The sequence below is a fragment of the Rhodobaculum claviforme genome, assembly GCF_016653255.1.
GTDB classification, from domain to species: domain Bacteria; phylum Pseudomonadota; class Alphaproteobacteria; order Rhodobacterales; family Rhodobacteraceae; genus Rhodobaculum; species Rhodobaculum claviforme.
Genome location: NZ_NHSD01000302.1, coordinates 1 through 57,671, shown reverse-complemented (window position 1 = coordinate 57,671; position 57,671 = coordinate 1). Strand labels below are relative to the sequence as shown.

The window sequence follows — 57,671 nt, the reverse complement described above, 5'->3', positions numbered from 1 at the left end:
GCGACGAGCCCCCCGAGGCGATCCGCAGCCGCGCCCTCGACATCGTGCGCCGCGCCTTCGAGACGGTGCGCTTCATGAACACCGCCGTCACCAACGGCAATGACTTCAAGGGCCGGTCGGCATTGAAGCTCGACTCGATGCCGCAGGAGGAATCGGCCGACACCGAACGCGCGCTGCGCCCGGTGATGCCGGTGGAACTGGTGGACCCGCTCGCGGTGGAGGCGCTGCACGAGCGGGTCTATGCGGCGCTGGCCGGTGGGGTCGCGCCCTGGTTCGGCGACCTGATGCGCCGCCCCGAGGAGGTCACGGATTTCACCGATTACGGCCGGCGCAAGATGCCGGCCATGATGTGCGGCGCCGATAACGGATACCTCGCCCTGACGCGTCGGCAGATCGACACGATCCGGCGCGCCGCCGACATCCCCGCGCAGATCAGCACACCGCCGCCCCCGGCGGCGGCCGGGCTGACGGCGCGCAACCTGACGGCGCAGCTGCACTATGCCGCGCAGGGAAACCCCGTCAGCTCGCGCCCCGAGACATCGGTGGCGAATTGCTGTCCGGGCCTGGAGATGGATTTCCGCGCCGCCTGGCGCCGACTGTTCCGGGGTGTGACGCTGCGGGAATACGACAACCTGATCACCGCCTGCACCCTGCCCCCGGAGGTCATTGCCGCCGCATGGCGCGCGGCCGGGCGGCCGGAACACCCACCCCGGGATCTGGTGGGCCACCGCCTGGTGCGGGTCACGACCCACGACGGGATCGATACCGTGTTCACGGCCCCGCTGACGGGGCCCGCGCCCTCATCGCCGGCCGATCAGATCCTGCTGACGACGACCGACAACCCCGAGGGCCTTGCGCCGCTGGAATGGTCCAATGCGCTGGCGCCGATCCTGGCACGCCATCAGGGCGGGCATGTGACCTGTCATTTTTCGCCGCTGCCCTCCGAGGCCTATCTGCCGCACGACGCCGCGGCCGTGCCCATCGACATGGCGGTGGAGCAGTTCTTTGCCGACGACACCGCCGTGATCGCCGAGGCGCTGGCCGAAGCCGGCGAGCTGACGCAGGGCCTGTGCTCGCCCTGGCAGAACGATTACCGGGAGTGCTCGTGCTACTACTGGGCGTCGGCGCGGCCGGATTTCGTCAATGTGGAGGTCGGGCGCGATGGCCTCGCGCACGGCGACAACTGGCTGCAGAAGACGCGCACCGGCAGCTATGTACCCGACGACTATGCCGACACGCGGCTGATCCTGTACGATGACCTGTTCGCCGACTGGGAGCGGCTGCTGCGGTTCCAGATCGGTGGCCGTGACGCCGAAGGCGAGGAGACCGACCCGCAATGAGCGCGACCGCGGCCCGCCACGCGATGGAGGCCTCACGCCCCCGGTCGCGCCATGCGCATCTGGTGCGGACCGGGCAGGGCGACCATCTGTTCGTCGCAGACGGCAGCCGACTTTATGACATCGACCCGGGGCTGGTCGCGGCGCTGGAGCACGCGATGGCCCGGGACGGCGAAGGCGCGGTGGCGGATCTGCTCGTCCGGCTGGGCCTGGGGGGGCGGCCGATGATCGATGACGTGCCCATCGCACCACCGACGATTCATGCGCTGTCGCTGGCGGTGGCGCAGAAATGCAACCTCGGGTGCAGCTATTGCTATGCCGAACAGGGCGGCTTTGGCGCCGCACCGCGCAACATGACGCAGGCGGATGCCGAACGCGCGGTGGATCTGCTGGTCGCGGACGCCCCCGAGGGTGGGCGGATCAGCCTCGCCTTTCTGGGCGGTGAGCCACTGGCCAATCGTGCGGTGATCCGCCAGACGACCCGCCATGCGGTGGAGCGCGCCGCCGCGAAGGGCCTCGACGTGGGCTTTTCCATCACCACGAACGGCACGCTGCTGACCGAGGACGACGGCGCCTTTTTCGAGGCGCACGGCTTTGCCGTCACCATCAGTCTGGACGGCGACCGCACGGCCCATGACCGCCTGCGCCCCTTTGCCGGGGGCGGCGGCAGCTTCGACCGGATCATGGCGCGCACACGCCCGCTGATCGCCATGCAGCGCCGGATGCAGGTGTCGGCCCGGGTCACGGTGACGCCCGACAACCTTGCGCTGCGCGAGACGCTGGACGCCTTCGTGGCCGAGGGATTCCACAGCGTCGGCTTCGCGCCGATGCTGGCGTCACCCAATGGCCGGGACGAGATGCAGCCCGACGACCTTGCGGTGATGCTTGAGGGGATGATCGACTGCGGCCGCGCCTTCGAGGCGCATGCGCGGGCCGGGCGGCGGTATCCGTTCCTCAACATGCTGAACCTGCTGCGCGAAATCGGGCGGGGCACCCACCGGCCCTATCCCTGCGGTGCGGGGGCCGGGTATCTCGGCGTTTCGGCGGACGGGGCGCTGGCGGCCTGCCATCGGTTCGTGGGCGACCCGGCGGGGGCGATGGGCTCGCTGGCCGATGGGGCGGACGCGGCGCGGCGTGCGGAATGGCTGGCGCAACGCCATGTCCACACGCAGGCCCCCTGTCGTGATTGCTGGGCGCGGTATCTGTGCGGCGGCGGCTGCCATCACGAGGTGATCGCCCGGGGCCGACCGGCCTGCGACTACATCCGCGGCTGGCTGGACTATGGCCTCGGGGCATGGCTGCGGCTGTCCGAGGCCGGCGTCACAGGCGCGCCAGCAACGCTCCGGTGAGCCGCGTCCTCGTCATCGGAGCCGGGCCGGCGGGATCGGTGTTTGCGATCCGCATGGCGATGCTGGGCCACGAGGTCACGCTGGTGGAGCGCGCGGCCTTCCCGCGCCGGCGTCTAGGCGAGGCGCTGACGCCCGGCGTGCGTCCGTTGCTGGAGGCGGTGGGCGCCGGCGACGCGATTGCACATGCGGGCGGACGGCCCGTTGCGGCCATCCGACAGCTCTGGGACGGGCCCGAGGGTCGGCGGCTCGACCCGGCGGCGGCGGGCTGCATCATCGATCGCGGGCGGCTGGATGCGCGGTTGCTGGAGATCGCCCGCGCGGCGGGGGTGGTGGTACGGCAGACCGCATCGGTGGTTGCCCGCACCGCCGATGCGACGGGCTGGAGGCTGGTGCTGTCGACCGCGCAGGGCCCCGTCCACTGGCGCGGCGATTTCCTGGCGGATGCCACCGGCCGCACCGGGCAGGGCATCGCGCAGGGCCCGCGGACCATTGCCGCCCATGCCTATTGGCGCCTTGGGGTCGACACCCCGCCCGAGCCCTGCATCGAGGCCGGCGCGCAGGCCTGGTTCTGGGGCGTCCCGCTGCCGGGTGGGCTTTACAACACGCTGGTGATCTGTCGCCCCGAAACCCTGCGCGCGGCCCGCGGGACGACGCTGCAGGCACGACTGCGCACCTTGCTGGCGCAGTCGCGCCTGCTGCGGGGCCTCTCGGGCCGGACATGCGATGGGCCGGTCGGGGCGCGCGATGCGACCCCGCGCATCAGCGCGGACCCGGTCGGCCCGCGCTTCATCCGTGTGGGCGATGCCGCGCTGTCGCTCGATCCGATCTCCTCGAGCGGGGTGCAGAAGGCCATTCAGGGGGCCCTCGCCGCCGCCGTGACCGCCAACACGCTGCTGCGCCGCCCTGAGGCGGGCACCACGGCGCTGGCGTTCTACCGGGACAGCTTGCGCCGGACCGCGGATCGCCACCGTCGATGGGCGACAGCGCATTATGCGACAGCCGCGGCGACCCGGCCCGATCGCTTCTGGCAGGAGCGCGCGGCCGGCGCGCCTGATGCGTCATCCCCACCGGGTCCGGCGCTCGATGCGCAGCTGATGCGGATGCGGCCGGCGCGGGTGTCACCGCTGACGCGGATCGGCATTGCGCCATGTCTGGGGGCCGAATTCGTGTCCGAGCAGCCGGTCGTGACCCACCCCGGCATCGACGGCCCCATCGCCTATCTCGGCGGGCATGCGATCGCGCCTCTGCTGGCGCGGTTCCCGCAGGGCGCCACCCCGCTGGAGGTTGCGCGGTCCTGGGGCGATCGGGTGCCGCTGAAGCCGGCGCTTGCGATCCTCGCCCGGCTTCTGGATGATGGGGTGATCGTGCTGGAACCGCCGGAAACGGGGACGGACATGGGGGCGCAGCCGGGACCCGCAGCGCAATGACCATACTGGACTGGCTGGAGGGCCACGGCCTTGCACGCCATGCCCCGACGTTTGCGGCGAATGACGTCGACCTGGAGACGTTGCGCATCCTGACCGAGGAGGACCTGCGCGAGCTTGGCCTGCCGTTCGGTCCGCGCAAGCGCATCCTGCACGCGCTGGCAGCCGAGCGCACACCGTCGGCCGGGGCCGGCGAGCGGCGCCATATCGTGGCGATGTTCTGCGATCTGGTCGGCTTCACCCGCCTGTCGCGGCGCCTCGATCCCGAAGAGGTCAACGATCTCGCCCGCCGCCATGCCGAACTGTGCGCGGCGCGGATCGAGCGCTATGACGGCCACGTCCACCAGCAGCTGGGCGACGGGGTGCTGGCGGTCTTCGGCTATCCGCGCCAGCATGAGGGCGAGGCCGAGCGGGCGATCCGTGCGGCGCTGGACATTCTGGAGGGGATCGCGGCGCTTGGTGCGTTGCGGGTTCGCATCGGGATCGCCTCGGGGATCGTGGCGGTGTCGAGCGACGACCGCGAACTGGTCAGCAGCACCCTGAACCTGGCCTCTCGGCTGCAGGATCAGGCCGCGCCCGGCACCGTCGTCATCAGCGGCGCCGTCCGGCAGATGGTCCGTGGCGCGTTCGAGATCGAGGATCTGGGGCACGTTGCGCTGAAGGGCTATGACGATCCGGTCGTCATCCACCGGGTGACCGGCTTGCGGTCGGGGGCCACGCGCTTCGCCGCCCTCGCAGGCCCCCGGCCCACCCCGATGGTCGGCCGGCAGGCCGAGTTCGGTCGGCTGAGCGCGCTGTGGCATGGGATCGCCGCCGGCGGCGCCGGCCGCGGCGTCGCCCTGACCGGAGACGCGGGCGTGGGCAAGAGCCGCCTGATCAATGCCCTGTCCGACACCGTCGCCGCCGCCGGCCGGCCCGTGCTGACGCTGCAATGCGCGCCCTATTTCGCCAACAGCGTCTTCCATCCGGTGACCCAGCTTCTGGGGCGGCACATCGAGGGCAGCGGGGCCGAGGCAGGGCTTGGCCGCCTGGAGCGGCTGGTCGAGGCGGCGGGAATGGCGGCGGACCGCACCGCCTATGCGGCCGCGGTGCTGGGGATCCCCTATGCGGCGACCTATGGCCCGATCACGGCCACGCCCGGCGCCGCGCGGGCCGAGACGGCGCGGGTGCTGGCCGCAGTGCTGGCCCATCTGGGGCGCGGCGGGGCGCTGGTGATCGAGGATCTGCATTGGGCCGACGCCGGCACGCTGGAGGTTCTGGATGCGCTGTCGGACCTGCTTTCGGCTACGCCGGTGATGATGCTCGTGTCGTTCCGCGACGCCGAGGCACCGCACTGGCTGGGGGGGGCGCGTCTGGAACGGATCGGGATCGCGCCGCTGGACGAGACGGCGGGCAGTGCGCTGGTGGCGGCGATTGCCGGTGCGGGCACCCTGTCGGACGCGCTGGCCCGCGGGATCGTGCACCAGGCCGACGGCGTTCCGCTCTTCATCGAGGAGCTGACCAAGGCGGTCGTTGCCAGCCACCGGCCCGGCGTGGACGAGGGCGATCTGCTGAGCGCAGCCGTCGCGGTGCCTGCGTCGGTGCCGGATACGTTGCGCGATCTGCTGCTGGCGCGGCTGGACCAGGCCGGGGCCGCGCGACGCTTGGCCCAGATCGGCGCCTGCATCGGCCGGGTGTTCCGCCGTGACCTTGTCGCCACGTTGGATCTGTTCGATGCGGCCGCGCTGGACGGCGCGCTTCAGGCGCTGGTCACACTGGAGCTGGTGCAGCGGACGGGGGCGGGCGCGCAGGCGGTCTACACCTTCAAGCATGCGCTGGTGCGCGACGTGGTGGCCGAGTCCCTGCTGCACCGGGACCGCCGGCTGATCCATCTGCACATCGCCGAGGTCCTGGCGACCGCCCGCGGCCACCCGGCCGAGCCTGAGGTGCTGGCGCATCACTACAGCGCGGCCGGCCAACCCGAACCTGCCGCCCACCAGTGGGAGGCGGCGGGCGCGGCGGCGCTGGCGCGCTTTGCCCTGCCCGAGACAATCGCCTATCTGCGCAATGGCATGGCCGAGGCAGACAAGCTGCCACCCTCAGCCGCGCGCGACGCGCTGGAATTGCGGCTGCGCACACGGTTGGGACCGCTGGTGGTGGCCCAGCATGGTTGGGGCAACGGCGAGATCGCCGCCGTTCTGGCCCCAGCGCTGCGACTGGCACAGGGCCTGGAGCGGCCCGACAGCCTCGGCCCGATCCTCAACACGCTGAGCATCCACTATTTTTCCATCTGCGACATGCCGGCATCGCTGGAGTGCGCGGTCAGGCTGCTGGAGGCCGGCGCACGGCACGGCGACGGGGACCTGACGATCGTGGGGCATCGGGCGGCCTCGGCGGCACACTACTGGATGGGCAATCTTGCCCCCTCGCTGGAGCATGGCGATGCCGTGCGCGCACTTTATGATCCCGACGCGCACTGGCACCTCGCACAGACCGCCAACATGGACCCCTACACCGGCGAGGGGGTCTATCGCGGCCCGGCGCTCTGGCTGATGGGCTTTCCCGATCAGGCCCGGCGCGCGAGTGACGAAAAGGACGCCAATGCCCGCCGCCGGGGCCATCCCTTCGACCGCGCACTGGCGTTCACGCTGGGCGCGCAACTGTTCGACCTGATGCGCGACCCCCACACCCTTCTGGCGCGCACCGAGGAGGCCGAGGCGGTGGCCGCAGAGCACGGCATGGCCCTGATCTCCGACATCATGGCCCGGATCAACCGCGGCTGCGCCGCCCTTGCGCTGGGCCGGCATCGCGAGGGCGCGCGGCTGCTGGACGGGGCGATCACGCGGTTTCATGCGACCGGTCATCGCGTCTGGCTCAGCTATCTGCGCGCCCGGCAGGCCGAGGCGATGGCCGCGGACGGGCAGCCACGCGCGGCGCTCGCGCTGGTCGAAGACAGCCTGCGCCACTATGACCGGCACCGGGAACGCGTGCATCTGCCCGAGGTGCTGCGCATCCGCGGCGTGCTGCACACACAGCTGGACGCGCACCACGCGGCCGAGCGCGATTTCCGCGCGTCGCTCGATCTGGCCGCGCGTCAGGGGGCACAGTCATGGGAGCTGCGAACAGCCACAAGCTGGGCGCAGCTGGCGCCCGACAGCCACACCCGCGCCGAGGCCCGCGCCCGACTTTGCGCCATCCATGCGCGGTTCACCGAAGGCTTCGATACGCCCGATCTTCAGGCGGCGCGGGCGCTTCTGGACACGCGGCGCTGAGGTCAGGCCGATGGCGCGCGCAGAGGAACAGCCGATGCCCCGCCGCCGGCCGGGCGAGGCCGCTCAGCCCTCGGGCATGGATCCAACGGCCATCGACAGCTTGGACAGCGTCTGCGTGATCTCCCAGGTGCAGGCGCGACCCTGTTGCAGGAAAAACGTATCGCCCGGCCCGAACGTCTGCGCGGCGCCCGCATCGTCGGTGATCGTCACGCGGCCCGAGACGACGACGATGAACTCGTCGCACGGATAGGCGTCGAAGTGCTTTTTCAGGGGCGCGCACTGCCAGACGCTGACGGCCACGGCGCCGTCCGGGGTGGCGTGGAAGACATGTTCGCGCTCGGTGTGGTCGTCGGTGGTGAAATCGCCCGGCAGGGCAAGGTGCGACGGATCCATTCCACCGGGCGGATCGTCCTGAAGCCTGATCAGGTTGCTGGTCATTTTCACCCCCCTACGGTTTCAGCAATGCCACCCCCCCACCCGATACTTGTCAACCCACGTATCGCCGCCGACCGCAACGCGACGCTGCACGCGCTGCGGATCATTGCCGATGTCGCCGCGGCCGGCCCTGCGCCTGTCCACGGCCGCCGCCTGCCAGCGGCGGATGCCCGGGCGGAGAGATCCCGCGCGCGATCTGCTGGCCCAGACACTGGCCCAGACACTGGCCCAGACACTGGCCCAGACACTGGCCGAGACACTGGCAAAGGCGGGCGGTCCGGCACCGATCACTCCTGCGGGCCGGCAAAGGCGAGGGCGCGCTCGAAATCGCGGTCGGCGGTGGTCTGGTCGGTGCGCGTGGTGAAATGCTCGGCCTCGGCCCGGGCCTGCGCCACCCGCCGCAACAGGCCGCACAGCGGTGGCAGCGGCGCCCGGCGCACGACCGCCAGCAGCCATGGCGCAAAGCGCACGAACAGATCGTCGGTCAGCGCGACGATGGCCTCGGTCGAGCCGGGATCGCCCTGCCGGCCGGAGCGGCCGTAGAGCTGCCGGTCGATGCGGGCGGATTCGTGGAACTCCGTCAGGATCACATGCAACCCGCCCAGCCCGGCGACACCGGGCCCCAGCTTGATGTCGGTGCCGCGCCCGGCGATGTTGGTGGCCACGGTGACCGCGCCGCGCAGACCGGCCCGGGCCACCACCTCGGCCTCCTCGCCGTCCTGCCGGGCGTTCAGCACCACATGCTGCAGCCCGCGCGCCGCCAGCACCGCCGCGCAGCGCTCCGACGCCTCCACCGAGCGGGTGCCCACCAGCACCGGCTGTCCAGGCCCCGCCAGCGCCATCACCCGGTCGGCCACAGCGGCCCATTTCGCCCCCTCGTCGGGCACGAAGCGGGTGCCCAGATGGCGCCGCCGCAGCGGCCGGTGGGTGGGGATGCGCACGGTGGACAGCCCGAAGGTGTCGCGGAACTCGCCCGCCAGCTCCATCCCGGTGCCGGTCATGCCCGACAACCGGGCATAGCGGCGAAAGAAGCGCTGATAGGTGATCCGCGCCATGGTCTCCTTGCGGCCGGTGACCGCCACCCCCTCCTTGGCCTCGATGAGCTGGTGCAGCCCGCCCTGCCAGCTGCGATCGGGCATGATGCGGCCGGTGAACTCGTCCACGATCTGCACCTTGCCGTCGCTGACGACATAGTCGCGGCCATGCTCGAACAGGGTCAGCGCGGCCAGCGCCTGCCGGACCAGCTCCTCGCGGGCCCGGCGCACGCGCCACAGCCCCTCCAGCCCGGCGGCACGCTCGCTCAGCCGCGCCTTGCCGGCGTCGGTCAGGGTGATGTGGCGGTTCATCGCATCCACCGCGAAGTCGCGCCGCAGGCCCAGCGCGCGGGCCAGCGCCAGCGCGGTGGCGTACAGCGCCGCCGCCTCCGCATCGTCGGAGGAGGAGGACAGGATCAGCGGCGTGCGCGCCTCGTCGACGAAGACGCTGTCGGCCTCGTCGACGATGGCAAAGGCGAGCCCGCGCAGCATCAGCCCGTCGTCGGGCCGCCCGGCCATCAGCGCGGCCATGCGCCGCCGCCCCAGCCCCCGGCGGGCGCGCAGCGACACCCGGTCGCGCAGATAGTCGAAGGTCAGGTTCTTGTTGGAGATGTAGGTGATGTCGCAGCGATAGGCGGCGGCGCGGGCGGGGGCCTCCATGTCGCTGTCGATGACGCCGACGGTCAGCCCGAGGAAATCGAAGATCGGGCGCAGCTCCTCGGCGTCGCGGGCGGCGAGGTAATCGTTGACGGTGACCACATGCACCGGCATGCCCGACAGCGCCGCGACCACGGCCGCCGGGGCGGCGGTCAGCGTCTTGCCCTCGCCGGTGGCCATCTCGACCATGTGCCCGGCGTGCAGCGCCAGCGCGCCCATGATCTGCACCTTGTAATGGGTCTTGCCCAGCGTGCGGGCGCTGACCTCGCGCACCACGGCGAACGCCCGCTCCAGCGCGGCCCGGTCGCCGGGGCGCGACAGCAGCCGACGGCGCAGCCGCACCGCCTCGGCCACCAGTGCCGCGTCGTCCAGCACGGCCATCCGAGGCGCCAGCGCCAGCACCCGGTCGGCCTGGCGCGACAGCCGCAGCCGCGTCAGCGGCAGCCGGCTGAGCAGGCCGCCCACGCGCCGCTCCAGCCAGCGGTCGACGAAGTTCGACACCGGGTCGGCCAGCTCCTGATAGGGCGCGGTGCCCCGCGGCAGCCGGCCGAAGCCCAGAAGACCCTGCACCTGCGCCATCTCAGGCCCCGAAATGGCGCAGCAGCAACTGCCGCGCGCGGCGCCAGAGCTGCGCCGCGGCGGGCTCTTGGCCATGGTCGAAGCGCACGGTGACGCGGGTGCCGAAGGCCGCCCCGGCCAGCGCCTCGGGCAGCGCCAGATCGTAAAGGAACACTGGGTTCAGCACCCGCAGCCCCTCGGGATCGCCGGGGTCGGTCAGGAAGCGCCCGCCGGCGGCGCGCGCCAGCGCGGGCGCGGGCAGCCGGTCCAGCGCGCCGGGCACCTCACGGATCAGCCGGACCTCGTGGCGGTCCTCCAGATACCCGGCGAGCTTCAGCTCCACCCGCGTCAGCCGCTCGCGCACCAGCACGTTGTCCTGCTGGGTGACGGCGACACGCACATGGCCTGCCCGGGGCGGCAGGACGACCCCGATCACCTCGCCCTCGGTGACATGGCGGCCCAGCAGGCTGGCGGGCGGCAGCGCCGGTTCGAACCGGCCCGACAGCGGGGCGCGCACGGTCAGCGCGTCGCCGCGGGCCCGCTCGCGGGCCAGCTCGGCCACCGCGTCCTCCAGTTGCAGGCGCGCGACCTCGGCCTCGGCCCGGTCGGTCACCGACAGCGCGGCCAGCCGGCGGCGGACTTCCTCGGCCCGCCAGTCCAGGGCCGCGAGGCGGGCGTCGAGCGAAGGCTCGGTCAGGACGGCCAGCGGCGCATCCCGCGCGACCGTCGCACCGCGGGGCACCGGGACATCGGCGATGAAGCCCGAGGTGCGCGCGCGCACCCACGCCTCGTCCGGGAGCCAGACCACCCCCTCGGCATCGGTGCGCAGCGGCAACGGCAGCAAGAGCGCCAGCCCCACCGCCACGGCAATGGTGCCAAAGGTCAGCCCCACCGCCCGACGCCGCACCTTGCGCAGCTTCGGCGCGGTGACGACGTGGCGCAGGTTCTTGGCGATGGGCTTGACCAGCGCGTTGAAGATCGCCCACAGCGCCACGATCACACCCAGCACGAAGGCATGCGCCGAGATATAAAGCGCGATGCCGACCATGATGACGAGGCGATAGACATAGGACGCCGGGGCGTAGACGAGAAACCACGCCTTTTCCCCCGCCGTGGCCGGGTCGGGCTTTATCTGGCGCGCACCAAAGGCGTGGCGCTGCACCAGCCAGCCCCAGTACTTGTTGGCGCGGGGGCCGAGGTTCGGGCTCTCGATCAGGTCCGACAGCACATAGTAGCCGTCGAACTTCAACAGCGGGTTGCCGTTGAACAGAACGGTGGAGATGCCGCCGATGATCACCAGGTTCCACGCCACCGCGCTCAGAATGCCGGGCTCGACCGCGGCCCAGACCAGCATCGCCAGCGCCGCCACGAAGGTCTCGGCGAAGATGCCGCCGGCGGCGACCGCGGCGCGATCCCATTTCGACCGGAACGCCCCGGCCGAGGAGGCGTCGACATAGGGCACCGGAAAGAACACCAGCAGCATGATGCCCATTTCCCGGATCTCGCCGCCGCGGGACTTGGCGATGTAGCCATGGGCCAGTTCGTGGATTGCCTTGATGACCGGATAGGCGACAGCCATCACGAGGATGTTGTGAAAGGACAGCAGCTGATCGCCGATGTTGTGGGTGAACCGATCCCACTGCACCGCAGCCGTGGCAAGGCCCGCAACCACCACCAGCGCCCAGAGCACCAGCCCGACCCACCCCGTCAGCGGCCGCACCCACGGCAGGGTGCGCGTCAGGAACCGGTCCGGGTCCCACATCGGGATGCGAAAGCTGACGGGGTTGGTCAGGTTCTGCTTGAGCAGTTGCCGCGACTGCTTGTTGTAGCGCTCCAGCAGCTCAGCGATGTCGGGCGAGGCGGCATACTGGATCAGGTCGTTCTGATGCAGCCGCGACAGAAGCTGGATCACGTCGTCCTGGCTGGGGGCCTCGGCCTCATGCGTCTCGGCCACGCCCTGCCAGACGGCGTCCACCGTGCGGGTGCCGTCGAACTGCCCGATCAGCATCCAGGCCGCCGGGGTGAAGCGGTGGATGCGCCCCGTGGCATGGTCGTAAAGGATATACCACGACTGGCCGCGATAGCGGTGGCGCGACACCTTCACATGCGGCCGCAACCGGGGGGTGAGCCGTGCCACCCGATACCAGATGGTGGAGAGATAGGCCTCGTCGCTCATCGCCGCCTCAGGGCTGCCAGGTCCAGGCCGTGTGGCGGACCCAGTCGATCAGCCGACGGGTCCAGATCCACGACAGCAGCGCCTCGCCCGCGTCGATCTTCGCGACCCCCTCCATGCCGGGGCGCAGGCCGGGCTGAACCGCGTCCAGCGCCGCCTCCAGCCGGAAGCTGTTGATCCCCTCGCGGGGTTCGGCCAGCGGGGTGATGCGGGTCAGCGTGATCGCAAGCCCGTCGCTGGGCTGCCCGGCCAGCAGCAGCCGACCCGGCAGGCCCTCGGCGACGTGGCGCAGGTCCCGCTCGTCCAGCCACAGCTCGACGCGGAAATCGCCCACCGGCGCGACCTCGAACAGCACCTCGCCGGGCTGCACCGGGGCGCCGAGGCGCTGGCTCAGGTCGCCCGACACGATCACGCCGTCGATGGGCGCCAGGATGCGCGTGCGCGCCAGCTTGCCCTCCGTCAGCGCCATCTGCGCCCGGGCCTGGGCGATCTGCGCCTCCAGAAGCGCGATCTGCGTGCGGTCGGCACGCGCCAGCGCCTCGCGCGACTGCGCCGTCAGCCGGTCCACCTCGGAGCGCCAGCGCAACGCCTCCAGCCGCAGGTCAGTGTCCTCCAGCCGCGCCAGCAGATCGCCCGCGGCCACCACATCCCCGGCACGCAGCGGCGCGGCATCGACATAACCGGCAAAGGGCGCGACGGCGGCGCGCTGCACCGTGCCCTGAAGCGCCGCCTCGGCCTGCACCCGGAACGGCGCCCGGACCGTCGCCGCCGCCACCGCCAGCGCGATCAGCGCCAGCGCCAGCAGCTTCCAGCTCAGCCGCCGCGGGCCCAGCAGGACGCCAAGCACATGCGCGGTGCCGTCGATGATCCGTCCGCCGACCCAGCGGCGCGTCCGCCGCTTCAGCTCCAGCACGGGACCGACCAGCGCCGCCACCGCCTCGGCCACCATGCGATCGTCCTCGGTGAAGGGCACGTCGCCCCGGCGCAGGACGCTCAGCGCACCCACCGTCCCGGCCTCGTCGGGCAGCGCCACGGTCAGCACATGGCGCACCGGGCGGCCGAGGCGCAGGTCCTCATGCGCCACCGCGATGGCCCGGGCGGTGCTGTCGAGCGGCGGCAGCGCCACGGTGCCGGACTGGTCGAACGCTTCCTCCATCGCCGCCTCCAACGCCTCGGCGAAGGCCGAACGCTTGCGGAACCAGGCGGTGTGGGACAGCGACAACAGCCGGATGCGGGGTGCGGTGCGGGCGCCCGTCACCATGCCGATGGCCACCTGATCGGCCGCCAGCACCGATTGCAGCTCGTTGGCCACGGCCATGGCGGCGGCCTCGGGGCGGCGGTGCTCGGCCATGGCCGCAAGGATGTCGAGGGCGATGCCCGCGCGCGCGACGCGGCCGGCCTCGTCGCCGGCCTTTGCCTCCCACAGCCGGGCGGCCAGCCAGCCGGCCGACCAGTGCAGCTCCCGCAGGGCCGCCTGGAGCGCGCGGGGATCGACCCCGGCGAGGTCGAGCACAACGACCACCGCCACCGGCTCCCCCGCGCGGCGCACCGGATAGGCCAGACGGCTGAGGCCCGCGCCGTCCTCGGCGGTGGGATCGGTTTCGGTGGCAGGCCGGGCGGAGGCGAGGCTCCGCTCCGCCACGCCCTGCAGGGACGACAGGTCGTGGCGCGGGTCGGGCACCACCGCACGGGGCACGAAGGCCCCGGCGCCGTGGTCGGCCTGCAGCACCGCCGCCAGCCGCACGCCGCCCAGCCGGCTGACCAGCAGCGCCAGCCAGGCGGTGAGAAACGCGCCCTCGCCCCGGGCATTGGCAAAGGTCGCCCAGAGGCTGCTGTCGAGGCTGACGACATCGGGCCGCGGTTGCGGGGCGGTGGCGGTCGCGGGGCGGTCCTGGATCACGCGTCTGGGCCCCCTGCCCGCCCCGGCGCCGGCGGCCTCAACCGTCGAGCTTGCCGTAGCGGGATTCGTGTTCCTCGATCAGGCGCACCATCATGTCGCGCACCCGCTTGGCGGCATGGGGCGACATGACGATGCGGTGCTGCAACTGCACCTCCAGCCGGTCGCGCCCGAGGTCCCAGGTGGAATTGACACCGAAGTTCAGCACCACCTCCTCGCGGGTGGAGGAGCCGTTGCAGACGTTGCAATAACTGCTCTTGAGGTCGGTGGTGTCGAATTTCACCTGATTGGCGCGGGCCGTGGCAGCAGCGCCACCGGGCTGTGCGCTGCGGGCGTCGCCACTGGCGCCGGCTGCCCCGGGGGCGGCGGTGGCCTCTGGTGTCCTGGCCATGAAGACCCCCCTCGCTTGCGATCCATGTGGGCGCCCCGATCACTCCGCCGCCACATCCGGCAGGGTGGTCCAGCGCATCGCCCCGGGGCAAGGATACGCAGGCGCCGGCGCCTGTGTCCAGTGCGCGTCCGCCTCGGTCAGGGCCAGATCGACCCCGTCGACGCTGACGGCGGTCAGCCGCAGCAGCCCGCCGCGCCGGGCCACGGCCCCGGTGCGGGTCACGCGCCGCAACAGCGCGAGGCTGGCAAGCACCATCGCCCCCTGCGCCACACCCTCGACCCCCGAGAGATGCAGCTCCGCCACCCCCTCCGACAGGTGGATGAGCCGCGCCTCGGCCCCCGACACCCCCGGCGCCGCGCCCGCAAGCTCCAGCGCCGCCGCATCATAGGCGAAGCGCAGCACCATGCTGCCCGCCGCCGTGACGCCGCTGACGCGCAAGGCCAGCGCACCGCCGGGCAGCAGGTCGGGATAGATCGCCCCGGGGTGGCGGACCTCTGCGCCAAACAGATCGAGGCTGAGATCGATCGTCGCGTCCGGCGCGGAGGCGGCATCCCGGCCCGCCTCGGCCAGCCGCATCGGCACCGGCGGCGTTGCGGGATCCACAAGCAGCGCCCGACCACCCGGCAGCGGCGCGCAGACATCGGCGCCGTTGATGGCGATCACCTTGATCTGCAACCCGGCCTCGGCCAGCCCGCCGGCGGCCAGCAGCTCCGAGCGCACCGCCAGCGTCAGAAGCTCCAGCACCCCGGAGGGCAGCCCGGTCTGGGTGCGCAGGCTCAGCCGCAGGACGGTCCGGTCGCCGGCCTCGGTGCGGTCGGCGGTCAGGATCGTGTCCTCGGGCACCCGCGACATCGGCTCCACGCCCAGCAGGTCCAATGCCGCCGTCCGCCAGCTGATGTCGATGACGATCTCGCGCACGCCGCCGCGGCTTTCGAAGATCATCGGCAGCCGCGCCAGCATCGCGTCGCCCGCCCCACCGCCGATCCGTTCTGCCTGTCGCCGCGGGCGCGGGGGGCCGCTGCACCTCCGGCGCGGGGGGCGTCGGGGCCGCGGGCGCTTGCACGGTGATCGCGAAGGAGATCTCGTCGCTCAACCCGGTCTCGTCCATGACCCGCAGCGTCACACGGCTGCTGCCCAGCGCCCTCGCGCTGTCGCCGGTGATGGCGCCGGTGCGCGCATCGACGCGGATCCAGTCCGGCCCCTCCAGCAGCTCGAACCGCAGGGCGTCGGCGGGCCCGTCGGGGTCGCTGACCCCGGGCAGGACGCGGATCGGCGTGCCCTGAAGGATCAGCAGGTCGCGGATGCTGTCGAACACGGGCGGGGTGCGCACGGTCACGAGGACGCTGCCGCTGTCGGACAGATCGTCGGGGTCGATCACCCCCACGATCAGGCTATAGGCCCCCGCGGCCCGGGTGCTGTCGCCGGTGATGCGACCGGTGACGGGGTCGATCTCGGCCCAGCCATGGCCGTCCAGCAACGTGAATCGCAGCGCCCCATCCGCGCCGTCGGGGTCGCGCGCCGTGACCTGAAGGTCCAGCGGCGCGCCGGCGATCAGGATCGGCCCGTCCGGCAGGCTCAGCACCGGCGCGGCAAGGACCGTGACCGAGAGGGTCGCGACCGCCGTCAGGCCATCGGCATCGGTCACCAGCACATCGAGGTCGACCGGCCCGAACATATCGCCCGGCGGCGTGCCGGTGATCGCCCCGTCCGGCGCCACCACGATCCACGGATGCGGGGTCGCGGCGGCAAACACCAGCGCGTCGTCGTCGCCATCGGGGTCTGTTGCGGTCGCCCGCAGCGCCAGCGCCTCGCCCGGGCGCAGCCGCACCGGATCGGGCAGGCTCAGCACGGGCCGCAGCCGGTCACGCTCCAGCACCACGAGGGAAAAGGTCACCGTGGCGCTCAGCCCGTCGGGGTCGGTGACGGTCAGGCTCACCGGTGCCGTCGTCGCCGGAGGCTCGGCCGTGCCGAGGATACGGCCCGTGCCCTGCCCCGCGTCACGCTCCAGCACCAGCCAGCCCGGCCCGTCGAGGGCGAAGACCAGATCGCCCGCATCGGTGTCGACGTCGGTCGCGGCGAAGGGGACGGACAGCGCCGTGCCCACGGTCATCACCACATCGCCCAGCGGCGCGAGCACCGGCGCGGCCAGCACCCGCAGCACGAGGCTGCGGCTGGCGGTCAGCCCCTGTGCGTCGGTGACCTGCACCGTCACCGCGAAACGGCCCGAGGCCCCGGCCGGATCACCGGTGATCGCGCCCGTCCCGGCATCGATGGCCAGCCAGTCCGGCCGCGGCCCGACCAGCGCAAAGCGCAGCGCGGCATCGTCGCCATCGGGATCGGTGGCGGTCGCGGTCAGGGCCAGCACCTCGCCCGGGCGCAGCACCACCGCATCCAGCGGATCGAGGAGCGGCGGCTCTGCGTCCAGCACCGCCAGCGCCACGCTCTGGCTGGCGCCGAGCCCGTCGGCGTCGGTCACCGTCAGCGTGATGGTGCCTGCAAAGCCCGCCTGCCCGGTGGCGTCGATCACCAGCCGGCCGGTGCCGGCACCGGCGTCACGCTCCAGCGTTACCCATGGCGGCGCATCCAGAGCGAAGGTGAGGTCGCCGTCGGGCGCATCCGGGTCGGTGGCGGCGATGGGCACCGCGCGGCTTGTGTCCACCTTCACCGCCAGCGGGTCCAGCGGCGCCAGCACCGGCGCGGCCAGCACCCGCACGGCAAAGGACCGCTCCACCGTGAACTCCGCATCGCTGACGGAAACGGTGAAGGCCACAACCCCGTGATCCGTCCGCCCCGGCCATGTCACCACGCCCGTGGCGGGATCGACCGACGCCCCCTCGGGCCCGGAGACCAGCGCGAAGGTCAGCGCGTCGCCCTCGCGGTCGCTGGCCTGCAGCGCGATCTCCAACCCGGTGCCAGGCAGGATCCGGAGGTCCGCCACCGGCGCCAGCACCGGCGGCCGGTTCACCATGGCCACGGTGATCGACAGCGTCGCCGGATCGCTCTGCAGCGCGCCGTCATCGGCGATGAAGCGCGCGCTCAGATCGCCCACGAAATCCGCGGCCGGGGTGAAGCGGAACAGCCCGCCGCCCAGCGGCTCCAACAGGCCCGACCCCGGCGGGGTGAGGATGCGCACCGTCAGCGGATCGCCGTCGGGATCGGAGACGAGGGCGCCCAGATCGACCACGGCCGATGTGCCCTCGTCCAGCACCAGCACGGCATCGCCCGCGACCGGCGGGCGGTTCACCTCCAGCCCCAGCAGGCGCACGGCCTCGACCGCTACGGCGCTGTCGATCCGGCCGAAGCCGATCAGGTCGAAGGCCAGCGTGACCGCCTCGGGCCGCAGGGCGAGGCCGCGCAGATCCACCCGCACCACCAGATCGGCGCCGTCGCGGATCACCTCCACCCCCTCGGCGGCGTGGATCGTGCCGTCCGGCTGGATGTTGAGGATCGCATCGGTGCCCGGCAGCGTGGCGACCGGCCCCAGCAGCGAGGCGAAGTCGTCGCGCCCGAACAGGGCCACCTCGAAGGCGTCGGGCGGGAAGCCCGCCACCGTGTTCAGATCGATGTCGCGCAGGGCGAAGGTCAGCCCCGTCGCCTCGGCCGGCAGCGCGAAGGTCTGGAACAGCCCGGAAATCCGCGCCGCATCCTCGACGATGCGGACGGACCCGTCGCCCTGCTGCACGCGGCCCACCGTCTGCCAGCGGGCATCCGCCGCGCCCAGCGGCACCGCGAAATCGCCGTTGCCGAACGGCGCGCCCGGCTCGGACGAGAAGAGCGACAGCCCGCCCCCGGCCAGGCCCGCGCCATGGGCCGCCGGGACCACCCCGACCGGCGCCGGCGCGGGGCCGAGCAGGCCCGCACCCGGATCGGGCGCGGGGTCGGGGTCGGCTTCGGGGAACACCTGCACATCCCAGGCCGACGGCAGCCGCCGCATGTCGGTGCCGATCACCGCGTTCATCAGCTGCCCCGGATCGCCCATGCCCGGCACGTCGCTGAGCCCGGCTGCGTTGCCCAGCTCGTGCATGAGCACGCTCAGCAGATCGACCCGCCCCGCCGCCGGCCCGTCGGGACCCGCGCGCAGCACATGCGGCACGCCGGTGGCCGCGAACTCCTCCGCCAGGGTCGGGGTGGCATCGACGAACCAGCCATGCCCCTGCGCGGTGGGGTCGATGGTGATGACGCCGTCCCAGTATTCCGCCAGCACGCCCTCGCGCAGCTCACCCAGCACGATCTGCACCGCATCCAGCCGCCCGGCACCGGGCAGCAGGCCGGTGTCGGCCCAGATGCCCACCGCCGCCTCGGCGATCGCGCGCGCCTCCTCCAGCGTGATCGCCTCGGCGCCGGCGCCGGTGGTGGCGATGCTCTGGGGATTGTGCCGGGTCAGCTTGATGTCGTCGATCAGCACCAGCGTGGACAGCCCCGCCGACAGCCCCTGCCCCAGGGCCGCCGCGGCATCATGGACCCCCGGCGCAAGGGTCCGGGTGACAGTGCGCAACAGCGCATCCGCCTCGAACTCCGCCAGGAACGCCTCGTCGGGGCCGGGGGTCTGCAACCCCTTCACCTGCAGCGACACCGACATGATGTTGCCGCGCACCTCGGCGGGCAGATCGAAGCGGAGGGTCTGGCGGGTGAACATCTTCGGCTCGATCGCCACCGTGTCGCGGTGGGTCACGCCGTCGATGCTGTGGAAGGTGACCTCCAGCTCCAGCCTGTTGCCGAAGGCGAAGGGCAACAGCGCGCTGAGTTCCAGATACTCCATGTCCGCCGGCACGAAGAGCCGGTTGTGGGTCACGCGGTCGAGCTGCCCGACCCGGCTGATGCCCTCGGCCACGATGTCGGCGAGCGACATCCGCTGCCCGTCGAAGCGCAGCTCCGCATCGGGCAGCATCCCGCGCACCATCTCCACGATCGCCTGGGTGCCGCCCATCAGCAGGCTGAAATTGGTCGCCGTGACGCCTGCCATCACCGCGTTGATGTCCACGCCCGTGAGCTGCTGGATGATCCGACCGGCGAGGTTGAGGCTCTGCTCGCGGAACCATGTGACCCACTCGCCGATGGCCTCCTTCTTGGCCTCCTTCTCGGTGTCGGTGCCCTGCGGCATCTTCAGCACGTCGATGACCGACTTCGACGGCGGGTCCGCGATGTCGGCGAGGTCGTCGCGCGTTGCCTCGATGACATCGCCGAGGAATTCCAGCGCGTCCTGGATCGACTGCGGCGCAAGGCCGACGGCGCCCGAGAGGCTTTTCTCCCACACCCCGTCGACGAACTTGTCGATGGACCCGAAGAACTCGGCGTCGGTGCCGATTTCGTTGCCCTCGCCGTCCAGCACCTTGCGCCGGCCCTCGGCGTCGGGCGTGCCGAAGCTCAGGCCCTGCTCCTCCATCACCGTCTCGCTGATCGCGTCGCGCAGCTCGTCGATGTCGTTGAGCAGCTCGATCAGGCTCAGCCGGGACAGCTTGTCGCCGAGGCTCTCGAACACCGGCTGCAGCGCCTTGTCGATGAAGAAGTTGAGGACCTCCGACAGCTCCCGCGCGAGGTTGGTGTTGACGAGGAACAGCCCGGTGACGTCGAACCCGCCCTCGAAGAAGGACGGCAGCAGCTCCTGCAGGATGTCGATCGAGAAGGACGTGCTGGGGATATCGAGGCCGCTGATCCCGGTGTGCATGGACCAGCCCGGCAGGCTGTAGTCCATCGGAAAGCGGCCCTGTTCGGGCGGCAGGTCGTCGAGTTCGCCGCCGATCAGCCCCCCCACCAGCCAGCGGACGTATTCCGACAGGGCGTGCCGGGTGCCATGCCCGAAATCGCCGTTGAAGACGGTGGGCACGGCCGGGCCTGCGCGCACCAGGTTCTCGATGTAGCCGACCTTGGTGTTGTCGAAGCTCACCGGGACCCCGCCCCCGGAGGCGGGCCTGAGCGGCAGCCCCCCGCCCACGGCGGAGAAGTAGAAGCCGGTGCCGATCGCCTCGTTCACGACATTCGGCCCGGTGATGTTGGCGAAATAACTGGGGCCGACGAACTGGGCATACCGTCCGTTGCCCAGAGCCACCGGATTGGCACCATACCAGGGCTGGTCGGTCCAGGTCTCCCGGAACACGTTGCCGATGTTCTGCACGAAGCCCATCTCGGGCGAGGAGCCGACGCGGAAGCCCTCGTCGCTGGCGGTGCGCCACACGCCCTCGCCGGCGACGGTGCGGGAATTGACGTCGACGGTGCCGAAATACCAGTTGGTGATGCGGCTGTGCGGCCCGCCGACGCGGTCGTCCTCCAGGAAACCCGGCACCCCGGAGGCGGTGAAGTTCCATTCGATCTGCGGGCTGAAGACCGTATCCGGCATCGGCGTGCCATCCCCCCCGGACGGCAGGGCCGCACCGTCGGGGGTGAAGGTGACGCTGCGCCCGGTCGCCTCGGCCGTGGTCTGGTAGTAGTTGTCGGCAAAGACGACGTTGCTCCAGACATGCACGCCGGGGTCGGAGAAATCGCCATACGGCATGGGCTTGAGCTGGATCCCGGCAAAGCCCGCCAGCTGCACCAGCCGGTCCACCGCATTCTTGATCTTGGTCAGGGTCGTGACGACCTTGAACGCCGGCGGATAGACCACCGAGACCGCCAGTGCGGCGATGCGGGCGCGGTCGATCCACGGCTCGATGAGCTCCGACGGGCTGAAGTTCAGCGAATCCTGGCTGAAATCATGCGGGTCCAGCGTGGTCATCTGGATGACCATGTCCTGGTCGGGGAAATACCACCCCAGGCGCTGGATCATCTCCGAATTGACCACCGTGCCACGGCTGTGGCCGACGAAATGCATCGGGCTGGCGAACACCCGCCCGCCGGTCTGGCGGTCCAGATGGACCAGCGACGCGAAAATCGCATCGGCCGCGGCCTCGGAATAGCCGGTGTCGGAGATGTCGCTCTCCCGATACCAGTCCGAGATCAGCGTCAGCGCCTGGCCATCGGCCAGCGCACCGGCGTCCACCGGGGTGGCGCTGATCTGCCGGCCGCGCCCCCGGGTCGGGTCGAATTCGTGCCACAACCCGGTATTGCGGTTGTAGACCAGCACCTTGCCGCCCCCCGAGGCGGTGTTGATCAGCCGGCCGAGCTCCAGCCACTGCGCCAGCGTGTCCTCGTTCAGCGCCGCGTTGGCCAGATCCGGGAAGGGGTCGAACTGGAAGCCGTGCGTGAGCATGTGCACGGTTGTGAAATGCTCGCTGTGGCGGCGGTCGATGTCCACGGCAAACGAGGTCGAGCGGTAGATCCTGCGCTCGCCCGCCTGCACCTCCACCCCCCAGTAATAGCGCTGCCCGCCGGTCAGAAGCTGGCGCAGTTCCGGCGGCAGGGTGACGCGCACGAAATGCGACGGGTCCGCCGTCCCGGCGGGCAGGTCATCGGCCGACAGCCGTGCGCGGCTGACCGATCCGTTCAGGGCGACGGTGTAGTGATACCCGGATTCGAACGCAAAGCCGCGCGTCAGCGGCAGGGTCAGCGAGGTGAAGATCCGCGTCGGATGCGTGTCGTCCAGATCGGCGGTGGACCCACCGAACCAGCTCGACCGCGGCCGCGGCGGATCGCCGGGGAAGAGGCCCTCGCCCTCGCGCTGGGTGCTCACGAAGAGGTTGAGCCGGAAGGTGCCGCCGCCCACCGCGTCGGGATCGATGCGCACCTCGAAATCCAGTGTCTCGGGCGCGTCCGAATGCACCGTCCGCAGCCCGAGCGGGGCCAGAAGCTCGATCCCCGGCGCATTCTGCACCGACAGGCCGCGGCTCGACCAGGACACGTCGGACGGCGTGCCGAGGATGCTGCGCATGATCTCGGGCTGGCGGAATTCGTTCGTCTGCGTCGGGTGCAGGTCGATGGGCAGGCGCGCGTTCATCGGCGCCCGGCGCCAGGTCTCGCCCAGCCGCGACCGCGATTCCTCGATCCAGGCCTGCACGTCATAGGCCGCCACCGACCCCGCCCCGCGGAACAGCGCAAAAAGCTGCGATCCGTCGGGGGTCAGCGCGATGTGCTGCAGGAACTGCATCGGGATCGGGCTGGAGGCCGATTCCAGCCGCGCCGGGCCATAGCTGACCGATGTGTCGGTGCTCCAGTCCTCGGCCCCCAGCCCGAAGGGGTTGACGATGTAGCCGATGTTGGAGCCTTCGTTGTGGCGCAGCTCGATCTCGTAGGCCATACGCGCGTCCATCGTCAGATAGCGCGACAGCCCCCAGTCGGCGACGAAGGCATGCGACAGGTCGGGCGCGATCGCCAGACCGGAGGCGTTGCGGATGTCGAGGTCATAGCGCTGCCCGGTGAGGGGCGCGTAGCTCTCCAGCCAGATGGTGCCGATGAAGGGCAGCGGCACCGGGATCGGCACATACCGCACGCCGATGATCTCATGGTTGAGCTGCAGCGGCGCGCGGGTGCCGCCGCCGTCCCGCGGCGCCCCCTCCACCGGGGTGCGGATGGTCCAGGCAAAGGCCCCGGGGTCGCGGTTGGTGACCTCGATGGTGCGGAACCCGCCATAGAGATCCCCGCGAGAGACGAAGGCCAGCCGGTCGGGGTCGCTGGTCGCGACGATCTGGAAGGGCTCGCGGCCCGCGTCCCGCTCGCCGATGATCTGCATGTAGGTGCCGCTGGGCGCGGCGCCGCCGGGACGGTCGCCGGGATCGACGTTGACGACGACGATCTTGCCCTGGGTGCGGTCGCCGCGGGCCCAGGAGTTGATCCCGAAGGGCTGCGAATGGGGCACCGTGGCGAACAGCTTGCGCCCGTCGGCCGACACCGCGATCGAGGTGATGCGCCCGTTCATCGCGGCCGGGCTGTCGATGGTGACACCCCCCAGCACCGATTGCAGATAGGTCGAGGACCCCGGCCGCAGGTCGATCTTGTGCAGCGTGCCGGTGCCGGCGGCGAACAGGAAGTTCCCGTCCGGGCTGATCGCCAGCGCCTGTACCCGCCCGCCGGGGATGCGGATGACATCGGGCGGGCCGCCGTCCATGCGCGGGTTGAACTGCCGCAGGGTCATCATGTCCACGACCGCGATTCCGGCCTCGGTGGCGACATAGGCCGCCGACATGTCGGGGGCGATCAGCACGGCCTCGGGCACGCCGCGGATCGCCGCGCCGCCCGCGCTCAGCGGCAGGTTCAGGATCATGTCGGCGGTTTCGTCGGGGCTGCCCAGCCCCAGCCCGATCAGATCGAGGATCTGCAGCGAGGCCTGATCGCCCAGCCGGCCGCCAACGGCGCCATAGCCGCGGTCGTTGCTGACCCGGATCGGGTTGGAGCGCAGCACCGACGCCCCCTCGGGCCAGGCGAGCGGCGAGGTGCCGGCCGGCACCGCGCCCGGGTTCGGCCGCTCGAAATAGATGTCGGCCCGCGCGGCGAGGATGTCGGTGGGGATCTCCACCCTGAAGCTCGCCCGGCCGTCGGCGTCGGGCTCCTGCGGGTCGATGAAGGCGCTGCCGGGCACGATCCGGCGGAAGCTGCCCATCTCGAACACCACGCGGGTCTCCGCCAGGGTGGCGCCGGCGACCGCGCCGGCCGCACCCGCCGGCGTCACCATGTTCAGCCCCGAGATCTCCAGCGTGGTGACGCCGGCGCCATCGGTGGTCGCCTCGGCCGAGATCTGCGGGGCGGAGCCGACGGTCGGGCCGGGCGGCACGTCAGGCAGGTTCACCCGGACGTTGTAGCGCCCGGCGGCGCCGGTGGGCGTGAGGATCTGCGTCTCGTTCAGGGTGGTGCCGTCGCGATAGGTCTGCCAGGCCTTCATCTCCTGGACGCGGTCGTTGACCACCATGGCGATGCCGGTCATCACCGTGCCAAACGCCACCGTCAGCCCCAGAAGCCCGCCCGCGGCCCCGGCGATGGCCATGGCCGGCAGCATCATCATCGCCGTTGCCGCCAGCGGCGAGGCATAGACGCTCATGAAGTTCATGGGCATCGCGGAACGGGCCACCAGCACGTTGCCGCGGGTGGTCAGGCCGGGGAACGGGGGCGATTCGGTGCGGGCGATGCCGTCGGCGCCCACCGTGCCGGTGTCGATGATGGTCCAGACCTTGCCGAACTCGCCGTCCGTCAGCTCGGTATAGTCGATCTCGACGAAGAAATAGACCGTCTCGCCGGGCGCGGCGCTGCCGTTCACGGGGGCTGCGAGCTGCACCGGACCGGTCAGGTCGGCACCGTCGATCTGCAGGGCGGCCCCGGCCACGAACTCGAAATCGGGCGGCACGGGGATCGCCAGCTCCGCCTCGTCCAGCGCGACGATGCCGACCGTCGCATCCCCGCTCAGCTGCCCGGCGCCAAGCGAGACCATGGTCCCGTCGGGGGCCCGCAGCGCGCCGCCTTCGGCCCCCATCGCGGCCGATGTCGCCTCGATCGGCGCGGCCACGGTGACGTCGATCACATCCTCGCCGTGGCTGTAGATGACGGTGACGCGGCTGGTGCCCGCGCCCACCGAGCGGATCAGCCCCGCATCGTCCACGGAGATGACGCCGTCGTCCCCGGCGACGAAGATCACCCCCTCCTCCAGACGCTCGAACTTGTTGCCGCCCAGCAGGGTGACGATCTGCCGGGTGTCGCCGCCGGTGGCCAGTGTCACGCTGCCCGGATAGCCCTCGATCCCCGAGATGTAGGAGGTCAGCGCATCCGCCCCCACCGGCAGCCCGACGCGGACCACGGTCGCATCCGCCAGCCCGTCGCGCCGGGCGATCAGCGCCGTGGCGCCGTCGCCGGTCGCCTGCAACAGCCCCTGCGGGGTCAGCCGCGCGACCGTCGGGTCCAGCGTGCCGACGGTGACGTAATCGAACGGCAGCACCACATCGGCCAGATCGGCGTACTGGCCGATGACCTCCACCCCGGCGAACATCCCGGCGGCGTCGAAATGATAGGCGCGATAGGTCAGGTCCACCGACAGGAGCGGCGCATCCGACACCGTGATGTCGAGCGCGATGGGATCGCTGGCCGCATACCCGTCATCGGCCATCAGCGTGACCGCGCCCGCGCCGGCAAAGCCCGCGTCGGGCCGGATCTCCACCGACTGCCCGTCCGAGGTCAGCCGCGCCGTCACATTCTCCGCCCCCAGGATGCGGAAGAACATCCGGTCGCCGTCGGGATCGACCGCGATGTCGGTCAGCGGGATGCGCACCGCCCGGTCCACATGGGTCAGCAGGTCGGGCAGCGCCGCCACCGCCTGTGGCGGGGCGTTCTGCACCACCCCATGGTTGACATTCAGCAGCTGCCGGTCGGTCGCGTCCACCGCCCCGTCGCCGGTGATGTCGGCACCCGGCCCGCCGGCCGACAGCAGCGCGCTGTCGAGGCCGTCGACCCGCCCGTCCCCGTTCAGATCCCCCGCGAGGCCGACGGTCATCGTCGCCGCATCCCCCGCCGGCAGGTCCAGCCGATAGAGCCCGGGCCGGGTGACGGCAAAGATCGCCACCGCCTGCCCGCCGGTCTGCTGCAGCGACACCAGCGCCGCGCCCTCCAGCACCGGCACGGCCCCGGCATCGTCCAGCGCCACCCGCAGCATCAGCCGCCCGCCGGCCGCGGCGCGCACCTCGCTGTCGCGCAGCGTCAGCGCAAGGCTGCGCGGCCCGCTGTCGGCCGGGATGTCGATGGCGCGGCCGGTGAAGGCGGTGATGCCGCCCAGATCCTCCACCACCGGCCGCACCGAGACCGCCCCGCCGCCATAGCCCACCGCGGTCCCGGCCCCGCCCACATCCACCGACAGGCTCAGGCGGCCCTGGGCATCGTAGCCGTGGCGCGTGCCCGAGCCGTCCTGCAGCTGGCGCACGATGGCAAGCCGCCCCTCGGCGTCATAGATATAGAGGACCGTGGTGCCGTCCGGCGCGGTGGCGCGGGTGATCCGCCCGGCGCTGTCGCGCTGGAAGCTCAGCACCGCGCCGCCCTCGGCGGTTATGCCGCTCGCGCCCACAAAGAGCCGACCATCGGCGCTGCGGATCTCGCGCAGGCGGCCGTCGGCGCCATGGACATGCGCGGTGCCGTCGGGGGCCGTCAGAACGAAGGGCGCCTCGCCCCCAAGGAAGGGATCGGTGACGTTGAACGGCGTGCCGTCCGAGACGACGTGGAACCGCCCGGCCGACAGCCGCAGCAGCGCCTCGCCCGTCTGCAGCGTCCAGCCATCCTGGTCGGCCACCCAGGCGGGGCGGAAGAATGTCTGCCCGGCCACCGTCTCCGGCTCGGGCGCGAAGGTGAAACCCAGCCGCGTGCCGTCGGCGGCGGTCATGTAGAGCCGCTCGCCCACCGCCATGGCCGGCCAGATGCCGCGGCTGGCATCGAAGCGCGCCACGCCCAGCGCCAGCTGCGCGTCAAACCCGGCCGAGAAGCTGCCGAAATCGGCGGCCGCGGGCGTCAGGCTGTCGTGCCGCCGGGTCAGGTCGAAGGGCACGCCGCCCAGGGTGAGCGACAGGTCGGTGCGGACCTCCACATGGCGGGCCGCCTTGTCGGCGCCGTTGACCTCGATGCGGGTGTCGGTGCGGGTCTCGCGCCCGCCCATGTCGCGCGCCACCAGCCGCAGCTGGTAAAACCCGTTGAGGAGCGCGCGCGTGTCCAGATCGCCCAGAGCGCCGTTCAGCGTCCCCTCGCCCTCGCCCAGAACCGCCAGCAGCCGGTTGCCGGTGACATCGCGCAGCTCCAGCCGCCAGAAATCGAGGTTGGCATCGGCCACCAGCCCCGACACCGCCACCACCCCCGACAGCTGCCCGGCCAGCGGCCCCGCGTCGAGGCCCAGCACAGGTGCCAGCCGGTCGGCGGGATCGCGCACCTTCAGCGGCAACTCCGTCTCGCCCACCAGCCCGTCGGCGTCGGTGGCAACCGCGCGCAGCATGATCCGGCCCGGCGCCGCGGGGGTGATCCGCGCCCGGTTGAAGCCGTCCAGCGCCAGTTCCTGCCCATCGGCAAAGACCCGCACCCCGGCGATGTCGGCCAGGCTGTCGGCCACCACCTGCACCAGCACCTCCTGCCCCGGTCGGGCCGGGAAGCTGGGCGTGAGTTCCAGCCGCACGCTCGGCGCCACCGGCTCCAGCGTGGCGCGCATCAGGATCGTCTGGCGCCCCGTCGCCGTCCCGTCCGAGGCGATGAAGGTGACGTAGTAATCCCCGGCCTGCCCCGGGCCGGGGGTCCAGCGCACCACCCCCGTGGCGGCATCCAGCACCGCCCCCTCGGGCAGGTCCAGCACGCTGAAGGTGATCGCATCGCCGTCGGGATCGCCGGCCTCCAGCGTGAAGCTGCGCGCCTCGCCGATCAGGAAGCCGCGGTCCGAGGCGCTCAGCACCGGCGCGCGGTTGACCTTGGCCACCGACACGGTGACGTCGAGGAAGCTCACCGCGCCATGCGGGTCCTGCGCGGCGAAGCGGATGACATGCGCGCCCGACTGCCCGAACCCGGGGGTCCACACGAACTCCCCCCGGCTGGGCGAGAATCCGCCCCCCTCGGGCATGCCCGACACCACCGACAGCGACACCGGATCGCCGTCGGGATCGTCGGCGAAGACGGTGAAGGCGATCTCCTGCCGCTCGCGGCCCAGCTGGGTGAACATCGGCACGAAGACCGGCGCGCGGTTCACGCTGGCGACCTCGATCACCACGCTCTCGCTGCTGGTTGCCGCGCCGTCGCTGACCGCCACGGTGAAGGTGAAGGCCCCGGCCTGCACCGCCGTCGGCGTCCATTCGAACCGCCCCGTCGCCCGGTCGAAGCGCGCCCCCGGCGGCAGATCGCCGGCGGCAAATGTCAGCGCATCGCCGTCGGGATCGACGGCGCCGAAGTCATGGACCAGCGTCTCCTCGATGGTGGCCTGCAGCGTGCCGATGGGATCGAGCACTGGCGCCGCGTTCGACGCGCGCACCGTCAGCCCGAAGGCCAGTTCGGTGGTGGCCGGCGCCGTCAGCCCGCCGGCGCCGGTATCGGTGGCGCGGACGGTGGCGGTGTAGCTGCCGATCTCGGCGGCGGTGGGCGTCCAGACCAGCTGCGCCCGGCCATAGACCAGCGGATCGGCGGTCAGCACCGCACCGACCGGCAGACCGTCCAGGCCGAAGCCCAGCGCGTCCTGATCCAGGTCCGACGCGCGCAGTTCGAGCACCAGCGGCTGGCCTGCCACCGCGACCACATCGCCCTGATGGCGCCACTGCGGCGGCTCGTTGTCGGCCTCCACCTCGATCACGAAGGTATAGGCATCGCCGCGCACCGTGCCCTGGCTGCCGCCGTCGTCATGGGCGATCAGGATCAGCGCATGCGCCCCCCGGTCGCCGACCCCGGGCGCCAGCCGGATCAACCCGGTGCCGTCGCCGTTGTCGGTGAAGCCCACGAAATCCGGCAGCGGCATGCCCGGGCTCTCGTTGCGCAGGATCAGCGTCAGCGGGTCGCCGTCAGGATCGAAGGCCGACACCGGCACCTCGCGCACATCGCCGCGGGCCAGGGTGATCGTGTCCACCGGCGCCAGCACCGGCGCGAGGTTGAACGGCAGCACCTCGATCACCACGGTGTCCTCGACGGCGATGGGCGTGCCGGTGGGGCCGCCGTCGTCGGTGGCGCGGAAGCGGATCTCGTAGGTGCCTGCGGCGCTGGCCCCGGGCGTCCAGCTCAGCAGCCAAGCCTCGGTGTCGAACGTCGCCCCCGGCGGCAGGTCGCCCACCACCTCCACCGCGACGGTGCGCGGCGCCTCCTCGGCCTCGATCAGGCTGCCGTCGGCGAGACGCGCGGGCGGGACGTAGAAGGGGTTGTCCGGGTCGAAGGCAAAGACCCGGAGCGACATCTCCTGCCCCTCATGGACCCTCAGGCCGGAGAAATCGTCGAACACCGGCGCGCCGTTGTCCGGCAGCACCTCGATCACGGTGCGGGCCAGGGCCACCCCCGCCCCGTCCGACACGCCGAACAGGATCTCGTAGGTGCCCGCCTGGATGTGGGTCGGCGTCCAGTCGAAGGTGCCGGTGGCGGCGTTCAGCCTGGCCCCCCAGGGCAGCGAGTTGTTGAACGCACCGAAGCTCAGCGGCGCGCCCGGCTCGGCCTCGGCCAGCAGGTCGAGCCGGATGCGCTCCCCCTCGCGGATCGTCACGCTGGCGGGGACGCTCAGGCTTGCCGGGCGCGTCGCCTCGGCGACACGGATGAGGATGTCGGAGGCCACGGTGCGGGTGCCGTCGCTCATCCGCACGGTGACGGTGTAGCTGCCGGCCTGGTCATGGTCGGGCCGCCAGGTCAGCAGCCGCGCGGACGGGTCCCAGGCGGCCCCGCCGGGCAGGCCGTCGATCCACATCGACAGATCGTCGCCATCCGGGTCGGTGGCCACCACCTGCAGCTCCACCAGCCCGCCCTCGCGCACCGAGACCTCGCTGGGCAGGCCCACGAAGACGGGCGCGCGGTTGCCGCCCTCCACCTGCAGCACGAAGCTCTGCACCGACACCGCGCCGCGCGGGTCGAAGGCCTGCACCACCACCGGCACGGCGTCGCGCACCCCCTCGGGCGGGGTCCAGTGCCCCTCGCCCGTCGCGGGGTCGAGCACCATGCCCGCGGGGCCGCTGAGCAGGTGATAGAGCACCACGCCGCCGTCGGGGTCCTCGGCCGCGACGGCAAAGGCCAGGTCCTCGCCGATGGCGGCCACATCCGGCGGGGTCGAGACGAACACCGGCGCGCGGTTGGCCGATTGCGTGCCCACCACGCCGGTGGTGTAGACCAGCCGCTGCCGGTCGGGCGTGACGATGGCGACGGTCTGGCCGGTGGTGGCCGCCCCCGGCGCCAGCCGCCCGTCGGCGGGCAGCGCGCCCGACAGGTCGATCAGCCACAGCCCCTCGTCGTCCTGCATCGCGTCCTGCGGCAACCCGGCGAACCCCGCCGCGGCGCCGATGGTCATCATCGCCGGCAGGACGACCGCCGCATCAGACAGGTTGGTGACCGTCACCTCGTAGCGGATCGTCCCGGTGGCACGGTCGAAGCGCGTGCCGGTGAAGGTGATGTCGAGCACCGTCGACAGGTCGCTGATGCCGCGGAACCCGACGACGTGATCCTCGGCCATGCGCAGGCCGTTGTTCGACGTCACCGACCGCTTCACCGTCAGGCTGTAGTCGTCGGGCAGGAGGCCCGGGAGCTTGACCAGCACGGTCCGCGTTTCGACGTCATAGGCCAGCTGCGTCGGCGTCACGACCCCGACCGCCGCCCCTTCGAGCACATAATTGGCGGGGTTCAGCACCGAGGCGGCGCTGCCGGGACTGCCGAAGAACATGTCCTGGTCGAACTGCACCGTCAGCACCGGCAGCGGCAGCGGCACCACCGCATCCGCCGGCGGGTTGGTGGCGCGGACGCTGGGCGCATAGGCCGGCGCGATCAGATCGACCTGGCCCGACTGGCTCAGCAGCACGCGCCCGTCGGCGGTGGCGAACACCACGTCGCCCCGGCTGCCGCCGAGGGCGATGTCGATGCGCCGCAGCGTGGCCAGATCCACCATCGTCAGCGCCGAGCCTTCGGCAAACGCGCCCGTGCGCCCCACCGCCCCGGTGTTCGCCGACACGAAAAGGAGATCCTCCAGCACCGTGCCGGCCTGGCCAAAGGCGAGGCTGTCCACCAGCGCGTCGAAGGTGAACATCGCCTCGGCGCGCTGCCGGTCGGTGAAGCGCACGACCTGCGTGCGGTCGGGCCAGGTCACCGCCCACAGATCGCCGTAGGCGTCGAAGGCGAGGCTGCCGACCCGCAGGTTCTCGTCCCGGCTCCACTGCACGAAGGCCCCGGTGACGGGGTCGAAGGTGCGGATGCCCGAATTGCTGCCCAGATAGAGAAGCCCCGTCGCCTCCTCCCACGCGAGGCCCAGGGTGATGCCCTCTCCGTGCCGGGCCAGGATCGCCCCGGTGTCGGGGTCGATCTCCAGCAGCGCGCCGCCGCCGGTGGTGGCCCACAACCGGCCCTCGCCATCCCGCAGCATGTGAAAGATCGGCACCTCATGCTCGACCAGCAGCGTGTCGCGGCTGGCCTCGCCGCCCTCCGGACCGAAGACGTGGATCTGCCCGCGGTTCGCCCCGCCGGAGACGAGGATGCGCCCGTCGGCCAGCTCGACGATGGCCATGGGGCCGATGCCCCCCTGCGAGCCCTCGATCCCGGTGGCAAAGGCCGACCCGGTGAAGGGGCTCAGCACGCTGGCGAATTCCGACGGGCGGCTGAGCGGGTCGGCCGCGGGCACCCGCGCCTCGGCCAGATCGAACAGCAGGTTGGGCGAGGGGGTGTCCACCGGCGCCGGCGGCTGGCCGAAGTTGGGCGGGGTCGAGGCCTCCACCGTCGCCGGGGCGCCAAGGTTCACCGGCTGGCCGTCGGCCGCCACCGCCGAGCCGTCGCGCGGCCGCTCCACATTGCCCGACACATCCGTGGCGATGGCGAGGAACTCATAGCTCCTGCCCGCCTGCCCCTCGAAGATCCGGGTGCCGCCGGCATCGGCGATGCGCCGCTCCCAGATGCGGAAATCGCCGCCGTCCTCGGCCACATACAGCGTGACATGGCGCACGCCCGACCCGCCGGCGTCGTCCTGCGCGTTCCAGCGCAGTTCATGGCTGTCGGTGCCGGCGATGCGGATCACCGTCAGCGTGGTCTGCGGCGCCGCGCCGTCGACCATCTGGACCAGCTCCAGCGTGTCCTCGGGCAACAGCGTGTCGAACAGCACCCGGGCGGAACTGCTGATCTGCGTGCCGGTGGGCAGGTCGGTGCGCGGCCGCACCGTGTAGCTGACGAAGCCCGCGCCGTTCTGTCCGCCTGCATTCGGCGGCAACAGCCCCCGCGTGGTCGAGCGCAGCTCCTCGCCGGTCAGCGGGTCGATGGCCTGCACCACCCAGCGCACCGCGGCCGGGTCCTGGAACAGGTCGACCCCGGCCGACACCCGCACCACGAAGCCCAGCGTGTCGGTGAAATCCACCTCCTCCTCGTGGAACCACCGCCCCTGCGGCACCCGGATCGAGATGTCGCCGATGCGGATGTCGCCCAGCTCCAGCGACCGCGCGTCGAGGTCGGGATCGAGCCGGGTGGCGACCTCCACCCGGTTGGCCCAGACGCCCGACTGCCCGTCGTTCTCGAAGCGGATGGTATAGGGCAGCCGCTCGCTCGCCGGCAGCCAGCCCTCGGTGTCGAAGGTCTGCGGCCCAGCCAGCGAGGCCAGCCGCCCGGCGTTGGCCGGATCGGCGAAATAGTCCGAGAAGTCGAGCGCCACGAACTCCTGCGCGTCGATCGAGGCCGGCCCGCCCATGAAATCCGCCGGCAGCGCCGCGCCCCGGTTCTCGAACGGCACCCAGGGCACGAAGATGCGCACCGCCTCCCAATGGGTGCGGTTGGTCAGGCCGAGGTCGTAGTCCTCGAACACCGGCAGCCGGGGCACGGGGATCTCGCCCTCCGGGCACTCGCCACCGCCACGGGTTTCCCAGAACTCAATGTCGGCCATCAGGCGCGCGTCATGGCCATACCAGCCGCGAAGCTGCTCGAAGAACTCCAGCACGCTGGCGGTCGAGCGGATCTCCGCGCCGGCGCGCTCGAACAGGATGCCCGAGGCCAGAGCCGACATCAGCGACATGATCTTCGGGTTGAGCCGGACCGGCGGCACCGCGTCGGCATCGCGCAGGATGCCGGCCTGCTCCAGCCCGGCCAGATACAGGTTCACCCAGGACTCAGGATCCCCGGCAATCGCCACCAGCGCCGAGGGCGCATCGGTATCCGCCAGGATCGCCTCGCGCAGCGACAGCGCCTCGGCCCGCTGGAACGCCACGAATTCCTCGCGCGTCATCGAGGTGGCGGCGGCGAAGATGTGGAACCGGAACGGGATGAACGGGATCTCACACTTGCCCGGCACCGCGGCGTTCCTGTCGTAGAGCTCCTCGAACGGGAAGGCGGCCATGGCCGCGCCCAGCGCCGGATTGATCTCGTTGGCCTGGGCGACCACGGCGTCATACCACGCGCCGATGCCGCCGGGGCCATCGGCCAGCAGCCCGTCGAGGTCCGGCAGCACCCGCGCCATGCGCGCACGGAAGGCGTCGAACGCCTCGTCGTGCAGCTCGCGCAGGCCGGGATAGGTGGCCACGTTGAACGAAAACCCCGAGAAGCCGTCGGCCGGGGTGTCGAACACGAAGCCCGACGCGGTGTTCTGCCCGTCGGTGTTGACGATGCTCTCCAGCCCCGCCCAGAACACATCGGCGTTGGGCCCGTCCGCGGCCCCGTCCGGCGTGCCACGCACATTGGTGAAGAACTCCAGGAACGGCAGGCCATAGACGAAGGGGTTGAAGTGCAGCTCCGGCGTGCCGACCTGGAAATGCGTGTAGGGCGCATCGAGGTTGTGCAGGTTCTGGAAGGCGACGGAGTAGATCTCGCCCTCGCCCGCGAGGATCACCCGCGGCCCGCCGATGCCGATGGTGACGTCCCCCTCGATGGCGCGCTCCACCAGGAAGCGATAGGGCAGGATCGCCTGATCGCCATTCGGATTGGTCACGACCACGTCGTACAGGCCGCGCTCGGCGCCGGTGAGGTCGAAGATCGCAATGATGCGCGTGGAATCGACCACCTGCCAGTTGACGGGGGCGAATTCGTCGATCCCCGGCCGCATCAGCCGCACGGTGGCGCCGGGCTGGAACTGCGCGCCCTCGATGGTGGTGGTGACATACCGCGCGTCGCCGCCGCGGTCGGTGCGCACGTCGCTGACCTGCATCGGCAGCAACTCGGCCATCACCGTGATGTCGGCCCCGTCCGCCGGCCCCGAGAAGTTGCGCACCGAGATGTAGTAGGTCCCCGGCCGCGTGTCCGGCACCAGCGCCGTCAGGCTGGACGACACCGGCCCGCGATAGGTCGCGTCGAAGGCGTTGGGCGTCGGCAGCGCATCGTGGCGCACGAAGATCTCGTTCGACTGCCCCGGCTCGGAGGAGGTCAGCGTCACCCGCATCGTCTCGCCCGGCGGCACGGTGATGCGCCACAGCCGTTCCTGCCGCTCGCCCAGGGTCACGGTGAGCGGGGTGTCGAAGAGCATCTCCTCCACCGCCACCGACAGCGTATCGGCCGAGGCGCGGGTGTTGTTGACGAGGTTGTCCTCGAACACCTGGTTGAAGATGTCGGTGCGCACGATCACCCGGTATTGCCCCGGCGTCATCGCCGGCATGGTGGTCGTGAGCTGCATCTCGCGGCTCTGGCCGGGCAGCAGCGGGCCCGAGGCCTGCACCCGGCCCAGCGGCCGGTCGCCCAGATCCCAGCTGCCGTCGGTGGAAAGGAACACGCTGTCCGACCACACGCCCAGCACCGGCTCGTCCGAGACGTTCTCGACCGTCCAGCGCAGGGTGATCTCGTCGCCCGCGCTGGCGTTGGGGGGAATGACGATCTCGCCCACCACCAGATCGGCCGGCGGCGGCATCTCGAAGATGACGGGCAGCGCGGTGCGGGTGGCGTTGTCGTCCTCGTTGGCGCCTTCGAACACGGCGCCGCGGGGGCCGGGCCGCTGCGGGTCGGTGACGACAAAGAGGTAATAGGCGTCGGTCGGCAGGTCGCCCGGCGCGATCAGCGTGCGGGTGACGGTGTAGCTTTCGCCGGCGCCCAGCCCGTCGCGGTGGGTGTGCTGCGCGACATAGCGGTCGGCGCGCAGGTCCAGATGCGCATCGCGGCTGAAGAACACCAGATCGTCCCAGCGGCTTTGCTGGAACGGCACCGGGCCGCCCGCGTTGGTGACGGTCCAGCTGATCTCGAACGGCTGGCCGCGCACCACCCGCTCGGGCACGCTCAGCGCGCTGACCACGAGGTTCGGCGCGGTCGCGGGCAGCACCGTCACGGCCTGCGCGGTGGTGTTGTTGCCCTCGCCCTGGAACTCGCGCACGCGCCCGGTCGGATCGCCGCGCACGCCGCGCAACCGCTCCGAGACGCTGGAGCGCGCAAGGCTCGACTCCGACAGCCCGCTGTCGGTCACCGCGAGGATGTGGAAACCGCCCGCGATCTCGAACGGCAGCGTCACCCGCACCGTGGCGGTGTAGCTCTCGCCCGGCTCCAGCACGCCGCGGCGCTGATGCTCGGCGCTGATCTCGCGGCCGGCCTCCTCGCGCCGGAGCAGGTAATCGCCCTCGTCCAGCGTGGCGTCCAGCGACAGATACACCCGGTCCACCCACCAGTCCTCGCGCGTGGCCCGGGTGCCGGTGTTGGTGACGGTGAAGCTGATGTCCACCGTCTCGCCCGCCGTCAGCGTGTCGGGCACCACCAGTTCCGACACCACCAGATCGGGTTCGCGATACACCACCGGCAGGTCGGCCTGCCGGTGGGAGCCGGCCGGGCTTTCGTGCGGCGAGCGTTCCTGCGCAAAGACCAGCTGGCCGATGCGGCTGCTCTGGATGTTGAACCAGCCGCGCTGCGCCTCGGCGCGCGGGGCGGTCCGCTCGCCGGGGCTGCGGACATTGGCAAAGACATGGACATGGAACGCCCCGTCGATGCCCGGCGGCAGCACCGCCGCGACCTCGCGCTCGTAGCTCTCGCCGGCGCCCAGCGGCACCGCGTTCGACACGGTCTCGATCGACAGCAGCACCGCCCGGTCATAGATGAACACCGGATCGGGGCTGATCCAGACCTCGTCGCGCCAGAACTGGGTCAGGTCCCAGACCGGAACCTCACCCTCGTTGGTGACGGTGTAGCGGATCGTGATCGGCTCGCCCGAGAACGCGGTTTCGGGCGCCACCACCGCGCTCACCTGCAGATCGGCAAGGACCGGGGTCACGTCGATGACGGCAAAGGCGGTGTCGTCGATGGGATCGGTGTCGCCCGGGGTGCTGGTGGTCAGCACCAGATAGCTGCCCTGCACCGGCGCAGGCAGGCGCAGGCGCTCGGTCAGCGTGACGCTTTCGCCCGGCGCGAGCTGCGGCGCAAAGCCCGAGCTGATCTCCCAGTTGCGGACCCCCGGCGCCGTGCGCTCGGGCATGTTCGAGATGTCGAGCCAGTAGCGGATGCTGCCCGCGGGCCCCGTGCCGGAGTTGGTCAGCCGGTAGGTGACCTCGAAGTCGTCCGCACCGGCCAGCCCCGAGGTGGCGCTGGCGGTCACCGACAGGATCTCGGCGCGGATCTCCGGGTTGACCACCGGCGGCGGCATGCCGACGATCTGCAGCACATTGGGCCGGCCGATGGCATCCGCGCCCCCGGCCCGGTAGTTGTTGGAGTTCACGCCGGCCGGGTCGTCGGGGTTGACGTTGACCGCCAGCGTGTCCTCCAGCACCTGGTCGAAGGGATCGACCCAGGGCGTGATGTAGTAGTTGCCCGACACCAGGCTCGCCGGCAGCTGCACGGTGACGGTGCGGTCATAGCCCGCGCCCACCTCCAGCACCCCGTCGGTGTATTGCAGCGTCGTCAGCAGCACGTCGCCCCTGGACGGGTGCGGACGGGTGCGGTCGCGCGTCAGCCAGACCTGTTCGGTCCAGGCCCCGGTGTTGGTCGGCCCCACCCCGCGGTTGGTGACGCTGTAGGTGACCGTGACCTCGCTGCCCTCGAAGGTCTGGAACGGCGTGACCACATCGTGGACCACCAGATCCGCAAGCGGCAGCCCCTCCACGAAGAGTTCGTGCACGCGGATGTTGTTGCCCTCGTTCGGCCATTCGTCCACCCGGTCGGTGGCATCGCTGGCGACGACCAGATAGACCGTGTCGCGATACCGCTCGGGCACCTTGAACACCACTTCCTGGCTCAGATACTGCTCGCCCGGGGCCAGCGCGGCCTCGTTCGACAGGCTGGCCAGCAGGATCGAGGCGCTGGTGACGTTGGGCGTCAGCGACAGATACACCCGGTCGGTCCAGTTCGCCACATCGGTGGCCACCGGGCCCTGGTTGATGACGGTGAAGCGCAGCGCGCCGGTGGCGCCGGCGTCCAGCCGGTCGGGCGCCTCGATCAGCGAGACCTGCAGGTCGGGCCGCGGCTGCACCGTCACCGACAGCGCCGTGGCCGAGGCGGTCTCGTTGTTGCCCGCGCGGTCGTGTTCGAACACCGCATTGCTGGAATCGGTGATCACCACCACGCGGAAGGTGCCGCTGCTGCGCGCAGGCAGGGTCAGCTGCGCGGTGCGGGTATAGCTGGTGCCGGCCTGCAACGGGCCGGTGAAGGTGAAGTTGCCCAGGGTGATGTCGCGCCCGCCGGCGGCCGCGCCCACGGGGCGCAGCACGATGCGGTCGTTCCATTGCCCCTCGGCGGGACCGGTGCCGTCGTTCCTGACCGTCCAGGTGACGTCGATGGCGGTGCCCTCGGGCGCACTGGCCGGGATGGTGACGCCGGTGACGATCAGGTCGGGCGGCGGCGACAGCGTCACATCCACCTGTGCGGACCGGCCGGTGTTGCCGGCGTCGGTGAAGACGAACTCGAACGGGGCGCCGATGCCCGCGGTCACGGTGTTGGAGCCCGGCGTCTCCACGAAGAACCAGGTCGGGCCGGTCCACCCCTGCGGCAGGCCGACCGTGACCTCGCGCTCGTAGCTGCCGCCCGCGGACACGAAGCCGATGCGGTTGAAGCTGCCCAGGAGGGTGCGGCCGGTGCCGTCGGGATTGTCGGCGATGAACACCCGGTCGTTCCAGGAGGAGGTGCTGGTCTGCCCGATCCCCTGGTTTTCCACCGTCCAGCGCAGTTTCAGCGGCACGCCCGACTGCGCCGTCTCCGGCGCGCTCACGGCGGTGACCACCAGATCGGCGGGCGGGATCGGCATCACGTCGAAGAACCCGTCGAGCCGCAGCGTGTTGTCGGCCTCGATGTTGTTCTCGAACACCGCGCCATCGGCATCCGTGGTCACGAACAGCCGGAACCGCCCGTTGAACCCCGCCGGCAGCAGGAGGGTGCGGCTCTTGGTGTAGCTCTCCCCCCGGTCGAGCCCGCCGCTGTGCGCGACCCGCGCCAGCTCCACCACCGCCGGACCGGCGGGCCCGGCGATCCGCTCCAGCCAGATGCGGTCCACCCAGGCATCGGTCAGCCCGCGGCCGGTGCCGTCGTTGGTCACCGTCCAGGTCACCTCCACCCGCGCGGGATCCTGCACCGTCTGCGCGGGCGCGACCACCTCGGTGACCGCGAGGTTGGCATAGGGCGCGAGCGTCACCGACACCGCCGCGGCGCGGGTATTGTCGCCCTCGGCCCCCGGTTCGACCACCTGGTGCAGCGCGTCCGTCTCGACCACGACGAACCACGCGCCCGAGGCGAAGACCGGGATGGTCACGTCCATCACCGCGCCCACCGTCTCGCCCGCCGCAAAGGGCACCGGCGCGTCGCTCACCCGCTCGGCCAGCAGGATCGCATCGGCCGTCACGCCCTCGGTGCGGCTCAGCCAGATGCGATCGGTCCAGCCCACGGGCACCGCCCCGCCGCCGGCATTGGCCACGGTCCAGCCCACCTGCACCGTGTCGCCCGACTGGAACGGGCCGTCCGACAGCGTCACCGCCGGCACCGTCAGGTTGGGGTGCAGGAGCGGCACCGCCGCCGCCTCGCCGGTGTTGTTGGCCAGCCGCCCGGCCTCGAACACCCGGTTCAGCCGGTCGGCCTCCACCGCGAAGCGGAACTCGCCGACGCCGAGGTTGACCGGCACCGTCACCGTGAGCGTCACCTCGTAGCTCTCGCCCACCGCCAGATCGAAGCTGCGGTCGATCACCGCCAGCTGCGTGCCGCTGGCCGACAGGCCCGGGCCGCGGATCAGCACCCGGTCCTGCCAGGGCGCGCGCGCCACCGCCTGGCCGGTGTTCTCGACCCTGTAGCGCAGCTCCACCTGCTGCCCCGGCACGAGGCTGTCCGGCCCCTCCACCAGGCGCACCACCAGATCCGCGGCCGGCGCCGGCGACAGCGTCAGATCGCCGCCCGAGCGGGCGAAATTGTTGGCCGTCGCCCCGCGTTCGAACACCGCGCCGTCGGCGTTGGTCACCACCAGCACGCGGAACGTCCCGGCCACCCCGGGCGGCAGCGCGATCGTCTCCACCCGGCTGTAGGAGGCCCCCACCCCCAGCCCGCCGGCGCGGGTGAATTCCCCGATCAGGATGTCCCCGGCCGACGGCACATCGCCGGCCGCGAGATAGACCCGGTCCACGATCCCCCCCGCCGGCGCAGGCATCGCATCGGGGCCGGCATTGGCCACCCGCCACGACACCGCGATGCTGTCGCCGCCCAGATAGGCGCCCGACGGTGCCCCCACCGTCTGCACCACCAGATCCGAAAACGGCGAGGACAGCGCCACCTGCCGCCCGGCCACGTTGTCGGCCCGCGTGTCGGGCTCGGTCACCGCCAGCAGCGCGTCGGTCTGCACAAAGAGATAGACATCCCCCTCCACCCCGGTGGGGAAGACGATCTCGGCCGCGACCTCGTAGTCCTCGCCCACCGCCAGCGCGCCGCTGCGCGCGACCTCGCTCAGCAGGATGTCGCTGCCGGTGTCGAGCGTGGGCGTGGTCGAGAGCCACACCCGGTCCACCCAGGCCTCGGCGTCCGTGGCCACCGCGCCGAGGTTCTCCACCCGCCAGCGGATGGTGCCGGTCTCGCTGCCGCGCGGCGCCACGGGCACGCCGGTGATGCTGGCGACCAGATCGGCATAGGGCCGCGCCTCCGACAGGATGTCGATGCTGAGGAAGTTGTTGCTTTCGGCCTGCGAGACGGTCAGCCCCTCGCGCGCCTCGTTGATCGACCCGCGCCCGGTGGCATCGGCATCGGTCCAGACCTCGACGCGGATCGTGCCCACCCCGGAGGCGCCATGCGGCAGCGCCAGCGTCACGCTGCGCTCGGCGCTGGCGCCGGCGGCAATCGGGCTGTCCTGCACCGCCACCGCGACGTTGTGCAGGGTCTGGCCGGTGGTGATGTTGCGCACCCGGACCCGGTCGAACCAGCTGTCGGGCGTCGCCGCGGCGCCCTCGTTGGCGGTGACCCAGCGGATGGTCAGCGCGTCGCCCGCGCCGGGCGCGTCCTGATCCACCCCCACCGAGGCGACCACCAGATCGGGCGCGGAGGCGCGCCGCAGCACCTCCTCGTTGTTGGCCTCGCCGGTGCCCTCGGGATTGGTCTCGAACACTTCCGCCAGCGCATCGACGACCACGCGGAAATCATAAAGGCCCGTGGCATCCAGCCCCGACGGCCAGCCGAACACCAGCGTGCGCGCGGCGCTGTCGCCCGCCGCCAGCCCGGCATCGGCGGCGATGCGCAGGTCCTGGCTCAGCACCACCCGCCCGGTGGAGATGTTTCGCACCACCAGCCGCTCCGACCACGGCTGATCGGTGGCCCTGGTGCCGTCGTTGCGCGTGGTCCAGGTGACGGTGACCATCTCGCCCGGGGTCCAGCCGGCGGCGGCCGGTGCGACCTGCACATCCTCGGGCCGCAGATCCACATAGGGCGCCAGCGCCACCGCGATGGGCAGGTCGGCCGCGTTGTTCATCTCGGCATCGCCGGCGAGGTTGCTTTCGTCGACGTCATTGCCCACGTCGAGCCGCAGCTGCAGCACCAGATCGCCCACCGCGACCATCCCCGGCGGCAGCGTCAGCACCACCGATTGTTCCACCGCGGCACCGCTGGCGATGTCGCCCCGCGCGGCAGGGTCCCAGGGCACGATCACATCGGCGAGGATCTGGCCGGTATCCACCCGCCGGATCGTGACGCGGTTGTCGAACCGCCCCGCCACCGGCAGCTCGCCCGCGTTGCGCAGCGTCCAGGCCACCGGCACCGGCCCGCCCGACACCAGCGCAGCGTCAGTATCGACGCGCAGTCCCTCGGCCACCAGGTCGGGGCCCGGCACATACTCCAGCCCCGCCAGCCGGATCGGCGCCCGCACCGGGTTGGCATAGATGTTGAACGCATAGCCCTGCGCGTCGGCCTGGCTGATGCGCCCCTCGATCAGCAGCAGGTAGCGGCCGGTCTCGGGCAGGGCGATGGTCTCGACGTCGCTGGACATGGAGGTGCCGAACACCTGCTGGCCATAGGGGTCGAGCAGGCGCCAGTATTGGCGAAAGCTCCCCTCCGTCCGGTCGAAGAAGAACCGCTCGCCCGCCACGGCCTCGAAGGTGTGGACTCGCGTGGCGCTGCCGGGCGACAGCTGCTCGGCCACCGGGGTGCCCGGCGTGATCGCCACCGCCTGCGCCATGTCGAGGATCTGGAAGGCGTAGTCGCCCGTCGCCCCGCCCGAGGGCCGCACGGTGAAGACATAATCGCCCGGGATCAGCCGCAACAGCGGCGCGCTGCCGGCCTGATCGGCGTCGGACTGGCTGAATGTCCGGCTTGCCTCCTGCCCGCGCGGGCCGCCCAGGCTCCATGTCCAGGCGCCGGAATCGGGCGCCTGCACGTCGATGTAGAGCCAGGCCTCCTCGCTCAGGCTGAAGCTGTAGCGGTCCGACTGCCCCGGCAGGTCGATGGCGGCGGTGACCCGCGTGTTCAGCGTCAGCTCCGCCAGGGTCGAGGCCAGCGGCACGATGCGGAACGCGTGGTTCGCGGTGCCGGTGGCGCTGATCGTCCCCTCCACGATCAGCCACTGCGGGCCGGTGGCGCGCAGGACCACCTCCTGCATGCTGGTCGTGGCCCAGGCATTCTCGATCAGGGTTCCGTAGGCATCCACCACCTTCCAGCGGCCGTTGAAGGCGCCGCTCAGATACTCGACAAAGAGCGCCTCCCCCGCCGTGCCGTCGAAGCGGAAGGCGCGGCTGCGGTTCGCCGGATCATACTCCGCCGCCACCGTCTCGCCGAAGACGACCGTGGCGGCGGCATCGAGGTCATGCAGGATGAAGGCGAAATCCCCGGTCGCCGCGCCGGTGCCGGACACGACCAGCCGGTAGTCGCCGGCCGGCGCCAGCATCACCCCCGACGCGCTGGTCTGCCAGGTCGCATCCGCCCGCTGCAGGGTCGATGTGCCCAGCGTGCCGCTCGGCCCCGCCAGCGACCAGAACAGGCCGTTGTCGTTGGTCAGGCTGTCGAAATGGAGCCGCGCCGGCGCATCGAGGGTGAAGGCATGCACCACCCGGTCACCGGCGTTGGCGATGGTCCCCGCCACCGTGGTGCCGGGCGCCATCGCCACCTCGGCGGTGCCGGCCTGCCGCGCCTGCAGCCACAGCGTGCTGGGCGCCGAGGAACCCACGCGCCCCTCCACGATCAGCAGATAGGGCCCGGCCTGCGCCAGCGGCCGGCGCAGGATGTCGGTGTTGAAGGCGCTGCGGTCCTGCACAACGGTGCCGTCCGGCGCGATCAGCCGCCAGTCGGCCGTCGGTCCCGACACCCCCCGCGTTTCCAGATAGAGATCTGCATCGCCGGGCCAGTCGAGGCGGAAGAGCTGCATCTCGTTGCCGGGATCGAGCGTCACCTCCAGCACCGCATCGGGCAGGAGCGGCGTGGCGTCGGCCACATCGAACAGCGCCAGCGCATAGCTGCCCGTCGTCGTGCCGGCGCCGTAGACGTTCAGGTAATGCGCGCCCGCCGGCAGCTCGATCACGGTGTTGCCCGACCGGCCGCTGGAATCGGTCTGGTCAAAGCGCCGCTCGCCCACGCTGCCCGGTCCGGTGATGCTCCAGCGCAGGTTGGGGTTGTTGGTCAGGCTGTCGACCACGATGCGCGTCGCGGCCTCCAGCGACAGCGCCCAGCGGTCCACCGCCCCGGCCACGGTGATCGCGCCCGTCAGTTCGGTGTTCAGCGCGGCGGTGGGCGCGGTGACGGCCCCGGCCACTGCCACCGACACGTTGTCCACGCTCAGACCCATGCGGTTGCCCGAGCCGTTGCGCGCCTGAATCGCGGCCCGGCCCTGATCCAGCTCGAACCCGGCCAGGAAATGCTCGGCGATCACCGTCTGCGCCACGCCGTCCAGCGTCAGTGTCACGCCGACAGTGGTGCCGCCGGCCGTGCGCGTCATCGTCAGCCCCAGCGCACCGTCCGCCTCCACCAGATCGTCGGCCGTCAGGCCCAGCGTGGACAGCGCCACCTCGGCCCGCTGGTTGCCGTAATGCAGCGCGATGGACGGCCCGCCGGAGGTCCGGAACACATTGAGCGCCACCGCCACCACGCCCGACAGGTTGGGCGCCGCCGCCAGCCACGGCACCGGCCCGCCCAGCCCATGCGCCGCGGCCGGGAACCACGCCAGCGTCACCCCCTCGCCGGGCGCGCCCGCCGCCGGCCGGTCGATGCGGAAGTCGAAGGCGACCGCGACACTCTCATGCCGCCCCTCGGCGGTGGCGGAGAACGCCACGCCGTTGCGCTGCTGCGGCTGGTCGTCGGACAGCAGACGCAGCGCGGCACCGGCGCGTCCGGCCGCCACCACTTCCGCCGCCGGGCCGTTGTTGTTGAGAAGCACATGGGCGATGCCCGGCCCGCCCTCGAAATCCTCCAGCGTGGCACCGATGGCCGCGGGCACAGGGCTGGCCGCGAGCCGCAGCCGATAAGGAGTGTCGGTGGTGCCGTCGCGGGTGTCGGGGTCGATCAGGATGTAATGCGTGCCGCCAACCCGCGCGACAAAGCTTGCGGGGTCGAGCCTGCCTGTCTGCAGCTGATGCCCGTCGGGCGTGACCAGCCGCCATGCCGTGTTGTTCGCCGGCCGCCCACCCGAGGGGACCTCCAGCGTCACCGCCTGGTTGCGCTGCAGATCCACCGCCAGAACGGCGATGCCGCGCCCGGTGTCGGGCAGGTTGGCGATGCGCTCCTCGTTGAGGGGCAGCGCCACCGCCTCGGCCACGATGTCACGCAGGCGGAACTGATGGCTGCCGATGGTGTCGTCGATGGCAAAGACGCGCAGCTCATGCGCCCCCGGCCCCAGCCGCAGCACCGTGTCGCCGGTCTGCTGCCGGCCGTCGGTCTGGCTGAAGGGCCGGCCCGCCACCACCGTCCCGTCCGGCCCGGTCAGCGTCCAGCGCACCGAGGCGGCGTTGTGGTAGCTGTCCATCACCAGCAGCGACGGCGCATCCAGATCAAAGGCAAAGGCCCGCACGCGCCCGGGCACGTCGATGTCCGCGGCCATCAGCGCGCCCACCGCCATCGCCACCGGCACCGGCGCCGCGATGTCGTGGATCGCCAGGTGATAGCGCCCGGTGCCGCCCGCCCCGACATGCCCCTCGATCAGCAGCACATAGGTGCCGTCGCGGGCCAGCCGCTCGTCGGTGCGGTCGCCGGGGCTGAGCCGGCCAAGCTCCATCGCGCCGTAGGGATCGATGAGCCGCCAGCTGATGTTGCCCGAGGTGGCGATGTTGTCGATGAAGATCCGCTCGCCCGCCGCCGCGTCGAAGCGATACATGCGGGTGACGTTGCCCGGCGCCAGGGCTCCCGCGATCGCCGTGCCCCTGGTCAGCGGCGCGGCGTCAGCCAGATCGCGCAGCACGAAATTGAAGTTGCCGGTCGCCGCGCCGGCCCCGGTGACCAGAAGCGTGTAATCCCCCGCGGGCAGCGCCAGCACCGGGTTGGCACCGCTGCCGATGCCCACCGCATCGGCCTGGTCCATCCGGCGGTTCGACAGCACCGTGCCCTGCGGGCCGGTCAGGCTGAAGCGGATGTCGGCATTGGCGGTCAGGCTGTCGAGATAGATCTGCCGCGCCTCGGACAGGGTGAAGGTATAGCGGATCTCCTGCCCGACCTGGGCCACGCGCCCCGTCACCCCCTGGGGGATCATGTTGACAAAGCGACCGCCCAGCGCGTTCGGCCCGCCATCCGCCGTGGTGCCGTCGCCAGCCACCGCATCGAGCGGCTTCCACAGCCGCAGCCCGGCCTCGTCACCTGCGAGGGTCAGGCCCATGGCATCGCCGATCTCCGCGGCGCTGCGGGCCACGCCCCAGACGCGCACCTCGTCTATGGCCCCGTCGAACATGCCGGTGTTGGAGGAATCCTCGTTCGTGCGCCCGATCAGGAGCGGCTCTGCGACGGTGCGCCCGGCCGCGACGTTCATGGTGCGCGCCGCCGCCTCGGCGCCGTTGACATAGATGATCTGCCGGCCCGCGGCGCGGTCGAACACCGCGGCGATGTGCACCCATTCGCCCGGCGGCACCCGTCCGCCGGTCGTCTGCAGCGTCTCGCCCTGCCCGGTGGCGCGATCCGCCCGCGCCCAGACCGAGCCGTTGGAGTTCAGCATCAGGCCATAGGCCCAGCCACCCGCGCCGTCGCCCTTGTGGATCACCGGCACCCAGGCGCTGGTGTAGCTCTCGACCTTGACCCAGGCTTCGAGCGTGATGCTCCCGCTCAGGTCCAGCGCCGGATCACCGGCAACCTCCACATGCTCGGCCCCGCGCAGCGCCAGCGCATCGCCCACCGCGCCGGGCACGATCTGCGGCGCGGCGCCGGGGTTGGCGCCGCCGATGGCAATCGGCACCGGCACCGCCTCGATGCGGAAGGCCGACAGCGCATAGGGCACCGTGGCCTGCGGATCGAGGGTGCGGTGGCTCTCCAGCACCAGCCAGTGCCGGCCGTCCACCTGCGGGCGCAGATCGGCGATGTCAGTGGCGGCCAGCGGCCCGCTCAGCATCCGCCCGAACGGGTCGATCACCCGCCAGCGGGCGTCGTTGGCGGAGACGCCGAACCCCTCCAGCCGCACATAGATCCGGTCGCCGGCCAGCGCGTCGATGGCAAACGCCCCGGCGCTGCGGCGCATGTCGAGCGCGCCGGTCAGCCCCGCGCCGTCGATCTCCAGTACCGGCGCGCGGGCCAGGTCCAGCAGGCGCAGGCCATAGCCGCCGCGCGCGGCCACAGTGCCCGACACCGTCAGCGTGTAGTCGCCCGCCGGGGCGTGAAAGGCGAAATTGCCGCCCTGCGTGGTGCCCGACGCGGTGAAGGCCCGGTCGATACGCACACCGCCGGGACCGCGCAGGGTGGCGCGCATGTCGGACCGGTCGGTCAGCGTGTCCCAGTAGAGCAGCCGGTCGTCGTCCAGCGTGAAGGTGAACACGTCCACCGCGCCCGGGACGTCGATGCGGCCGGTGAACACCCCCTGCAGCCCGGCGGTGAAATCCACCACCACCGCATCCGTTCCGGCAAGCCCGCCATTGGCCACCACCAGTGCCGGCGCGGCGGGATCGTCGGTCTCCTCCATCGCCAGCCGCACCACCGGATCGGGCAGGCCCGCGCCGCCGGAACGGGCCGCTGCCGCGCCATCGGCATCAAGGCCCACATCCCACAGCGCGAAACCCGCCATGGCGCCCTCGAACCCGGTCTGATGTGCGGCCTCATGCGAGGCACCCAGCAGCAGCGGCCGCGTCACCGCCACGCCCGGCGCCACGCCACGCACCGCATTGGCAAGCCAGCGGCCGCTGCCGAGGTCGGCGTACCCCTCGCCGCGCAGGGTGCCGGCGGTCTCGATGTCGAAGGCGACGCCGTTGCCGGTGGAGACCACGTCGTAGAAAGCAAAGCTCCATGGCGCCGGGCCTGCGAAACCGGGGGCGGGATCGGCCACGACCGGCGCGCCCTTCAGCAGGCCGCTGGCCGCGATATCGACCGCAACACCGCCGGTGTCGGGGCCGCTGACCGTCAGCGACAGCGCCTCGTTGCCGGTCCGCTCCCAGTGGCGCAGCTCGAGCGCATAGGTGGTGCCGGCCGCCAGCACGACCTCGCCCCAGCGGGTGCTGTTCCCGGCGATGTCGTTGTCGAGGTGGTCGAGCACCCCGCCGACCTCGTTGAGCACATCGACGAGGTTGCCGTCCGCGTCGCGCAACCGCAGGGTCGCGCCATCGTCGGCGCCCAGGGTGAAGCGATAGGTCCCGCCCGCCTCGACCTCCAGGGCCGAGCGGTAGACGATCCCGAAATGATCCTGGTTGGCGGTGGTGACGGCGTCCTCGACCGCGACCTCGGCCCCGTTGAGATAGAGCCGCATCACGTTGCGGTCGCGGTCGAGAACGCCCACGACATGGTTCCAGTCGTTGTAGGTGACGCTGCCCGACGGGGTCGAGATCGAGCGCGTCTCGCCGGTCTCGGTCGTGGCGCTGAGGTGGACATAACCCGCGCTGTGCAGCCACAGCGTATACTGCCGGCCGGCCACCGCCCCCTCGCCGGAATGGACCAGCGGCGTCCAGGTCGTGCGCGGCGCGTCGGGCCGGAACCACAGCGCGAAGCTGACGTTGCCGGTGCGGTTGGTGGCCGGATCGTCCAGAACGATGTGGTTGAAGCCGTTGAAGCCCAGCGCCGCCCGGCCGTCCGGCCCGGTGGCGGCCTGCAGCCCCGCGCCCCCGCCCACCGCATCGAGATCGGCGGTGAAATCCTGCCGCACCGCCGGCTGCAACACGAACCCGTAGGAGATCGCGCCCGCCATCGGCTCGCGGGTGCGCCCCTCGATCAGCAGCGTATAGGTGCCGGTCCGCGCCAGGCTGTGCAGGTCCCGGTCGGCGAAGCGCGGGCGGTTGATCTCGACATTGCCGGCCGGGTCGATCAGCCGCCAGTAGACGCCCTGGACGCTGTTCTGCTCGCGCAGGACGTTCATCAGGAAGCTGTCGCCGGCGGTGCCCTCGAAGCGGTAGATGTCGGTCTCGCGTCGCGGCTCCAGCACGCCCTCGATCCGGTCGCCGATGGCGACGGGCGTGCCGGCCGCCAGATCCATCAGCCGGAAGTCATAATCGCCGGTGCCGGCGCCGTCCTTCCACACCGTCACCGTGTAGCTGCCGGCGCGGGCGTTCAGCACCGGGTTGGCGTTGCCGAAGTCGGTGCTGTCGGCATCGCGCATCCGATAGGTGCGATCGAGCCCCGCCGGCCCCTGGATCCGCACCCGCATGGCGTTGTCGTCGGTGAAGCTGTCGAGATACAGGAACGCATCCGCCGCCAGATCGAAGGTCATCACATGGCGCTGGCCGGGCCGCGCCACCGCGCCCTGCACACGCTCCTCCAGCGCGATGTCCCGCACCGCCGGGTTCTGCGGGTCCTGCAGGGTGAAGCCATAGGTGACGACATTGTCGGCGGCGGCGTCGTTGCGCCCCTCGATCAGCAGCAGATAACGCCCGGCAAAGGGCAGGCTGCGCGGCTCCTGCGCCGCCAGGGCGGTGGTGCTGACCAGCTGGCGCCCGAACGGGTCGATGATGCGGAAATTCGCGGTCTGCCACCAGATGTTCAGGCTGTTGGTGTTGACCACATCCGCAAGGGTGAAGACCTGCCCCGCCGCGGCGTCGAAGGCAAAAAGCGCGGTCGCGGTCGCGGGCTCCAGCGTTCCGGCCACGGCCGCGTCGAAGCCGATGTCGGTCGCCCCGGCCGCATCGAGCAGGCGAAAGGCGAACTCCGGGCGGGTGTTCTGGTTGCCGGTCACCGTGGCGTCGTAGCTGCCCGCCGCCAGCAGCATCACCGGCGCGGTGGAGCTGCGCCCGCCCGACCCGTCGCGCAGGTTGAAGCTGCGGTCGGTGCCCCCCGGCCCGGTGATGCGCAGCGTCGCGTTGGCATCCCCGCTCAGCCCGTCGAAGACCACCCATGCGGGCGCATCCAGCGTGAAGCGGTAATCGACCGACCCGCGCGGGGCGGGCACGCTGCCGCTCACCGTCTCGCCCAGCGCGATGGTGCCGCCATCGGCGCGCACGGCCTCGCGCAGCGCGGTCGTGTAGGTGATGGCCCCGTCGCCTTCCCAGATGCGGCCCTCGATCAGCAGGGTGTGGGTGCCGTCATGCGCCAGCACGATCTCGGTGGCGTTGAGGATGCTCTGGTTGCGCCGGATCTCGCGGCCCCAGGGATCGATCAGCCGATAGGTCACGCTCCAGCCGCTGCCCGCGAGGGAGGCGGTGTCGAGCACGATCCGTTGCCCGGCGCTGCCGATGAAGCTGTAGATGTCGGTGGACCGCTTCGGGTCGAGGCTGCCCTCGATCGCGGCCTCCAGCGCCACCGGCGCCGCCGCGCCCAGATCCAGCAGCCGGAAGCTGTAGGCGCCCGTGGCGCCTGTCAGGCTCTCGACCCGCAGCCGGTAGGTGCCGGCGATCAGCACGAGCCCGGCATCGGCATTCAGGTTCGGCCCGTCCGAGGAGGTCAGCCCGCGGTTCACCACCTCGTCTCCGCGCGGGCCGGTCAGCGTCCAGACCGCGTTGGACGGCCCCGGCGACAGCGCGTCGAAATAGAGCGTCCGCGCGGTGTCGAGGGTAAAGACATAATCCCCCGTCGGCCGCGCCGCCGACAGCGTGCCCAGCACCGTGCTGCCGATGGCATGGGCGGTGCCGGTCAGCGCCTCGGGTGCCTCAGAGCCCTGGTCGACGATCCGCAGCACACTCGTGACAGGCCCGTCGCCTTGCCAGACATACCCCTCCACCAGCACGGTGTAGCGCCCGCTTGCCGGCAGCGTCAGCGTGCCGAGGGCGGACAGCCGGTTGAAGCTCGTCAGCATCCGCCCGAACGGGTCGATCACCCGGCCCAGCACATCACCCGAAGGCTGCGCGAAGGCGATGCGGTCGCCCCGCGCGGCATCGAAGGCCAGCAGGGTGGAGGCCCGCGCCGGGTCCAGCGTCACCTCGATATCGGTGTCGCGGCCCACCACCGGTGCGCCCGCCAGATCGAACAGCCGGAAGGCATAGCCGCCCGTGGCCGCGCCCGTCCCGTCCACCAGCAGCGTGTAGTCGCCGGGCGGCAGGTCCAGCACCGGGTTGGTGGCGCTGCCCACATGCGCGGCGTCGGAGGCCGAGAACGCCCGGCCGGACAGCTCGGTGCCGCGCGGGCCCACCAGCGACCAGGTGATGTCGCTGCGGTTGGTCAGGCTGTCGAAATAGAGCCGCGACGCCTCGGTCAGGGCGAAGCCATAGGCGCGGGCCTCGCCCACGGTGGCGATCTCGCCCTCCACCACCGCGCCCACGTCCAGCGTCAGCTCGGCGGTGGTCCTGGGCATCAGCCGGAAGCCGAAATCGCGTGGCACGCTGTCGCTCGCCCGCCCCTCGATCAGCAACAGATAGCGGCCGTCCTCGGGCAGGACCAGCGGGTCCACGGGGTTGAGCGCGCGCGACTCCAGCGCCTGCCCGGACGGGCCGAACAGCCGCATCTGGATGTTGGTCGTCCCCTCGGGCACGAAGACCAGCCGGTCGCCCGCGGCGCCGTCGAAGCGGAACAACCGCGTCTCGGTGCCGCGCGCATCGCCGTACCGCGGCACCAGCCCGGCGCCTGCGCGGTCCACCGGGCCGTCGCCGTCCGGCCCGTGGTCGAACCCCAGCGCGAGCACCAGCCCCGGCAGCGGGCCGGGCGTGCGCGACATGTGCTGTGCCGCGATCTCCTCGGACGACAACGCCACGGACCAGATGCGCAGCTCGTCCACCGCCCCGCGCAGCGCCTGGGACGGATGCCACCAGTTCGCCGGCCCGTCGCCCAGCATCACCGCCGCCGCGCTGTGCGCAGGCGCGCCCGCGACCGCCCGCTCGGCAACCAGCATGCCGTTCACATGCAGCCGCAGCGCCTCCGCATCCCGTATGGCGGCCACATGCACCCACTCCCCCACCCAATCTCCCGGCGAAAGCGGCGCGGACAGGCGCGTGGCCTCGGTGTCGCCGCCGGCGAAGAAGTGCAGCACGCCCCCCTCATCCACCCACAACCCGTAGCCGTCGTTCCACGCAGGTCCCGAGGTCTTCAGGAGCACCCGCCCCGCGTTCTCGGCCCGCAACCACAGCTCCACCGTGAAGCTGTCGGCGTTCAGTGCGGGATGGTCGTCCACGCTCAGGACCCGGTGGGCCGACCCGTCGAAGGTCCACAGCTGATCCGCGCCCCCCGCCGCGACGGGCGTGTCGGAGGGGCGCAGCGCCCCGGCCACCCCGGCACCGGCATCGCCCAGCCGGCCGGTGACCTCCTCGGCGTAGCCGATCGCCTCGGCCGCCGCGGCCGTCAGCAGCCGGAAGGCATAGTCGCCGATCCGGTCGGTCGCATCGCCCATCGTCAGCACATAGTCCCCGGCGATCAGGTCCAGCACCGGATCGCCGTCCCGCCCGTCCGAGAAGCGCGTCTCGCGCCCGCTCACCTCGGTGCCGCGCGGCCCCTCCAGCGACCAGCGGACGGTCGAGGCCGCCAGCGCATCGAAGAAGAGCCGCGTGTCCTCGGCCAGGCTGAAACGCAGCGCGTGGCGCTGCCCGGCCTGGGTCAGCGTCCCCAGCACCGCCTCGCCCACGGCGATGTCGCGCGCCGCGTCCACGACCCGCTCCACCTTGAAGCCATAGGCGACGTCCTCGGTGTTCTGGATGTGGCCCTCCAGCACGAGGGTGTAGGTGCCGCTCACCGCCACCGTCAGCCGCGCGGGGTCCGCGGTGGGCGCAAACGCGGTCGGCCCGAAGACGGTGTTGCCGTCCGGGTCGATCAGCGTCCATTCCGCCGGGGTGACCCACCAGGCGCCGCCTCCGGTGCGCGCCAGCGCGTCGAAATAGAGCTCGGTGCCGGCCGTCGCCTCGAATCGATAGAGGCTCGTCTCGCGGCCCGCCTTGGCCAGCACGCCGTCGATTCGACGGCCGGTGTCGATGGGCGTCGCGTTATCGACATTGAGGAGGCGGAACTGGTAGTCGGCCTGGTGGTCGCCGACGGCGTCCACCTCCATCAGATAGGTGCCCGCCCCCAGCGACAGGATCGACCCGCCGCGGCTGCCGTCGGCCTGGGTGAAGGGCGTCGGCGCCACCACCACGCCGCCGGGGCCGGTCAGCGACCAGCGCACCTGGCTGTCGTTGTCGAGCGCATCGAAGAGGATCGTGCGCTCCTCCGCGAGATCGAAGGTGTAGAGGTTCGTGCGCCCCGGGAAATCGATGCTGCCCGACACCGGGATCAGGTCCGCCGAGAGCAGCATCCGCGGCTCGAAGGTCTCCAGGTGCAGCCCGCGCTCCAGGCTTTGGGTCAGCGCCGAGGACCGACGCGGCGGCACCGCAGTCGCGCCGACGGCGGTGGACAGGCTGGACGCGTTGAGAAGCCGGGAGAGCGCCAAGCCGCCGCGCCTCCGACGACCGAAGCCCTCGAATATCGTCACGGGTTCACTGTCCTTGCCGCGACATGCGGCGTCCTCTGGCGTCGAGATTAACAAACCGTTAAGCTCACATCAAACGAAACTGTGACCGCAAGGCTACTTGGCAGGCAGGAAACCGGCCACATGCATGATCCTTTTTCCGGCTTGACAGCCAAGGCGCGCACGCTGGCCCTGGCGGCCGGGTGGGCCCTCGCGGCGGGCGGCGCGGCGGCCCTGACGCCGGTCAGTTGCCTCATCCAGCCCGAGGATACGGTGCGCCTTGCCACGCCCGTCGCGGGCATCGTGGCCGAGGTCCCGGTGGAGCGTGGCGACATCGTCACCGCCGGCACCGTGGTCGCCCGCCTCGATTCCACACTGGAGGACATCGCCCTCGCCCTGGCCGAGGCCCGGGCGGCAAACCCTTCGCGGATCCACTCGCTGGAGGCGCGCGTGGCCTTCCTCGAGGCGCAGCTCGACCGCAACGAGCGCCTGGCCACCCGCGACGCGGTACCCGAGGCGACGGTGCAGGAATCGCGCCTCGAACGCGCCGTGGCGCGGCTGGAACTGGACGAGGCGCATCTTGCCCGCACGCTCGCCGGGATCGAGGCCGACCAGAGCCGCGCGCTGCTGGCGCAGAAGACGTTGCGCGCGCCGATCGCGGGTGTGGTCACCGAACGGCTCATCAGCCCCGGGGAATTCCGCGATCCGCAGCAGGGCCACCTGGTCACCATCGCCCGGCTCGACGTGCTGCGGGTGGAGGCCTTCGCCCCCATCGCCCATTATGCCGAGCTGGAGGTCGGCCGCGAGGTCACCATCCGGCCAGAGGCGCCATTCGGCGGCGCCTGGCCCGCCACCATCACCATCATCGACCGGGTGTTCGACGCGGCCACCGCCACCTTCGGCCTGGTCATGCGGCTGGAGAACGCCGATCTCCTCCTTCCCGCCGGCCTGCGGTGCGAGGTCGACTTCACCGCACCCGACGGCGGCTGACCCCGGCGCCTTCCCCGCCCCGGAAGGGGAACGCGGGCCACCACCGGCAGCCCCCGGCCCGGGCCGTGTGGAAACGCCTGCGCCACGGGCAGCCGTCAGCGGCGGCTGTTCGACCCGGCCGATGCCCTCCGCGCGGCGCGCGCGAGAAAGCCGGTGCAGGCCTTCGTCGCGGAGGCGACCAGTTGCCCTGCGCGATCCTGCAGGAATGGCGCGGGGGAGGCTTGATGCCCGAGCTGTTTTCGGAATCCGCGATGATCCTGCGCGCGTCGCTGGCCCGGCCGAAGCACCAGATGGGGGTATGGGGCTGGCATCCCGCCCCCCCGAAGCGCCTGCGCTCGGAGGTGCTGCCGCTGCGCATCGAGCGCTTTGGCGGGACCGTCGTCCCGGGCCACAAGGTCATGCAGATCGGGAACGACTGCGACAAGGACGTCCACAACGGCGATATCGGCATGATCACGGTCGTCGACGAAGGCGAAGGCGCGGCTGCCGTCGATCTCGACGGGCGCACGGTCCCCTTCGCCTTCGGCGAGCGCGGCACGCTGGTGCCGGCCCATGCCGCCACGATCCACAAGAGCCAGGGATCCGAGCATCCCGCCGTGGTGATCCCGGTGATGACCAGGCACTTCGCCAAGCTGCAGCGCAACCTGATCCACACCGGCGTCATCCGCGGCAAGGCGCTGGTCGTCCTGGCCGGCCAGAAGAAGGCCGCGGCGATCGCGGTGAAGAACGTCTCGGGGCGGCGGCGCTGGTCAAGGCCGGGGGACCGGCTGGCACCCGTCCGAAGTCAATCCATCTGACGATGGACACCATCGCGGGTTCACCACCCGATGGGTGACGGAACGCCGCAAGCCTGAGAGAAGCGCGGAGCTGCCATGCGGCACGCGGACGGCCGCGAACGCGCGCCCATCACAGCAGGCTCGGCAGCCAGGTCGCAAGCCCGGGCACCAGGCCGACAATCAGCATGACGAGGAGGAACAGCCCCACGAACGGCCAGGCGGCAGCGAAGAGGGCAGCCATCGGCACCTGTGGCGCGGCTCCGCGGAAGGCGAACATGGCATAGCCGAAAGGCGGGGTGATGCCCCCCACGGTGACATTCAGAAGCATCAGCAGCCAGAACCACATGGGGTCGAAACCGAGCAGCGCGACCAGCGGCGCGTAGATCGGGATGATCACCAGCATCACCGCAACCTGGTCGATGAAGAGGCAGAACACGAACACCAGCGCCATCATCGCGAGCAGCATCGCAACGGGCGGCCAGCCCAGATCCGACACGAAGCGGGTGATCTGCGCCGAGGCGCCGCTGATGGCAAGGAGCTGGCTGAACAGCGTCGACGACGCCATGATGATCAGGATCATTGCCGTCAGCAGCACCGCGCTGCGAAGTGCGCCGACGAGCATCTCCAGGCTTGCCCGGCGGAACATGGCGGCAATCGCCAGCGCGCCCAGCACTCCCGCCGCGGCGCTTTCGGACGGCGTGGCGATCCCGAACAGGATCAGGCCCACCACCAGCACGATGAGCCCCGCAAAGGGCACGCAATGCAAGAGCGCCCGGCCCACGGGCGCCGCCGTGCCCTTTGCCGGGGTCTCGGGCGGCGGGGCGAGATCGGGATTCAACCGCACGCGCAGGAGCGCATAGCCGACGAAGGCCGCCCCCAGCAGCAGCCCCGGCAGCACCCCAGCCACCAGCAGACCGGCCACCGAGACCTTGGCCAGCGTGGCGATGATGATCACCAGCACGCTGGGGGGGATCACGGGCGCAAGGCTGGCCCCGCCCAGGATCATGCCGATGGACAGGTTTCGATCATAGCCGCGACGCTCCATGCCCGGAAAGATCGTGCGGGCCATCAGCGCCGCCACCGCCATGTTCGAGCCCGACAACGCGCCGAACACGGTGGACAGAACCCCCGCCAGCACGAACTGGCGCCCGCGCATCCGCCCCACCAGCCGGTCGACCGCGTCGAACAGCACCTCGGCCGCGCCCGAGCGGAACAGGATCTCGCCCATCAGCACGAACAGCGCGATGGCGGTGAGCGTCCCGGTGGTCGCCGTCGTGAAGATGGAGTTCGCCACCATCCCGAAGGCCTGCGGCCCCATGAACAGCGCAACCCCCGCGGTGTTCAGCGCGAGGAAGGCCAGGAAGACGGGCACCCCCGCCACGAACAGCCCCAGCAGCAGGCCCGCGGCCCCGATCAACACCAGTGGTCCGGCCATGGCGGTCCCCTCACCCTTCTCGTGTCGTCACGGCGAGCCGCAGGAAATGCAGCGCCGAGCCGGCAAACCCATAGACGATCCAGACCGAGATCCATGCCTTGGGCACCGGATGCGCGGCCATCATGCGGATGTTGCGCTCGACCTGGCGCAGCGTCTCGTCGAGGCAGATCTTCATCAGGAAAAGGCAGACCACGGCGCCGAGCAGCGCGATGACCCGCCCGGCCCAGAGCTGCGCCCGCGGCGACAGCCGCTCCAGCAGCACCGTCACCGCCACATGCCCGCCCGAGGCCGTGACCTTGGGCAGCGCCATGAAGGTCAGGAACAACAAAAGATAGCCGACCAGATCGGCCGACCAGCGCGTGGGCGCGCCAAGGAAATAGCGCGCGACCACCTCCCAGGCATAGGCCAGCACGATCAGCGCCAGCGCGGCCATGGCGAGCCCGACACCGACCTCGGTCAGCCCGTCGTGCAGCCGGCCGAGGCGGCGCGCGATGCGCCGCCCCAGCCCTTCTCCAGCGTTGTCGTCTGCCTGCTGCTCCATGATCGACATGGTGCTACTCGGTCAGGCCAGCCGTCACGGCCAATTCGCGCAAGGCGCCGGCGGCATCTCCGCAGCAGTCGTCCGCGAGGGCCCAGATGCTGTCGATGAAGGCACTCTGCACCCTTGCCGCCATTTCCGGAGACAGCTGCTGGATGCCGACCCCCAGTTCGTCGAGCCTTGCATCCTCCTCGGCCTGAATGGCGTTGCCCACCCAGGGCATTTCCAGCTCGGTGATCCGCCCCGCCTCCAGCAGCGCGGCCTGCGCATCTGCGTCGAGCCGCGCCCAGGCGTCGAGGTTGATGAACACCGGCTGGGTCGCTGCGCCGAAGGTGGGGCGCAGCCTGTACGAGGCGACCTCGTAGTGGCGCATGCTGAGCATGCCCGCGGCGGGCCAGCCGGCGCCGTCGACGATGCCGGTCTGCAGCGCCGAGTAGATCTCCGACCCCGGAAGCACCACCGGCTCGGCCCCCAGCGCCTCGATCACCCCGAAATAGGTGGGCGTGCCGCGCACCTTGCGGCCCGCCAGATCGCCGTTCGGACCCAGCGGCTCCTTGGTGAAGAGGTGGTAGCCCTCCATGCTCACCGACATGAGCGCGAGCAGCTTCAGGTTGTGACGCGCCTGATAGAAGGCGTCGATGGCGTCCCAGACGCCGCTCTCGCGGCGGGCGACCGGGTCGACCTGGATCGCGTCCGCGGCCAGCGCGAGGCCGCCCTCGCCGGCGTGGAACACCGGATGGGTGTAGAGCATGTCGAAGGCACCGCTCGAGACGGGTTGCAGCTGCTCGAAGATCGGCACCGATTCCGGACCGAACACGGTGATGCTGACGCCCCCAATGGCGTCGAGGTTCTGCAGATAACGCTCGAGAACGGCATAGGTCGGGCGCTGGGTGCTGTCGAAGCTCGACAGCAGGCGCAGGTTGGACGCCTCAGACGCGAGGGGTGCCGTCACCAGCGCCAGCGCCGTCGCGCCTGCCGCGATGGTCCGGCCGAAGGTGGTCGACAGTCGTGCGGTGAACGAGGTCATGCTCTGGTCCTTTCAAGCCGGCGGGGTCGAGAGGCTCCCGCGCTGTAAGTAAGCGTTTGATTACCTGTGCTGCCCCTGCCCTCCTACGCATTATCACCTTGGCACAGGCCCCGATCTCATCTTCGCTGCCTCTTTGAGCAAACCTCTGCCCCCCTTGCCCAATCGGCCGACCAAAAATGTATGGCGTCCCCTTGCCCCCCTTAAGTAAGTGTTCAATTACGACGGCTGGGGCAGTCTGCGGGCCGATGACCCCAGCGAATCAGGAGCAAGGACATGGCTGCACCGCGAATGGAGACGGCGCGACGCAGGATTGCCGAGTGGGAGCCCCGCATTCGCGCCTTCACCACCCTCGACGAGGCGGCATTCGCTCGCCCGGACGCAGTCGAAGGCCCGCTCTCGGGTGTTTCCACGGGCGTGAAGGACGTGCTGGACGTCGCGGGCCTGCCCACGCGGAACGGCAGCGGCGCCTGTGACGGGGCCGGGCCGGCGCATGCGGATGCTGCGGTGGTGGCTGCGCTGCGGGCCGCCGGGGCGGACATCCTGGGCAAGACCGTCACCACCGAGTTCGCCTTCATCGACCCGACCGATTGCCGCAACCCGCATGACCTGACCCGGACCCCGGGCGGGTCCAGCAGCGGCTCGGGGG

General features: G+C 71.5%; 17 protein-coding genes (1 of these 17 running past the window's edge). 7 read left to right on the top strand and 10 right to left on the bottom strand.

Going from position 1 to position 57,671, the window contains the following annotated elements:
- The 4 genes in view from CCR87_RS14040 to CCR87_RS14025 are tightly spaced (each overlapping or abutting the next) and all read left to right on the top strand, a layout consistent with a single transcriptional unit that may run on beyond the window.
- Window positions 1-1,340, top strand: partial view of a hypothetical protein gene (locus CCR87_RS14040; protein ID WP_201158163.1) — the 3' portion only. Its footprint begins 970 nt before the window's first position; the window shows 1,340 of its 2,310 coding nt (coding positions 971-2,310); its start codon lies off the left edge, out of view; it ends in the stop codon at window positions 1,338-1,340.
- Window positions 1,337-2,686, top strand: coding sequence for a radical SAM/SPASM domain-containing protein (locus CCR87_RS14035; protein ID WP_242512026.1), 1,350 nt, complete (start codon window positions 1,337-1,339; stop codon window positions 2,684-2,686). The genes CCR87_RS14040 and CCR87_RS14035 overlap by 4 nt, the downstream gene beginning before the upstream one ends.
- Window positions 2,683-4,113, top strand: a complete 1,431-nt coding sequence (gene qhpG / locus CCR87_RS14030; RefSeq protein ID WP_201158162.1) for a flavin-dependent monooxygenase QhpG — start codon at window positions 2,683-2,685, stop codon at window positions 4,111-4,113. Before CCR87_RS14035 ends, qhpG begins: the two co-directional genes overlap by 4 nt.
- A complete protein-coding gene (locus tag CCR87_RS14025; protein ID WP_201158161.1) occupies window positions 4,110-7,361 on the top strand; it encodes an ATP-binding protein in 3,252 nt (1,083 codons plus the stop codon). The genes qhpG and CCR87_RS14025 overlap by 4 nt, the downstream gene beginning before the upstream one ends.
- Window positions 7,362-7,424: 63 nt before the next feature.
- On the opposite strand, the gene CCR87_RS14020 is transcribed toward CCR87_RS14025, so the two are convergent.
- The 7 genes from CCR87_RS14020 to CCR87_RS13990 all read right to left on the bottom strand — a co-directional run bounded on the left by CCR87_RS14020 (window position 7,425) and on the right by CCR87_RS13990 (window position 52,283).
- Window positions 7,425-7,799 carry a cupin domain-containing protein gene (locus CCR87_RS14020; RefSeq protein WP_201158160.1) on the bottom strand — a complete coding sequence of 125 codons (375 nt, stop codon included), beginning with the start codon at window positions 7,797-7,799 and terminating at the stop codon, window positions 7,425-7,427.
- Window positions 7,800-8,083: 284 nt separating this feature from the next.
- Window positions 8,084-10,066, bottom strand: coding sequence for a preprotein translocase subunit SecA (locus CCR87_RS14015; RefSeq protein WP_201158159.1), 1,983 nt, complete (start codon window positions 10,064-10,066; stop codon window positions 8,084-8,086).
- 1 nt (window position 10,067) lies between these two features.
- On the bottom strand, window positions 10,068-12,221 hold the full coding sequence (locus tag CCR87_RS14010; protein ID WP_201158158.1) for a PqqD family peptide modification chaperone: 2,154 nt from the start codon (window positions 12,219-12,221) through the stop codon (window positions 10,068-10,070).
- 7 nt (window positions 12,222-12,228) lie between these two features.
- Complete coding sequence (locus CCR87_RS17650; RefSeq protein WP_338048931.1) at window positions 12,229-14,118, bottom strand: GAF domain-containing protein; 1,890 nt, start codon at window positions 14,116-14,118, stop codon at window positions 12,229-12,231.
- Window positions 14,119-14,155: 37 nt separating this feature from the next.
- On the bottom strand, window positions 14,156-14,506 hold the full coding sequence (locus CCR87_RS14000; RefSeq protein WP_201158157.1) for a DUF3467 domain-containing protein: 351 nt from the start codon (window positions 14,504-14,506) through the stop codon (window positions 14,156-14,158).
- A gap of 39 nt (window positions 14,507-14,545) precedes the next feature.
- Complete coding sequence (locus CCR87_RS13995; RefSeq protein WP_201158156.1) at window positions 14,546-14,911, bottom strand: hypothetical protein; 366 nt, start codon at window positions 14,909-14,911, stop codon at window positions 14,546-14,548.
- Window positions 14,889-52,283 (bottom strand): putative Ig domain-containing protein, encoded by a 37,395-nt coding sequence (locus tag CCR87_RS13990; protein WP_207186649.1) that lies wholly within the window; start codon window positions 52,281-52,283, stop codon window positions 14,889-14,891. Before CCR87_RS13990 ends, CCR87_RS13995 begins: the two co-directional genes overlap by 23 nt.
- A gap of 141 nt (window positions 52,284-52,424) precedes the next feature.
- Here CCR87_RS13990 and CCR87_RS13985 point away from each other — a divergent pair, with 141 nt between their 5' ends.
- Both CCR87_RS13985 and CCR87_RS13980 read left to right on the top strand, forming a co-directional pair.
- Window positions 52,425-53,249, top strand: coding sequence for an efflux RND transporter periplasmic adaptor subunit (locus CCR87_RS13985; RefSeq protein ID WP_201158154.1), 825 nt, complete (start codon window positions 52,425-52,427; stop codon window positions 53,247-53,249).
- Window positions 53,250-53,431: 182 nt separating this feature from the next.
- Window positions 53,432-54,046 carry an ATP-binding domain-containing protein gene (locus CCR87_RS13980; protein WP_242512025.1) on the top strand — a complete coding sequence of 205 codons (615 nt, stop codon included), beginning with the start codon at window positions 53,432-53,434 and terminating at the stop codon, window positions 54,044-54,046.
- A gap of 109 nt (window positions 54,047-54,155) precedes the next feature.
- On the opposite strand, the gene CCR87_RS13975 is transcribed toward CCR87_RS13980, so the two are convergent.
- The 3 genes from CCR87_RS13975 to dctP are packed head-to-tail and all read right to left on the bottom strand — an operon-like array spanning window position 54,156 to window position 57,025.
- Entirely contained in the window at window positions 54,156-55,460 is a 1,305-nt protein-coding gene (locus CCR87_RS13975) for a TRAP transporter large permease (RefSeq protein WP_201158153.1), read from the bottom strand.
- Between the two features lie 10 nt (window positions 55,461-55,470).
- Complete coding sequence (locus CCR87_RS13970) at window positions 55,471-56,010, bottom strand: TRAP transporter small permease (protein WP_207186648.1); 540 nt, start codon at window positions 56,008-56,010, stop codon at window positions 55,471-55,473.
- 4 nt (window positions 56,011-56,014) lie between these two features.
- The gene (dctP, locus tag CCR87_RS13965) at window positions 56,015-57,025 is read right to left on the bottom strand and encodes a TRAP transporter substrate-binding protein DctP (protein ID WP_201158151.1); all 1,011 of its coding nucleotides are present in this window, start codon (window positions 57,023-57,025) and stop codon (window positions 56,015-56,017) included.
- Between the two features lie 273 nt (window positions 57,026-57,298).
- Between dctP and CCR87_RS13960 the strand changes: the two genes are divergently transcribed.
- On the top strand, window positions 57,299-57,671 hold a 373-nt coding region (locus tag CCR87_RS13960), incomplete at its 3' end, for an amidase family protein (RefSeq protein ID WP_242512024.1).

Bases quoted from the DNA above. Each gene is read 5' to 3' on its own strand.
- CCR87_RS14035 (WP_242512026.1), top strand. From the start codon at position 1,337: ATGAGCGCGACCGCGGCCCGCCACGCGATGGAGGCCTCACGCCCCCGG.
- CCR87_RS14025 (WP_201158161.1), top strand. From the start codon at position 4,110: ATGACCATACTGGACTGGCTGGAGGGCCACGGCCTTGCACGCCATGCC.
- CCR87_RS14020 (WP_201158160.1), bottom strand. From the start codon at position 7,799: ATGACCAGCAACCTGATCAGGCTTCAGGACGATCCGCCCGGTGGAATG.
- CCR87_RS14015 (WP_201158159.1), bottom strand. From the start codon at position 10,066: ATGGCGCAGGTGCAGGGTCTTCTGGGCTTCGGCCGGCTGCCGCGGGGC.
- CCR87_RS14010 (WP_201158158.1), bottom strand. From the start codon at position 12,221: ATGAGCGACGAGGCCTATCTCTCCACCATCTGGTATCGGGTGGCACGG.
- CCR87_RS14000 (WP_201158157.1), bottom strand. From the start codon at position 14,506: ATGGCCAGGACACCAGAGGCCACCGCCGCCCCCGGGGCAGCCGGCGCC.
- CCR87_RS13995 (WP_201158156.1), bottom strand. From the start codon at position 14,911: ATGGTGCTGCGCTTCGCCTATGATGCGGCGGCGCTGGAGCTTGCGGGC.
- CCR87_RS13975 (WP_201158153.1), bottom strand. From the start codon at position 55,460: ATGGCCGGACCACTGGTGTTGATCGGGGCCGCGGGCCTGCTGCTGGGG.
- CCR87_RS13970 (WP_207186648.1), bottom strand. From the start codon at position 56,010: ATGTCGATCATGGAGCAGCAGGCAGACGACAACGCTGGAGAAGGGCTG.
- dctP (WP_201158151.1), bottom strand. From the start codon at position 57,025: ATGACCTCGTTCACCGCACGACTGTCGACCACCTTCGGCCGGACCATC.